Source organism: Micromonospora sp. NBC_00389 (genome assembly GCF_036059255.1).
Lineage (GTDB): Bacteria > Actinomycetota > Actinomycetes > Mycobacteriales > Micromonosporaceae > Micromonospora.
The window spans coordinates 4,559,050-4,616,720 of record NZ_CP107947.1; the positions used below are offsets into that span (position 1 = coordinate 4,559,050).

General features: G+C 69.3%; 48 protein-coding genes and 5 pseudogenes (2 of these 53 only partly in view). 20 read left to right on the forward strand and 33 right to left on the reverse strand.

The window, feature by feature from the left end; all coding sequences use genetic code 11:
- Positions 1-885, reverse strand: partial view of an IS3 family transposase gene (locus OG470_RS21785; RefSeq protein ID WP_328414943.1) — the 5' portion only. Its footprint begins 12 nt before the window's first position; only the first 885 of its 897 coding nucleotides appear in the window; its start codon is at positions 883-885; its stop codon lies beyond the left edge, outside the window.
- 97 nt (positions 886-982) lie between these two features.
- Between OG470_RS21785 and OG470_RS21790 the strand changes: the two genes are divergently transcribed.
- Positions 983-2,107, forward strand: a complete 1,125-nt coding sequence (locus tag OG470_RS21790; protein ID WP_328414945.1) for an IS30 family transposase — start codon at positions 983-985, stop codon at positions 2,105-2,107.
- Here the strand turns inward: OG470_RS21790 and OG470_RS21795 are convergent.
- Together OG470_RS21795 and OG470_RS21800 are read right to left on the reverse strand one after the other, a co-directional pair.
- Positions 2,000-2,389 (reverse strand): transposase, encoded by a 390-nt coding sequence (locus OG470_RS21795; RefSeq protein WP_328414947.1) that lies wholly within the window; start codon positions 2,387-2,389, stop codon positions 2,000-2,002. The genes OG470_RS21790 and OG470_RS21795 overlap by 108 nt on opposite strands.
- Positions 2,390-2,689: 300 nt before the next feature.
- Entirely contained in the window at positions 2,690-2,845 is a 156-nt protein-coding gene (locus tag OG470_RS21800) for a hypothetical protein (RefSeq protein ID WP_328426855.1), read from the reverse strand.
- A 125-nt stretch (positions 2,846-2,970) separates the two neighbouring features.
- Between OG470_RS21800 and OG470_RS37315 the strand changes: the two are divergent.
- Positions 2,971-3,129 (forward strand): annotated as a pseudogene (locus OG470_RS37315) (IS630 family transposase); the annotation flags it as partial.
- A gap of 475 nt (positions 3,130-3,604) precedes the next feature.
- Here OG470_RS37315 and OG470_RS21805 read toward each other — a convergent pair.
- Positions 3,605-3,817, reverse strand: a complete 213-nt coding sequence (locus tag OG470_RS21805; protein ID WP_328414949.1) for a dodecin family protein — start codon at positions 3,815-3,817, stop codon at positions 3,605-3,607.
- A gap of 792 nt (positions 3,818-4,609) precedes the next feature.
- Here OG470_RS21805 and OG470_RS21810 point away from each other — a divergent pair.
- From OG470_RS21810 to OG470_RS21825, 4 genes are all read left to right on the forward strand, one after another.
- On the forward strand, positions 4,610-6,211 hold the full coding sequence (locus OG470_RS21810; protein WP_328426532.1) for a radical SAM protein: 1,602 nt from the start codon (positions 4,610-4,612) through the stop codon (positions 6,209-6,211).
- On the forward strand, positions 6,208-7,017 hold the full coding sequence (locus OG470_RS21815; RefSeq protein ID WP_328414951.1) for an SAM-dependent methyltransferase: 810 nt from the start codon (positions 6,208-6,210) through the stop codon (positions 7,015-7,017). Before OG470_RS21810 ends, OG470_RS21815 begins: the two co-directional genes overlap by 4 nt.
- 45 nt (positions 7,018-7,062) lie before the next feature.
- On the forward strand, positions 7,063-7,704 hold the full coding sequence (locus tag OG470_RS21820) for an SRPBCC family protein (RefSeq protein WP_328414953.1): 642 nt from the start codon (positions 7,063-7,065) through the stop codon (positions 7,702-7,704).
- A 339-nt stretch (positions 7,705-8,043) separates the two neighbouring features.
- Positions 8,044-8,376 carry a DF family (seleno)protein gene (locus tag OG470_RS21825; protein WP_328414955.1) on the forward strand — a complete coding sequence of 111 codons (333 nt, stop codon included), beginning with the start codon at positions 8,044-8,046 and terminating at the stop codon, positions 8,374-8,376.
- A 150-nt stretch (positions 8,377-8,526) separates the two neighbouring features.
- Here the strand turns inward: OG470_RS21825 and OG470_RS21830 are convergent, their stop codons facing one another.
- From OG470_RS21830 to OG470_RS21840, 3 genes are all read right to left on the reverse strand, one after another.
- A complete protein-coding gene (locus tag OG470_RS21830; RefSeq protein WP_254336939.1) occupies positions 8,527-8,673 on the reverse strand; it encodes a hypothetical protein in 147 nt (48 codons plus the stop codon).
- A gap of 802 nt (positions 8,674-9,475) precedes the next feature.
- Positions 9,476-9,811 (reverse strand): DUF1003 domain-containing protein, encoded by a 336-nt coding sequence (locus OG470_RS21835; RefSeq protein ID WP_328426534.1) that lies wholly within the window; start codon positions 9,809-9,811, stop codon positions 9,476-9,478.
- A 69-nt stretch (positions 9,812-9,880) separates the two neighbouring features.
- Entirely contained in the window at positions 9,881-10,702 is an 822-nt protein-coding gene (locus OG470_RS21840) for a nitroreductase (RefSeq protein WP_328414960.1), read from the reverse strand.
- An 861-nt stretch (positions 10,703-11,563) separates the two neighbouring features.
- On the opposite strand from OG470_RS21840, the pseudogene OG470_RS37320 reads away from it, so the two are divergent.
- From OG470_RS37320 to OG470_RS21860, 4 genes and pseudogenes are all read left to right on the forward strand, one after another.
- Positions 11,564-11,959: pseudogene (locus tag OG470_RS37320) on the forward strand (hypothetical protein); the annotation flags it as partial.
- A gap of 52 nt (positions 11,960-12,011) precedes the next feature.
- Positions 12,012-12,263, forward strand: a pseudogene (locus OG470_RS21850) (IS630 family transposase); the annotation flags it as partial.
- Positions 12,264-12,489: 226 nt separating this feature from the next.
- Positions 12,490-13,584 carry a HupE/UreJ family protein gene (locus OG470_RS21855; RefSeq protein WP_328414962.1) on the forward strand — a complete coding sequence of 365 codons (1,095 nt, stop codon included), beginning with the start codon at positions 12,490-12,492 and terminating at the stop codon, positions 13,582-13,584.
- Positions 13,585-13,619: 35 nt separating this feature from the next.
- Complete coding sequence (locus tag OG470_RS21860) at positions 13,620-18,320, forward strand: outer membrane protein assembly factor BamB family protein (protein WP_328414964.1); 4,701 nt, start codon at positions 13,620-13,622, stop codon at positions 18,318-18,320.
- 89 nt (positions 18,321-18,409) lie between these two features.
- On the opposite strand, the gene OG470_RS21865 is transcribed toward OG470_RS21860, so the two are convergent.
- The 6 genes from OG470_RS21865 to OG470_RS21890 form a co-directional block, all read right to left on the reverse strand.
- The gene (locus OG470_RS21865) at positions 18,410-18,613 is read right to left on the reverse strand and encodes a hypothetical protein (RefSeq protein WP_328414966.1); all 204 of its coding nucleotides are present in this window, start codon (positions 18,611-18,613) and stop codon (positions 18,410-18,412) included.
- A gap of 787 nt (positions 18,614-19,400) precedes the next feature.
- Positions 19,401-19,943, reverse strand: coding sequence for a transposase (locus OG470_RS21870; RefSeq protein ID WP_328426536.1), 543 nt, complete (start codon positions 19,941-19,943; stop codon positions 19,401-19,403).
- On the reverse strand, positions 19,944-21,086 hold the full coding sequence (locus OG470_RS21875; protein ID WP_328414967.1) for an ISL3 family transposase: 1,143 nt from the start codon (positions 21,084-21,086) through the stop codon (positions 19,944-19,946).
- Positions 21,083-21,334: a hypothetical protein gene (locus tag OG470_RS21880; RefSeq protein WP_328414968.1), complete on the reverse strand. Its 252-nt coding sequence runs from the start codon at positions 21,332-21,334 to the stop codon at positions 21,083-21,085. Before OG470_RS21880 ends, OG470_RS21875 begins: the two co-directional genes overlap by 4 nt.
- Before the next feature lie 134 nt (positions 21,335-21,468).
- Positions 21,469-21,993 carry a hypothetical protein gene (locus OG470_RS21885; RefSeq protein WP_328414969.1) on the reverse strand — a complete coding sequence of 175 codons (525 nt, stop codon included), beginning with the start codon at positions 21,991-21,993 and terminating at the stop codon, positions 21,469-21,471.
- A gap of 27 nt (positions 21,994-22,020) precedes the next feature.
- Complete coding sequence (locus tag OG470_RS21890) at positions 22,021-24,201, reverse strand: MMPL family transporter (protein ID WP_328414971.1); 2,181 nt, start codon at positions 24,199-24,201, stop codon at positions 22,021-22,023.
- Positions 24,202-24,480: 279 nt separating this feature from the next.
- Between OG470_RS21890 and OG470_RS21895 the strand changes: the two genes are divergently transcribed.
- Complete coding sequence (locus OG470_RS21895) at positions 24,481-25,662, forward strand: sensor histidine kinase (protein ID WP_328414972.1); 1,182 nt, start codon at positions 24,481-24,483, stop codon at positions 25,660-25,662.
- 41 nt (positions 25,663-25,703) lie between these two features.
- Positions 25,704-26,387 carry a response regulator transcription factor gene (locus OG470_RS21900; protein WP_328426538.1) on the forward strand — a complete coding sequence of 228 codons (684 nt, stop codon included), beginning with the start codon at positions 25,704-25,706 and terminating at the stop codon, positions 26,385-26,387.
- Positions 26,388-26,399: 12 nt separating this feature from the next.
- Here OG470_RS21900 and OG470_RS21905 read toward each other — a convergent pair whose 3' ends face one another.
- From OG470_RS21905 to OG470_RS21935, 7 genes are all read right to left on the reverse strand, one after another.
- Entirely contained in the window at positions 26,400-26,771 is a 372-nt protein-coding gene (locus tag OG470_RS21905; RefSeq protein ID WP_328414973.1) for a hypothetical protein, read from the reverse strand.
- A 134-nt stretch (positions 26,772-26,905) separates the two neighbouring features.
- On the reverse strand, positions 26,906-27,946 hold the full coding sequence (locus tag OG470_RS21910) for an integrase core domain-containing protein (RefSeq protein WP_328414975.1): 1,041 nt from the start codon (positions 27,944-27,946) through the stop codon (positions 26,906-26,908).
- Between the two features lie 117 nt (positions 27,947-28,063).
- A complete protein-coding gene (locus OG470_RS21915) occupies positions 28,064-30,640 on the reverse strand; it encodes a non-ribosomal peptide synthetase (protein ID WP_328414977.1) in 2,577 nt (858 codons plus the stop codon).
- 98 nt (positions 30,641-30,738) lie between these two features.
- On the reverse strand, positions 30,739-31,773 hold the full coding sequence (locus OG470_RS21920; RefSeq protein WP_328414979.1) for an ABC transporter ATP-binding protein: 1,035 nt from the start codon (positions 31,771-31,773) through the stop codon (positions 30,739-30,741).
- Complete coding sequence (locus OG470_RS21925; protein ID WP_328414981.1) at positions 31,770-33,371, reverse strand: ABC transporter permease; 1,602 nt, start codon at positions 33,369-33,371, stop codon at positions 31,770-31,772. Before OG470_RS21925 ends, OG470_RS21920 begins: the two co-directional genes overlap by 4 nt.
- Positions 33,355-34,380, reverse strand: a complete 1,026-nt coding sequence (locus tag OG470_RS21930; RefSeq protein WP_328414983.1) for an iron ABC transporter substrate-binding protein — start codon at positions 34,378-34,380, stop codon at positions 33,355-33,357. The genes OG470_RS21925 and OG470_RS21930 overlap by 17 nt, the downstream gene beginning before the upstream one ends.
- Entirely contained in the window at positions 34,359-37,010 is a 2,652-nt protein-coding gene (locus OG470_RS21935; protein WP_328414984.1) for an AMP-binding protein, read from the reverse strand. Before OG470_RS21935 ends, OG470_RS21930 begins: the two co-directional genes overlap by 22 nt.
- Between OG470_RS21935 and OG470_RS21940 the strand changes: the two genes are divergently transcribed.
- Positions 36,989-37,552, forward strand: a complete 564-nt coding sequence (locus tag OG470_RS21940) for a 4'-phosphopantetheinyl transferase family protein (RefSeq protein ID WP_328414986.1) — start codon at positions 36,989-36,991, stop codon at positions 37,550-37,552. The two genes, OG470_RS21935 and OG470_RS21940, sit on opposite strands and share 22 nt — an antisense overlap.
- A 319-nt stretch (positions 37,553-37,871) precedes the next feature.
- Positions 37,872-39,206, forward strand: a complete 1,335-nt coding sequence (locus OG470_RS21945; RefSeq protein WP_328414988.1) for an MFS transporter — start codon at positions 37,872-37,874, stop codon at positions 39,204-39,206.
- A gap of 168 nt (positions 39,207-39,374) precedes the next feature.
- Here the strand turns inward: OG470_RS21945 and OG470_RS21950 are convergent, their stop codons facing one another.
- From OG470_RS21950 to OG470_RS21980, 6 genes and pseudogenes are all read right to left on the reverse strand, one after another.
- Positions 39,375-39,647, reverse strand: coding sequence for an Imm32 family immunity protein (locus OG470_RS21950; protein WP_328414990.1), 273 nt, complete (start codon positions 39,645-39,647; stop codon positions 39,375-39,377).
- A 433-nt stretch (positions 39,648-40,080) separates the two neighbouring features.
- Positions 40,081-40,648 (reverse strand): annotated as a pseudogene (locus tag OG470_RS37325) (heme-degrading domain-containing protein).
- 602 nt (positions 40,649-41,250) lie between these two features.
- Positions 41,251-41,805, reverse strand: coding sequence for an N-acetyltransferase (locus OG470_RS21965; protein WP_328414993.1), 555 nt, complete (start codon positions 41,803-41,805; stop codon positions 41,251-41,253).
- Between the two features lie 107 nt (positions 41,806-41,912).
- Positions 41,913-42,593 (reverse strand): GOLPH3/VPS74 family protein, encoded by a 681-nt coding sequence (locus OG470_RS21970; RefSeq protein WP_328414994.1) that lies wholly within the window; start codon positions 42,591-42,593, stop codon positions 41,913-41,915.
- Positions 42,594-42,603: 10 nt separating this feature from the next.
- Positions 42,604-43,608, reverse strand: a complete 1,005-nt coding sequence (locus OG470_RS21975) for an acetamidase/formamidase family protein (protein ID WP_328414995.1) — start codon at positions 43,606-43,608, stop codon at positions 42,604-42,606.
- A gap of 5 nt (positions 43,609-43,613) precedes the next feature.
- Positions 43,614-45,026, reverse strand: coding sequence for an APC family permease (locus OG470_RS21980; RefSeq protein ID WP_328414996.1), 1,413 nt, complete (start codon positions 45,024-45,026; stop codon positions 43,614-43,616).
- 428 nt (positions 45,027-45,454) lie between these two features.
- Between OG470_RS21980 and OG470_RS21985 the strand changes: the two genes are divergently transcribed.
- Positions 45,455-46,069 (forward strand): hypothetical protein, encoded by a 615-nt coding sequence (locus OG470_RS21985; RefSeq protein ID WP_328414998.1) that lies wholly within the window; start codon positions 45,455-45,457, stop codon positions 46,067-46,069.
- Here OG470_RS21985 and OG470_RS21990 read toward each other — a convergent pair.
- A complete protein-coding gene (locus tag OG470_RS21990; RefSeq protein ID WP_328415000.1) occupies positions 46,059-46,505 on the reverse strand; it encodes a hypothetical protein in 447 nt (148 codons plus the stop codon). The two genes, OG470_RS21985 and OG470_RS21990, sit on opposite strands and share 11 nt — an antisense overlap.
- Before the next feature lie 36 nt (positions 46,506-46,541).
- Here OG470_RS21990 and OG470_RS21995 point away from each other — a divergent pair, with 36 nt between their 5' ends.
- The 3 genes from OG470_RS21995 (at position 46,542) to cutA (ending at position 48,633) form a co-directional block, all read left to right on the forward strand.
- The gene (locus OG470_RS21995; protein WP_328415002.1) at positions 46,542-47,129 is read left to right on the forward strand and encodes a metal-dependent phosphohydrolase; all 588 of its coding nucleotides are present in this window, start codon (positions 46,542-46,544) and stop codon (positions 47,127-47,129) included.
- On the forward strand, positions 47,126-48,088 hold the full coding sequence (locus tag OG470_RS22000; RefSeq protein WP_328415004.1) for a phosphotransferase: 963 nt from the start codon (positions 47,126-47,128) through the stop codon (positions 48,086-48,088). Before OG470_RS21995 ends, OG470_RS22000 begins: the two co-directional genes overlap by 4 nt.
- Positions 48,089-48,291: 203 nt before the next feature.
- Positions 48,292-48,633, forward strand: coding sequence for a divalent-cation tolerance protein CutA (gene cutA, locus OG470_RS22005; protein ID WP_328415006.1), 342 nt, complete (start codon positions 48,292-48,294; stop codon positions 48,631-48,633).
- 10 nt (positions 48,634-48,643) lie between these two features.
- Here the strand turns inward: cutA and OG470_RS22010 are convergent, their stop codons facing one another.
- The 3 genes from OG470_RS22010 to OG470_RS22020 form a co-directional block, all read right to left on the reverse strand.
- Positions 48,644-49,942 (reverse strand): helix-turn-helix domain-containing protein, encoded by a 1,299-nt coding sequence (locus tag OG470_RS22010; protein WP_328415008.1) that lies wholly within the window; start codon positions 49,940-49,942, stop codon positions 48,644-48,646.
- A 368-nt stretch (positions 49,943-50,310) separates the two neighbouring features.
- Entirely contained in the window at positions 50,311-50,976 is a 666-nt protein-coding gene (locus OG470_RS22015; RefSeq protein WP_328415010.1) for a 2'-5' RNA ligase family protein, read from the reverse strand.
- Positions 50,973-52,436 (reverse strand): helix-turn-helix domain-containing protein, encoded by a 1,464-nt coding sequence (locus tag OG470_RS22020; RefSeq protein ID WP_328415011.1) that lies wholly within the window; start codon positions 52,434-52,436, stop codon positions 50,973-50,975. The genes OG470_RS22015 and OG470_RS22020 overlap by 4 nt, the downstream gene beginning before the upstream one ends.
- Positions 52,437-52,688: 252 nt before the next feature.
- Here OG470_RS22020 and OG470_RS22025 point away from each other — a divergent pair.
- Positions 52,689-53,243, forward strand: a pseudogene (locus OG470_RS22025) (helix-turn-helix domain-containing protein); the annotation flags it as partial.
- 63 nt (positions 53,244-53,306) lie between these two features.
- On the opposite strand, the gene OG470_RS22030 reads toward OG470_RS22025, so the two are convergent.
- A complete protein-coding gene (locus OG470_RS22030) occupies positions 53,307-54,851 on the reverse strand; it encodes a S9 family peptidase (RefSeq protein WP_328415013.1) in 1,545 nt (514 codons plus the stop codon).
- A 579-nt stretch (positions 54,852-55,430) separates the two neighbouring features.
- Here OG470_RS22030 and OG470_RS22035 point away from each other — a divergent pair.
- On the forward strand, positions 55,431-56,123 hold the full coding sequence (locus tag OG470_RS22035) for a GIY-YIG nuclease family protein (RefSeq protein WP_328415015.1): 693 nt from the start codon (positions 55,431-55,433) through the stop codon (positions 56,121-56,123).
- On the opposite strand, the gene OG470_RS22040 is transcribed toward OG470_RS22035, so the two are convergent.
- Entirely contained in the window at positions 56,083-57,060 is a 978-nt protein-coding gene (locus tag OG470_RS22040) for a hypothetical protein (RefSeq protein WP_328415017.1), read from the reverse strand. The two genes, OG470_RS22035 and OG470_RS22040, sit on opposite strands and share 41 nt — an antisense overlap.
- 175 nt (positions 57,061-57,235) lie before the next feature.
- A protein-coding gene (locus OG470_RS22045; RefSeq protein WP_328415019.1) for a hypothetical protein crosses the window boundary here: on the reverse strand, positions 57,236-57,671 show its 3' portion. Its footprint extends 197 nt past the window's final position; the window shows 436 of its 633 coding nt (coding positions 198-633); its start codon lies beyond the right edge, outside the window; its stop codon occupies positions 57,236-57,238.

Here is a 57,671-nt window from a genome sequence, read left to right on the forward strand (position 1 = left end):
GACCGCTGGTAGCAGGTGCGAACCGGTGGCTTCGAAGGCGGCGGGGCTGAGGTAGCCCAGGGTCGAGTGCCGGCGGCGGGTGTTGTACCACCCTTCGATGTACTCGAATATGGCCTGGCGGGCAGCTTGATGGGTGGGCCATGGCTGGCGGTGCAGGAGTTCTGTCTTGATGGTGGAGAAGAACGATTCGGCGACCGCGTTGTCCCAGCACTGCCCGCGCCGTCCGACGGACAGGCGGATGCCGTGACGTTGCGCGAGGCGGGCGTGCTGGGCACTGGTGTATTGACAGCCGCGATCCGAGTGGAAGACCAGCCCAGACTTGGGTCGGCGCCGCATGAGGGCGTCGGTGAGAGCGGCGTCGATCAGGTCGGTTTTGAGGTGGTCGGCGATGGCCCAGCCGACGATGCGGCGTGAGGCCAGGTCGATAACGGTGGCCAGGTAGAGCCAGCCCTGCCAGGTGTTGATGTAGGTGATGTCCCCGCACCAGCGGGAATCGACCGCAGCCGGATCGGTGCTGAAATCACGCCCGACCAGGTCAGGGCGTCTGCCGGCGTTCGGGTCCGGGATCGTAGTGGCCCGCCACCGGCGAGGGCTCTTACCGGCCAGTTCAGCGGCGCGCATCAGCCGGGCGACGCGTTTACGGCCGTGCCGCATGCCGGCGTCGGCGAGGTCGGCGTGGATCCGTGGCGCCCCGTAGGTGCCCTTCGACACCGCATGGACCTGGATGATCTTCTCGGTGAGCTGGGCATCAAGGCGCCCGCGAACAGACTGGACGCCGGATTTGCGCTGGTAGTAGGCGGACCTGGAGACCTCGAGCAGCTCACACGCACGCTTGACGTTGTGTTTGCCGGCTTGCTCCGCCTCGATGAACGGGTGCACGTTCACCGGGTCTCCTTCGCGAAGAAAGCCGTCTTAGATTCAGGTGGTCAATGCAACGGTGCTGGTAGATGGGTGACTTGTGGCGCGAATGGGTCGGCCTGGCATGTCGGACGCGATGAAAGAGGACTTGTGGCGGCGGTGGCGCGACGGCGACTCCATCAGCGTGATCTCCCGGGCCTTGGACAAGCCGCCGGGCTCCGTTTTCACGGTGCTGAAGCACCATGGCGGCATCGCGCCGGCCGAGCGGGTACGTCGGGCGGACCGCTTGACCGCGGAAGAGAGGGAATCGATCTCTCGCGGTCTTGAGGCCGGTGCCTCGCTGCGTTCGATCGCTGTGTCGATCGGCCGTCCATCATCGACGGTGAGCCGAGAGGTGGCCCGCAACGGCGGCCGAGGGAAATACCGGGCAGTCGCTGCCGAGCAACGTGCTCAGGAGCAGACCCGCCGCCCGAAACCGTCCGCCCTGCAGGAGAACCCGGTGCTTCGCCAGCTGGTAATCGAGCTGCTGGAGAACGAGTGGTCCCCGGAGCAGATCGTCGGCCACCTGCGGCTGACCCACGCCGACAACTCGTTGATGAGGATCAGCCACGAGAGCATCTACCGTGCGATCTACACGACCCGGTGGAAAATGATTCCGCGAGAGCTGTGCACCAAGCTGCGCACGGGCCGTCCCATCCGAAAAAACAAGCGCAACACCGTCAAAGGCCAGTGGCGCTCCCAGATCACCGGAGCACGGCCGATCGAGGAACGACCGGACGCCGCCGACGCACGGACCGAACTGGGCCACCTCGAGGGCGATCTCATCGTCGGCGCCAAGAACAGCCAGGTCGCGACGCTGGTCGACCGAAGATCTCGCTACCTGACCATGGTGGCCCTGCCCAGCCGGCACACCACGACTGTCATCCCCGCTCTTCAGCAGGCGTTCTCGCTGATGGATCCCCGCCTACTCAGCACCTTGACCTGGGATCGCGGCATGGAACTCGCCGGCCACCGGCTGCTGACCGAGGCCACCGGCGTCGACGTCTTCTTCGCCGCACCGCGCAGCCCCTGGCAGCGCGGCACGAACGAGAACACGAACAAGCTGATCCGCCAATACCTACCGAAAGGCACCGATCTCGGCCTACACGGCCAAGCCGACCTCGACGCCCTGGCCGCACGACTGAACAACCGGCCCCGCAAATGCCTCGGTTACCGCACCCCAGCCCAGTGTGTTGCCTTGACTCTTTGAACCTAAGGTCGCCCGCTTGAGGATGTCCACGTCCTCGCGCAGCCTGCGGTTCTCCCGCCTCAGCTGCGCGAGCTCGTCTCGTTCGCTGCTGGTCAGCCCGTCGGTGCGGGTGCCGGTATCGAGGTCGGCCTGCTTGACCCAGTCACGCACCGCGGTCTCGGTCAGGTCGAAATCCTGGCTGACCTGTCGAAGCGTGCGGTCACCGCGCTGGCACAACTCGACGATCTCGGCCTTGAACTCCGGCGTGAACGACCGGCGAGGCCGCGGCCGCTTCTTCCCCATGCTCTCCATGATGATGGACACCCTCCCGGAGACCCCAGGTCCCCTGATCTTGGATGTCCGTCAAAACGGGGCAGGCCCACTCGAGAGCCGTTAGGCGCCAGCACGGCGAGCGATACCAGCACGAGCGGATCCCGGTCGACTCGCCGCAGATGAGTTTTACCTGGAGGCATCTGGCAGTCGTTACCCGCGCGCCGGGAGCGGGAACGATGTACTGATCGCCTATGGCGCACGACCGGGCGAGCAGGGCGCACTTGGGCAGCCCTGCTCGCCGTCCGGTACACGGTAGCCAGATCGAACTGGTCACTCGCAGCGGTCGTCGGCGCCCCGGCCGTGCGCCTCGCAGCAGTCGGGGCGGTGCCGGTACACCCGCAGGTCGCGTCCCCGCCGGTGGGCGAACTCGGGCGTGATCTCGTACAGGCACGCCCGCCAGACGACGGTTTCCCCGCCGCCGGCCACCACCTGGCCGTCGCCGGGCCCGCCGTGACGCTCGACGAACGTGTCGAAGTCGGGTCTCGGTGCACATGTGCCTGAAGTTGTACGCAGCGTCGGTGTGATGGGCGAAGGGGAACGCCAGGCGGCACCGACGCCCCGAGGGCATGGTTTCGCGGCACTTCACCCCGACCAGCTCGTCCTGGATCAACCAGGTGAAACGCTGGTTCGGCTTCCTGACCGACCAGATGATCCGCCGCGGCACCCACAAATCCGTGCAGGCACTGGAAGCCGACGTCCGCTCGTGGGTCGCCAATTGGAACGAGAAGGAGGTCCTGGTGCCCTGTGGGGAGGTCACCACGCTGCGCGCGGACCTGCCCGCGGCGGAAGGGCTGCGGCAACCACCCCCGACTGGAGAACGGCGCCCACCGAGGCGACACTCGGCACCACCGGCACGCCCTCATGCCCAAACCCGCACCCCACGACGATCAATCATCCACGCACATCAACATTCTTGAGGTCGTGGAACGTCGAGGTATAGGAACGTCGCCACGCCCGCACCGTGCTCGACGAATACGGCCCAGTTCAACGGCCATCGTCCACACCAGAGCCTCGTCCAACACCCACCGGACCACGATCCGGCCGTCGTCATCCCGATCGACGCCCCGATACGGCGCCGCCGAGTCCTCGGTGGCATGATCAACGAGTACCAGCGAGGCGCCCGGCGACAACGCAACAGCGCCGGCATCAGAGCCTTCCTCGGGCTACCGGATCGGGCGGAGATCACTATGTGTCGAGAACGAATGTGATCAGCAGGTTCACCTGGTAGCCCGTCGCGGTTCCCGCGCCATCGAAGTTTATCCGCTGCTCCTTGACCCAGGCGCTGGTCACCTTCCGTAACGTCTGGTTGGCGCGGGCGACGCCGATCATGATGGCGTCCTCGAAGCTCAAATCGGACGTTGCGCTGATCTCGGTGACGCGAGCGACTGTGCCGGCCATTGGCTGCTCCCTGTTCGCGGATCCTTCTTACACGGTAGGCGGTGGCTGCCGCGCCCGAGGCATTCCTTCCCAATCGGCTACGCGCGCTGCCGAAACCCGCGCAGCACGGACCAGCCGTGCTCGTGTCGTGCATGCCGGTACGCGGGTCGTCGGTTGTTTCGGCGAGATCCGCCTGAGTTCTGGACTTGTCCGTCTCGTCCCGCACAGACCGGTGGAGGGTATCGAAGCCGCTAGTGGCGGTCCTGCGCATGACGAGGCGACGATCAAGGCACGACCAACGGCCACGCTGCCTGCTGCCGTTGCTGATGTGAGTTCTGCTCGCCCCAACGAGAAGGTTCGGGTAGAGCGGCGGCCGGAGGCGAGGCGGATGTTCGTGTCGGTGCCGCGTAGGTGCCCTCGCCGTCGCAGGCCTCGATTCACAAGACCGGCAACAACGGGTTGATCAAGCTCGTGGCCGTGCTCGTCGGTGCCTCCTCAGCCAGCAGGACCGGAGTGAGATCAGCCGGCCAGGTAAACCCTGATCAGGCCGACGGCACCCGCGCCAGGGCTGAGGCCAGGACTGGGTCAGCGCTGAGCCAGTCCAGCCTTGGCGTCGCATCGGGTCGCCCATGCCGGGCGCGACCGGCGTCACGCGCAGCGCCGGATACCTAAGCGCGACCGGCAACGGTGTGGTCGGCTTGAGCGAGGCCAACCCCGGCACAAGCGGACCATCGCCATTGCCATTCACAAGGAGTGTCGCCCATGACCGCTGTCGAACCAGCCGCCACACCTTTCGCGGCCGCCTCAGCGCCGGTGAAGCGGGACCGGAATGAGATCTTCGTCGAGTACACCAAGTCGATCTGTCCGGTGTGCAAGGTGGTCGTGGACGCGCAGGTCAACATCCGGGACGGCGGGGTGTACCTGCGTAAGTGCTGTCGCGAGCACGGCCAGTTCGAGGCTCTGGTGTACGGCGACGCGCAGATGTACGTGGACTCTGCCAGGTTCAACAAGCCGGGCACGATCCCGCTGGCCTTCCAGACCGAGGTCAAGGAGGGCTGCCCGTCCGACTGCGGGCTGTGTCCGGAGCACAAGCAGCACGCCTGCCTTGGCATCATCGAGGTCAACACCGGCTGCAACCTGGACTGCCCGATCTGCTTCGCCGACTCCGGCCACCAGCCCGATGGCTACTCCATCAGCCTCGAGCAGTGCGAACGGATGCTCGACGCGTTCGTGGCCGCCGAGGGTGAGGCCGAGGTGGTGATGTTCTCGGGCGGCGAACCCACCATCCACAAGCAGGTCCTGGAGTTCATCGACGCCGCGCAGGTCCGCCCGATCAAGGCGGTCAACCTCAACACCAACGGTATCCGGCTGGCCAGCGACAAACGCTTCGTTGACGCTCTGGGCGAGCGCAACCGGCCCGGCCGGGCGGTCAACATCTACCTGCAGTTCGACGGGTTTGATGAGCGCACCCACCGCGAGATCCGCGGCCGGGACCTGCGCGAGATCAAACAGCGCGCCCTGGACAACTGTGCCGCGGCCGGTCTGACCGTCACCCTGGTCGCTGCCGTGGAGCGCGGCCTCAACGAGCACGAGCTCGGCGCGGTCATCGAGTACGGGCTGACCCATCCAGCGGTGCGCAGCGTGTCGTTCCAGCCGGTCACCCACTCCGGCCGGCACGTCGAGTTCGACCCACTGACCCGGTTGACCAACTCCGACATCATCCACCGGATCGTCGCCCAGCTACCCGGCTGGTTCCGCGCCAGCGACTTCTTTCCCGTACCCTGCTGCTTCCCGACCTGCCGGTCGATCACGTACCTGCTCACCGACGGCGCTCCCGGCAGCCCGGACTTCGGCGTGGTACCGATCCCCAGGTTGCTCAACGTCGCCGACTACCTTGACTACGTCTCCAACCGAGTGGTGCCGGACGACGCCATCCGCGAGGTCTTGGAGAAGCTGTGGTCCGCCTCGGCGTTCATGGGCACCGACACCACCAACGAGAAACTCGCCGCCGCGGCGGCGGCCCTCGATTGCGCCGACGCCTGCGGGGTCAACCTGCCCGAGGCGACCGCGAATCTCACCGACCGAGCCTTCATGATCGTCATTCAGGATTTCCAGGATCCGTACACGCTCAATGTCAAGCAGCTGATGAAGTGCTGCGTCGAGGAGATCACCCCCGACGGCCGGCTGATCCCGTTCTGCGCCTACAACTCCGTCGGCTACCGAGAACAGGTCCGCGAGCACATGTCCGGCGTCCCGGTCGCCGACGTCGTCCCCAACGCCGTCGGATTGCAGCCGATGCTGAGCAACTCACCGTACGGGTCGAAGATCGCCCGCCACACCACCACCAACGCCGCGGGCAATGATCAACGGGGCGTGGCGCGTGACACCACCAACGTGGGGAGGCGCATCCGGTGAACCGGACAATTGAACCCGCCGCGGCGGCGCAGGCCAAGGCGTGCTGTGCAGCCACCTACGGCTCCGACGTGGCGGCGCTGCTGCTGGACGACTCCTACCACCCCGGTGGCCTGGCGCTGACCCGCCGGCTGGCCGATCGGCTCGCCCTGCGCGCCGGCGAGCGGGTCCTGGACGTGGCCAGCGGTCGGGGCACCACGGCGCTGACGCTCGCGGCCGAGTGCGGTGTCGATGTCACCGGTGTCGAGCTTTCCGGTGCCAATGTCGCGCTCGCCACCGGCGCGGCGCAGTCCGCCGGCCTCGGCAACCAGGCCCGGTTCCGGGTAGGCGACGCCGAGCGGCTCCCCGTCGACGCGCAGTCGGTCGACGCGGTCGTGTGCGAGTGCGCGTTCTGCACCTTCCCCGACAAGCCCACAGCCGCCAGCGAACTGACCCGGGTGCTCCGCCCGGGCGGCCGGGTCGGGATCACCGACGTCACCGTTGAGCCCGACCGGCTCCCGCCCGAGCTGACCGGGATGGGGGCGTGGATCGCGTGCGTCGCCGACGCGCGCCCCCTCGACGAGTACGCCGCCCTGCTGACCGATGCGGGGCTGACAGTCACCCACACCGAACGCCACGACGACGCGATCGCCGCGATGATCGATCAGATCGAGGCCCGCCTCACCGTCGTGCGGATGACTGCCCGAGCGCGGGCCGATGCCCTCGGCGTGGACTTCGCACGCGCCCCGGCGGTGCTGGCCGCCGCCCGCGCCGCGGTCGCCGACGGTGTTCTCGGCTACGCGCTGCTGACGGCCATAAAACCGCGTTGACGCGAAACCGGTGCTCCGGCACCGGACAGGAGATTGGAGACGATCATGGCAGGACCGCTGCGCGCGAGCTGGACCCTGGCGGCCATGACCGCGGCAGCGGCCGGCGCGGTCGGGTACCTGGGGCTGGTCACCGGCTGGCTCACCCTCGATCTCGGCATCGGCCGGCGGACACGTGCGCTCGGGCCGCAGGTGTTCGAGATCGCCGCGCCCCGTGAGCTGGTCTTCGACGTGATCGCCCAGCCGTACCTCGGCCGGGCCACCCGGGCCCAGCAGGAGAAGATCCAGGTGCTGGAACGCGGTGACGGGATGGTCCTGGCCGCCCACCGTACGGCGGTCGGCCGTGGTCTGGTCACCCAGACGATCGAGACGGTTGCCTTCACCCGCCCCAACACCGTCGACTTCCGCCTCGTACGCGGCCCCGTGCCGCACGTACGGGAACGCTTCACCCTCACCGACGACGGCGGCCACACCCGACTGGAGTACACCGGCGAGATGGGCACCGATGGCTGGGCGCTGGGTGCCGGGTGGGCGGCGGTTGTCGCACGGCGATGGGAGGCGACGGTCGCCGACTCGCTCGCCACGGTGAAGTCCGAGGCCGAACGCCGGCACGCGCTGCGGCGCACAACCTCCCCGGGGGACCGCTCCGGCACGGCCACCAAAGACCCCACCGCCGGCCAGACGGAATGACCATCCTGCGGTGGACGCCGCCACGCCGCCCACCAGTGACCTTCCCGTCGCCGGGTAACCGGTCCGGCACGCCTGCTTGGCGTCCGGATGGCCCGGAGTGCCGCCCGTGGAACGAGTGACGGCGGACCAGGACAAACCGTGGTGTATGGCTGAAGTCGACATCCTCTGCGACCTGTCACCGGCCGAGATGAACCGCCATCGCCGCCACCGCCCCCTCAAAGACCTATCCTGGAGGGGTGGACATGCAGCCGGCCGACCAGGGCCATCGGCTGCCGCAGGGCCAGGTCGTCTACCCGCACACCGACTGCTGCCGTTCGGCCTGCCGGGGAGGAAGGACGGATGAGCGTGATCGAGGTGTTGTACTTCGACGGCTGCCCGAACCACGAGGGCTTCGTGCCGCATCTGCGGGCGCTGCTCGACACCGCTGGGGTGGATGATCCGATCCACGAGCGCGCGGTGGAGACTGACGTCGACGCCCAGGCACACGGTTTCCTCGGATCGCCGACGCTGCGAATCGACGGCGTGGACGTCGACACAACGGCCGCGCAACGCACGGATTACGGCCTGCAGTGCCGGCTCTACCCCACCGAGGATGGCGTTTGCGGCACCCCGCCCGATCAGTGGATCCTGGCCGCCCTGCAGCGCCGGCAGTCCGCCTTGGCGGCCGGCTGATGGTTGCCCGGATCGATCTAACGCGGCTGCGTGCGCTGCTCGACGCGGGCGCCCAGGCGATCTGATCTCGGCCCCCACCCGGGTACAACGCGTTCATCGATCCGGCAACGCAACAGCGCCGCTCTGGCTATCTGACGGGCTCGCCGGGAGTCACCCGCGTCGCCGGAGTCGTTGCGCAAGCTTCCGCAGCCGCTGCTGGTTGTCGGGCTTGTTGAGCTGCTCACGCGCTTGGCGGGTGAGCCGTTGTCCTTGCGGGTTGTGCAGGAATGTACGGATGCGGTCGACCATGGTTGCCATGCTGGTTTCCTTCCTATCGTGGATCTTCGTGCCGGCGGCGGGGCGTTCGCCGGAGTCGGGTGAGGGCGGGGATGGGTGCGCGGCAAACCGGCGCCCGACGCTGACACGGGTGGCTGCTTCCGTCATTGCTGCCATCACTGTTCCGATCCACGCGCCCAGGATCGGGGCCCGGTCCGCCGGTCGGTCGGAATCATGGCAGCCAGGCTGTCCCCGTCGGTCTTCCACACGTCCCGGGCAGGCTGTTCGCGCGGCTGATCCAGGCGGCGCTCGCCAGGGTGGGGGGCACCTGGCTGGTGGGGCCTGCTGCGGCCCGCGGCGGCGCTGTGGTGGCCGGGTCTGCCGGTGCGTTTCGGGTGCGATTGACGGACATGACATCCCCTTGGGGTAGGGCCGGTGTGGCTGGCACCTCAGGAGTGGGATGTCGTCGATTCCGGGATAACTCGATCGTACGCTTGTTCGGCCTGGCGCGCTTGGTGCTCTTGGGGGTCGTTGCGTTCCCTCATCGGCGGCCGCGTTGAACGTGGGTGCGCTGCAGCCAACCGGTTCCATGCGCAGACGTGAGTCTGCAGCGGCGTTCAGTGAACGTTGGCCGATCGCATGTCCACGATGACCGGCAGGCCGCTCGCCATACCTCCGCTGCCCGCGGCGCAGGCGGGCAGCGCCGCTATCTCCGCCTGCGCTTGGCTTGTGGGGTTCAGGTCCGTGACACGACCCATCAGACACACCCCGTGCGCTTCCCGGCGAGGGGTCAAGGGTGGGCGCAGGGCGTGCGCGATCGCCTCGTGCCCCCGGACATGCCGCATCACAAGTCGCGCGCGAGCGCGGTGAGCATCCCGTGGACGACCGGTTCGGCGTGGCGTATGCAGTCGCAGTCTGCCCCGTGGGTGTCGCGGTGCCAGGCGATGAGGTACTGCAGAGCGAGCTGGTTGACCTGGTAGTCGTGTTCGGCCTTGACCCGGTCGGTGTCGGCCTGGCGGTTCTGGCTGAGCAGGATCAGCGGGGCGGCGTAGGCGGCCTGGGTGGAGAAGAGCAGGTTGAGCAGGATGAACGGGTAGGGATCCCATCGGTACAGCACGGCGACGACGTTGATGGCTATCCAGACCGCGACGACAGCGGTCTGGACGAGATGAACCGCCAGGACCCGAACACCGAGGTGACCGAGTCGGCCAGGCGTTGTCCGGACGTGCGGTGATCGTGCCGGTACTGGTCAGCGGGGTGTCGGTGGTGATGCGGGGTCATGTCGGCCGCCACCCTTCGGCCCGGAGGGCCTGTCGTCTTCAGCCCGGCCGGGACGAGATGCCTTCGGCGTCGGCCGGTCGATGCGCTGCTGGGCGGGCAGTCGCGGCGCGTGCGGCGGCCCGACGTCGTCGGTGTCGAGCATCCCCAGTCGCAGCACCAGGTACGGATGACCGAGGTCGGCCGCCAGCCGCCGCATCGACTGGCGGGTGCCGGCCATCTCGACGGCGGCGCTGAGCGGCAGGACGGACACCCCGAGCTCGACCGCGGTGAGCCAGGCCGACGACAGGGCTTCACCCGCGCGCAGCCAGTCCACTGGCTGGTCATTGGGACCGTAGAGCACCGCGTACACGGCAATGCGGTCGTGCCCGGTGCTCACCGGTAGGTCGCCGTGGTGGCCGAAGTCGCGGCCGGGCACGGTCGTCTGCGGAGCACGGAGGGGAATCGTGTCGTCGGGAACACCGGTGCCCGCTGGTCGGGTGCCACCGGTCCAGCACGCCAGCTCCGCCTGCCACGCCGGATCGGCGGTCTCCGCCTGTTGGGCGTGACTGGCGGCGGCGGCGAGGTCCAGCAGTTGGTCGGGTCGCAGGATGTGCAGCCACGCTCCTTCGGCCTGCACCGCGGCGGTGATGGCGCGCAGGTCGTCGGGTCCGACCGCCGGGCCGGTGACGGGACGGCGATCGGTGTGGCGCAGCCGGATGGTGTGCGTACGGCGGACCGCCCGCAGTTCGACCGGCGCCCGCCCGACGACGCGCAGGCGGGCGAGATGGCCGGGGTCGGTCGGATCCGGCATCCGGGTCACGATGGCGCCAGCCTTGCGCGGCCAGGGCGATCCGGGCGTGCTGCAGAGCGGCCCCGCAGCTCAGCGTCGCGAGCCGGCTGTCAGGGTCCGTGACGGCGAGCGCCCGGGCGCAGTCGGCGAAGAGGTCCAACCGGGTCCCGCCCACCCGCCACCGCCACGGCTGGGTGTTGTGGATCGACGGCGCGTAGCCCGCCACGGTTGCTGCTCCGACCAGCGCCTGGATCACGGCCCGAGCGTCGGTCGGTTGAGTCTGGGTCGGCACGACAGCGTCCCTTCGTGGATCTCTATGTCGTCTGGCGATGCCGGTCACCCACCTCGCTCGGCTCATAACGGGCGCGGCCCGAGGCCCAGCGGTTGGCGGCATCGGTTCATCCCGCCCGGCGCGACCGGCGAGGCCTGCGGCAGGAGTGGTCCGCGAGGCAGCGCCGCAATTGCTTCCCAGAACGGGATCGGGCCGTCATCGGGGCCTTAACCGAGGGCGTGTGCACCAGCGGTGGACTGTCAGCCACCGGGGTCCCGAGCGACACCCGCAGCCTACCGCTCCCACACCGCAGGCGGCGATGATCGGATCGAACCCGCTTCCCCACCAGCCCGGCTGATTCGCCCCCGGTCAGCGCGAAGCCTTTCCCGCTGACTGCGCGTATGGTGAGGGTGTCGCTCGGGCCCCCGGTGGCTGACCGCCCGCCGCCGTCGACCCGCCCACGAGCCGACCAGATCCCGTTGCTGTCGCACCGCGCTGTGCACGGCCGGCCGCCCGGTTGTGGCACCGATTCGCCGGCCCGACCGCGTGACTCACACACGGCCGTTCGCGTCGTGGGACTGCTCGATGAGCATCGAAGGAATGTGAGCGCGATGGCCTACATCGCCAAGGACCACGACAGCGCCGTACACACATCCGTGCTGAGCGCCGGCATGGCACCGCTGGTGCCGGACGTTGCCGGGCACCAGCCCGCAGGGGAGCAGGTCAGGCCGATCGGTACCGCCACCGACGGTGGCCGTGGATCGGCGCCGACCCCCAGGACCGAGGTCGGCCCACACCTGAGCGCGGCGGTCCGGTATCTGCTCGCGGGCATCCGGCTCGCCTTGGGCTGGATCTTCCTATGGGCGTTCCTGGACAAGATGTTCGGCCTGGGACACGAGACGACCGCCGCGAAGTCTTGGGTCAACGGTGGCAGCCCGACGGAGGGGTTCCTGGGAACCGCCGCCAAGGGCCCGTTCGCCGGCTTCTACCACTCGATCGCCGGCGCCGGCCTGACTGAATCGCCCCGGGTTTGGTAGCGGCCCTGCCAAACCCGGGGCGGTTCACTTCACACCAACCTCCGGGAGCTGGCTCAACCTGGTCGAACGCTGGTTCGCTGAACTGACCAACCGCAAGCTCCGCCGCTCCACGCACCGCAGCGTCAAAGCCCTCGAAGACGACGTCAACGCCTGGATCGCGGCATGGAACGACCCGAAACCCTTTGTCTGGACCAAAACCGCCGACCAGATCCTCGACAACCTCGCCAACTACTGCGCCCGGATCAATAAGGCTTCCAACGACTCAGCACACTAGATGTCGGGCGTCGGGATCGCCGCCGGGCTCACCCGGCTTCGTACGCGGGCCTCATAGCCGGGCCCCAAAGCCCGGCTTTCGGCGCTTAGAAGCCCGGCTTTCGGCCGGTGGTGACCGGCAGCGGAAGCTTCGGTGAATTGGGCCGTCGTGAGTTGCCGGGTGTGGAGTGAGCACTGCAAAGTGCTTGCCTGTGCGTCTACTGCCGTTCCTCGCTGCCCTTGTTGCCATGCTTGTCGTCGCCGCTCCCGCGCAGGCGCACGTCCGTGCGACCTCGGTCGCGGTCGACCTGCGAAGCCAGGGCAGCGGCGTCGTGGCTGTCGTAGATGTGGAGTACGACGTCCTCGCCCGGCTGTTGAGTCTCGACGGTGTCCTGAGCCCGGACGCGGTCGGCGTGGACGGCGCGGCCGCCGAGGTGCCGACCGAGGTGCGGCGCAGGTCGTTGGAGGCGCACGCGAGCGACGTGGCGGCGTACGTCGGCGAGCGGCTGCGGCTGAGCCGCGGCTCGATCGGGTGCACCGCTGAGGACGACGCCCGCGTCGAACTCGCCGACTCCGGCGCGGTGCAGGTCGCGCTCGCCTACGGCTGCGCGGCGTCCGGGGCGCTCACCGTCCGCAGCGACATCTTCCGCGTCTCCGACGGCGTTGTCGACGACACCACCACTATGGTGGCCTACGACATCGACGGTCGCCGCGGTTCGACGTTGCTCGACTCCGCCCGCACCAGCGTCACGGTGGGGCACACCGCTCTGCTCAGCGACATCCCGCGGTTCGTCCGGCTCGGGGCGGAGCACCTGCTCTTCGGGCTCGACCACGTGTTGTTCCTGCTGGCGCTGTTGCTGGGCGCGAAGCGGCTGCGCGACGTCGTCGAGGTCGCCACGGCGTTCACGGTCGCGCACTCGGTGACCCTGGTGCTGGCCGCGGTCGGCTGGGTCAGCGTGCCCGGGTGGATCGTCGAGCCGCTCATCGCGCTGTCGATCGCGTTCGTCGCGGTCGACAATCTGCTCTCGCCGAGGACGAGCCACCGGCTGCCCGTGGTCTTCGGCTTCGGGCTGCTGCACGGGCTCGGCTTCGCGGGCGCGCTCAGCGTCGACGGGCCGCTGTCGGCCTCGACGCTGGCCGACCTGGTCTCCTTCAACGTCGGCATCGAACTCGTTCAGTTGGCGATCATCGCGCTCTCCTTCCCGGCGCTGCTGTTCCTGCGCAGGGCCGTGACCAAGCCGGTCGCCGCTCGCGCTCTCACGCTCGGCACCGTCGCGGCGACCGTCGCCGTCGCTGGTGCCGGTCTGGTCTGGTTCGTCGAACGTTCGCCGCTCCTGACCTGACACTCATCTCCCGCCCCCCATCCCGAAGGATCCCGATGTCCGCGTTCACCTGGACACGCGCGCGCCTGCGCGTCGTCCTGTACACCACTACGCTGGGGCTCGCCGCCAGCGTCGTGGCGGGCCCGCTTGCGTCGTACGCGGCGTACGCTATCGACCCGCCGGAGGCCACCGTCAGTGGCGTCGTGTACGTCGACGCCAACGGCGACGGCGTTCGGAACGACGCCGAGGCCGGTCTGGCCGGCGTCCGCGTCTCCGACGGCGTGGTCGCCACCACGACCGCCGCCGACGGCTCCTACTCGCTGACGATCTCCACCGACCGTCGCAAGACGGACATCGTGTGGGCCGGCCAGCCGCGGGGCTACCGGTTCGGCCTGGACCAGTACAAGGAGCCGAGGTTCTGGGCCAACCTCGGCCAGCTCGCCGACGACGCCACGCCGACCGCGGACTTCGCGCTCGTCCGTGACGGCCTCTCCGACGGCGACACCTTCTCCTGGGCCAACGTCGCCGACCCGCACGTCAACGCACAGCTGCCCGACCAGATCCGCGAGATTAACTCCACGGGCACCGACCTGCGCTTCATCGCGGTCAGCGGTGACCTCACCAACGACGCCAGCCAGGGGCAGTTCGACACGTATCGTCGCGGCACCCAGCAGTCGGCCGTCGGCGTGTGGCCGGCCGTCGGCAACCACGAGTACGCGAGCGGCTCGGCGTACGCGGACAAGATCGACAACTATCGCAAGAACGTCGGTCCGGAGTGGTACTCGTTCAACTACGGCAACCGGCACTTCGTGGTGCTCGAGAACAACGGCTCGGCGCCGTTCGACGAGGAGCTGGACTGGCTCAAGGACGACCTCGCCGCGAGCGTTCCGCTCGACGACGACCCGACCAACGACATCGAGGTCGTCGTCCTCACCCACCAGCCGATGAACGTCCCGTTCGGCTCGCCGTCGACGTACGACGCCTTCGGTGACGTGCTCGAGCACTACAAGGCGCAGCTGATCCTGGTCGGCCACGAGCACTCCAACCACGTCGAGAACCATTCGGCGTTCGCCTCGACCGCCAAGCACATCCAGACCGTGTCGAGCTCCTACACGATCGACAACGCGCCCCGCGGCTTCCGCTACATCCACATGGCAGGTCCGGGCTTCGACAACCCGTTCCGGATGTACGGCGAGAACGAGCGCCTCACCATCGTCAGCCCCGCGCCCGGCTCGAAGGTGCCAGCCGCGAAGTTTCCGGGCATCCAGATCAACGCCTACGACACCGGCGACGAGGTCGTCTCGGCGCGCTACCGGATCGCCGGCGACAAGAACTGGATGCCGCTGCACCACAGCGGCGAGTTCACCTGGCAGAGCAACCTGCCCGACAGCCTGCAGACGGTCGGTGAGCACAGCATCGACGTGAAGGTGGTAGACGCGGCGGGCAAGACCTGGACCAAGTCGGCGGACTTCACCCTCACCGACGAGCCGGCGCTCGAGCCGGTCGCCAGCGGTGACTGGGACCAGCACCACGGCAACGAGGCCCACTCCGGTGTCGCGCCGGCGCAGGAGGCCGGCCGCCGCCTGGCCTGGAGCTTCCGCACCGACGGCAGCTTCCTCACCGGGTCGCCGGTCATCCACGACGGTGTCGTCTACGCGGGCACCCGCGACGAGAACGGCGACGGCAACAGCCGGATCCACGCCGTCCAGCTCAAGAACGGCAAGGAGCTGTGGAACCTCGAGGTGCCGCAGTCGATCCACGGCAGCCTCGCCTACGGCGACGGCCTGATCTTCGCGCCGACCCTCGGCTCGGAGCTCTACGCCGTGGACGCGGTGACCGGCGAGCTGCGCTGGAAGGCCGTGCCCGAGCAGGCGCCGGCCCCGAACAACCAGCGCGCCTACGGCTACTACTCGCCGGCCGTCTCCGGCCACACCGTGCTCTGGCCCTACCAGACCCGTTTTGGCATTGGCAGCCAGGGCGTCCTAAAGGCGCTCGACACCAAGACCGGTGAGCAGATCTGGGCCTCGCCGATGTCCGGCAACCAGATGAGCGACGGCACCCCGGCCGTCATGAACGGCACCGTATACATCGGCAACCAGACCGCCGACCGCGTGCTCGCCTACGACCTGGCCACGGGCGCCCGCAAGTGGACCGGTGCCGAGTCGCTCGGCAGCTGGCAGGACGGCGTACCGACCGCGGCCGAGGGCAAGGTCTTCATCGGCGCCAACAACGGCATCGCCGCCCGTGACGCCAAGACCGGCGCGACGCTGTGGACCTACCGGAGCGCGCGCTCCTCGCTCGTCTCGAGCGGCTCGACCCCGAGCGCCGCGGCCGTCAAGGACGGCGTCGTCTACATGGGCTTCCCGAGCGGCGCCGTCGTCGCCCTCGACGCCCAGACCGGCAACGTCTTCTGGGAGCGGGTGCTGCCCGGCGACGTCTACCACGGTGGCGTCATGTCCAGCCCGGTCGTGGCCGGCGACACGCTCTTCGTCGGCGCCAACAACGGCAAGTTCTACGCCCTGGCCACCGACACCGGCCAGCTCCTGTGGAGCCACGAGGTCGGCACCTGGGTGGGCGCCGGCCCGGCCGTCAGCGGCAACACCGTCGTGACGGGCGCCTGGGACGGCAACCTCTACGCCTACGTGCCGGGCGGCGAGTCCGCGCAGCGCTGGGCGACCGTGACCGGCACGGTTAGCGACCCGCAGACGGGCGCTCCGATCGCCGGCGCGAAGGTCACCGCCATCGCCGCCGGCCAGGACACCGCGGTGACCAGCACCGACGCCCAGGGCCACTACCGGATCGGCCTGCCGGGGTCGACCTGGACCGTCACGGCGGCCAAGCGCGGCCTGATCGCCGACGACCGCTCGGCGGCCAGCGTCACGGTCGGCACCACCGGCAACGCGACGGCCGACCTCAAGCTGCTCAAGGTGACCCACCCGGTCGCCGGCAAGTCGACGTACGCGCCGGACTACGGCAACGGCAGCACGCGTACGGACGTCGTCACGGGCAAGGAGTACTACTACCTGGCCAACGACAAGATCCGGGCGTCCGTGACGCCGTACGCCGCCGGCAACAACGGCGTCGGCGGTCTGGGCCAGGGCGCGCTGTCGGACCTCATGCTCAACGACGCCAACGGCGCCGAAACCCTCGACTGGGGCGAGATGCTGCTGCGTCCGAGCCTCACGCCGCCCGATTCGTGGGACCGGCCGAACGACCAGCTCGACCTGCCCGACCTCGCGGTCGACGGCGCTGCCGTGGTCGGCAACGGTCAGTACCGGGCGAACCCGGCCATCAAGGCGCAGGTCCGCTACCAGACCCTGCCCGACGCTCCGATCGTGAAGATGACGGTCAAGCTGACCAACACCGGCACGACGGGCTACCAGGGCTACTTCAACTACATGATCGACCCCGACAGCTCGCTCGACAACGGCCGGATCCCCGGGTTCAGCGGCATCAACCCGGGTCTGAAGACCTCGGGCTGGACCGGGAACTACGTCTACGTCGGTGCTGACGCGGCCACCACGAACGGCCAGGCCGCCCACGGTCTCGCGTGGGCACTGGACATGCCGACCGCGGTCGGCGCGTACGGCTACGTCGAGGGTCTCTACTACGACGCCACGATGGCGCCCGGTGCGACCAAGCAGTTCAGCTTCTACCACCTGACCGACTACGCGACCGCCGGTGGCGACCCCACCCGCAACGTCGCGAAGTGGGCCGACGAGATCGACCTGCACGACGCGGCCGTCCCGGACGCCGCTCGCGCGGCCGGCACGATCACCGCGGGCGGCGCCGCCGTCTCCGGTGCCCGGGTCGCCCTCGAGCAGGCCGGCACGGTGGTCGCGACCACGAGCACCGACGCCCAGGGCAAGTACCTCGTCAAGGCCCCGACCGGTCAGTACGACGTCCGGGTGTCCAAGCTGGGCTATCAGACGGCCACCGGCACGGTCACCGTGCCGGCGGTGGGCAGCGGCGTCGCCGACGTCGCGCTGAGCCCGGTCACGGTCGAGGCGAGCTACGGCAAGCAGATCGGCTCGGGTCTGGTCGAGGCGGGCTACGGCGACGTCATGCTCGAGAACGACAAGCTCTCGATGGCGATCGCCGATGCCTACAACGACTCGCAGCTCTCCGGTGGCACCCGCGGCAAGCCGGTCGACATCGCCGTCCGCGGTATGGCCGACCAGTTCGACTGGATCAACCTGCCCTACGTCTCGGCGACCCAGCCGACCGGCGATAGCGCGTGGGACAACCGGTCGGTGGCGGCGACCGACGTCCAGATCGTCCAGGCGACCGGCGACAAGGCCGTCGTCCGGGTGTCCGGGCCGGTCAAGGGCTTCACTGGTCTGACGGCGACGACGACGTACACGCTGAAGCCGGGCGACAACTTCGCCACGGTCTCGACGGAGCTGAGCAACTCCGGCTCGGCTCCGCTCAACGTGTGGACCGGTGACGCGATGGACCACGACGCGGCCGGCCAGGCCAGTGTCATCCCGGGCGCCGGCATCGTGACGCCGGGTGCGACGGCGGCGTACGCCCCGACCAAGCCGTACATCGGCATGACCGGGACCGACCCGCAGGTCTTCGGTCTCGTCTACGGTACGCCGGCCAGCGCCTTCGACGTCTACGCCGCGGGCAACTGGGTGATGAGTCGGTTCAACGTCGACGTGCCGGCGGGTGGCTCGTACACCCTCACTCACAAGCTCGTCGTCACCCCGGGCACCGACGCGGTGGGCATCCTCGACGGCGTCCCCGCGCCGTAACGCACATGCACCCCACCGCACGGGGCCGGCCTGGACTCCAGCCGGGCCGGCCCCGTGCGCCGAGCCGCCAGAACAATGCGGCGGTCGCGTCAGGTGGACTGCATCACCACGATGGTGCGCGGGCCGATCGTGAGCGACTGCCCCGCGGCCAGCGGCGTTCCCACGAGGGCCCAGCGGCGCACACCGGCGGCCACACGGGCGTAGGCCTGCCCAACAGATGTCAGATCAGCTGTCGAGACGTACATGCCCTCGGTGAGCCGGTTGACGGGTGCCGGGGAGCGGATCGGGAGCATGGGGGATCCGATGACCCTAGGCAGCGCGTCGGTTGCAGCAGCGGATCCGGCACCACGGAACCCCACCCGACATGGGCGCGGGCCTGCGCGACAAGAGACGCCAACCGATCAGCTGCCGCCGGCGTCGCGGCCCGAGACCGGGGAGCAGTTTGGGAGCGACCGGGTGCACTGAACGGCGTTGAACAGCGCCCAACGGCACTGAACAGTACTCAAGTGCACCCGCCATGACCTTCGGGTCTCCGCTTTCGCAGCTCAGAGCCGGTGCAGCGTCCTGTTTCACACCGAAGAGGTCACTGGTTCGATCCCAGTATCGCCCACCATTAATATATGCAGGTAGGAAGCCCGTCACCGGAACCCCCGGTAACGGGCTTCTCCGCTGTTGCCCCTTAAATTGGGAGCAGTTTGGGAGCAGGGGCGTTGATGGCGCCGGATCGAGGTCTCCAACCGGCCTCTTGCGAGAGGCTGGGCAGGTGCCTGGTGGGCGTTCTGGTCGACGACGATCTTCACTGGCGGCAAGATCGGGAACGCGACCCCTCATGGCGCCCCTGGCTCAGATGTGGACTCGTGCTGGATTGCCAAGAAGTCGCCGCGGGGGAGGTGCGTCAAGTCACCCTCCGCGTTTGTCTGGGCTGGTAAGCGCGGTGGGCATCCTCGATTACCGGCATCGGCGCTGGCCCTGCTGCACCTCTATGGCCACATAGGACCCGCCGGTTCCGCTATCAATGTCGACGACGGGTGGAAACTGGATCTGGATCTGGCCCACTTTCCGTGATCGGGTTTGACCCGGTCAGCTCAGCAGGACTCGCTTGCGGAGCAGGTCGAGGTTCGCGCGGCCATACATCTGTCGTTTGATCATTTTGATGCGGTTGACGTGTCCTTCGATGACGCCGGAGCTGTAGGGAAGGGTCAGGCCGTTGAGGACGGCGTCGTGGTCGCGGCGCAGGCCGGCGATGAATGAGTGCAGGTCGGGTTGGTCGTCTGCGGTCACTGCGGTGATCCAGGCGTTGAGGCGGTGCCCGTGGCGGCCGGTGAGGATCTTCGCGAATGCGTTGACGTGGTCCGCGATAGCGTTCAGGTGCGGGCAGGCAGCGCGGATCGTGGCGAGGCCGGCCTGGTCGTCGGGGTGCAGTGTGTCGGGGTGGCGCAGCAGCCAGGCGGTGATCCGGCGGACTTTCGGCGGCCGGGGCCGGGTTGGTGGTGGCGTGGCGGCGGTTCGTAGGGGTTGCAGGTAGGTGCGCAGGGTGGTGGCACTGCCGCGGTAGCCACGGACGCGGATCTCGGCGAACAGTTGGGTGGCGTTGGTGATGCCAGCGTTGAGGCGTTGATGCAGTTAGTCGAGGTGGTCATCGAGGATGCTGGGCCGGCCGGCGCGAGGTTTGGCCAGGAGTTCATCGACGCTGCCGGCGCGGGCGAAGCGGCGCACGGTGCCGCGGGCGAGGTCGAGTCGCCGGGTGATCTCCCGGATGCTGTGGCCCTCAGCCCATAGCGCCTGAACCTGTTCGTAACGGCGCCGGGTTCGAGGCACCAACAGTCCCTGCTCTGCCCGTTGGGCAGTGGCGTCGACGGCAACCTGGGTCGGGTCCGCCGTGGCCGTCGGTGCGGGCTGCGGCGGCGCGATGGTGAGGCAGCGGTGGTGGCGGGCGACGGTCTTCTCGACGTGTTCGGCGAGGTTGTGCCACAGATGCCACCGGTCGGCCACCTGGATAGCCTGGGGCGCACCGGTGCGGGCGCCCTCGGCGTAGGCGTTGGCGCGATCTCGGCAGATGACCTGCACGCTCGGATGCTGCGCCAGCCAGGTGGCGAGGGTGGCCGCTTCCCGGTCGGGTAGCAGGTCGACCGGCCGGCGGGTGTCGACGTCAACCAGTACCGTCGCGTAGCGGTGGCCTCGGCGCAGGGCGAAGTCATCCACGCCCACCGCGGTGAGCGTCCGGACCGGCGGGTCGGGCAGGGCGCGGACCAGCCGCAGGACGCTGCTGCGGCTGGTCACCAGGCCGAGACGGTCGGCCAGCCGGGCACCCGCGCGACCGGCAAGCGCCACCCCGATCTTCTCCAGAGTCTGACGAAGCAACGGACTACGCCGAGTGTATGGGCAGGTCAACCCGGTGACCTGCTCGGCGAACGTACGGACCGGGCAGCGCACCGTGTCACAGAAGAACCGGCGGACCCGCAACCGGATCTCCACCGGCAGGCCAGCCACCGCGGCGTCGCTGAGTCGACGTTCGTAGCGGCTGTGAACCCGCCGGGCCCGGCGCCCACAACCGGTACACGCCACACGACGGGCTCGCGCTCGCGCCCATATCCGCAGGCCAGCCGACTGCCGATCCACTCGCTCAACCACGACAGGTGCCAGATGAGGCAGGACCGCAACAAGATCAGCCGATCGCACGACGAACCCTACACAGTGGACTTGGCGCCCCCGATCCGGGTCAATCCCGATCACGGAAAGTGGGCCAGATCCAGATCCAGTTTTCACCCGTCGTCGACAGCCATCGACGAAGCCGCCTGATCGATGTACATCTCTGCACTGCGCCTGCTAAGCGTCGGAGCTTGTCCCACGGTCTGGAACTCAGATCTCATCGCGAACGCGTTGAGCAGGGCGTCCTGCTCGGTGACCTCTTCGGCGCCAGCGAAGTTGTCAGAACGACTCCGCGCTGGACCGGCCAGGTGCTGTTTGGCTGCTGGGGGCACACCACTGCCGGTCGGGTCGGTTGGCATGCTCACGCAGCGGTCGCCTCTGCCGATCCCGCAAGGAGTTGACCGCTTGGGCAGGCGAGATCTCCACTAGCCGTCGAACTGGTCCCACGTGAAGCCCGGGGCGCCGCCGACGACCACCGGCCTTGCTGACCGGGGACCCGTCACGGGTCAGTGACCAAGGGTGCGGCGGCCGCCGAGTGTGTTTCGTGAGCTACCTGCCGGCGTAGGCGCGGCTTGTACATGCCCAGGGCCACGTTGACGGCGAGTAGGACCGCGGCGCCGGCCGGCGCGAGAACGTACAGGATCTGCTGGGTATGCGTGACCGGGTCCGGCGGGGTTGCGGTCACGGCGTCGCCGGCGCGGCCGAGGCCGGGTACGAGCACGGCCAGCAGCAGGCCGGTGAGGACCACAGTGATACTGCCTTTGATCGTGACCCACCGGTGGCGGAACGGCTTGAAGGTGGTGATGGCGGCTAGCAGAACGCCGCTCGCGAGGCTGGCGACCGCGAGGGGTGCGGCCAGCCACTGTCCGACCAAGTGTGCGGCCGGGTAGACGGTGCGGGGGTCGGTTCCGCGCAGGCCGGCGATGCCGAGGGCGAGCAGGGCCAGGTCGGCGCCGAGGACCGCGACGGTGGCGGTGACGTGGATGGTGAGCAGCAGCATGTGCTCCCGTGGACGCAGGACCATGGGATATCCCTTTCGGTGGTGGAGGTGTCAGCGGGGCTCGCCGGCGTCCGCAAGGGCTGCCGGGTGAGACTGGGCTTTCGGCGTGCGGTCTTCACCGATGCCGTAGCGGCGGTACAGGGCTGCCAGCGGGCGGGGCGCCCACCAGTTCCACCGGCCGAGTAGGCGCATGCTGGCCGGGACGAGGAGCGTGCGTACCAGTGCGGCGTCCACGACGATCGCGGTGATCATGCCGACGCCGATGAGTTTGGCGAACACGACCTGTCCGGCGGTGAACCCGGCGACCACGATGACGAGCAGCAGCGCGGCGGCGGTGATGATCCGGCCGGTGTGTTGCATGCCGGTGGCGACGGCGGTGGTGTTGTCGCCGGTGGCGTCCCACTGTTCGCGGATGCGGGAGAGTAGGAACACCTCGTAGTCGGTGGCGAGTCCGAAGAGGACGGCGAGGATGAGGATGGGCAGGTTGGGTTCGAGGTATCCGGTCGGGGTAAAGCCGAGCCAGCTGGCGAGGTGGCCGTCCTGGAACACCCACACCACGGCACCGAACGATGCGCCGATGGAGACGAGGTTCATCAGCACCGCCTTGACCGGCAGCAGCAGCGACCCGAACGCGAGGAACAGCAGCACCAGCGTGACCGCGGCCATGATCGCGGCCATCCACGGCAGGCGGGACGCCAGGCTGGCCACGAGGTCGATGTCCTGGGCCGGACGGCCGCCGACCAACATCTGGACTCCCACGGATGTGGGCAGGTCGCGGATCGCCCGGACCGTGTCGTAGGCGACGTCGCCGGTCGGCTCGCCGGTGTAGCTGACCACGACCAGGGTGGTGTCACCGCGGCTGGCGGCGACCTGCGCGCCAGTGACGCCAGGCAGTGCCCGGACGCGGCCGACGACATCGGCCACCTGCGCGCTGGAGGCCGCCTCGATCAGCACCTGGATCGGGCCGGTCGTAGCACCGGCGGGGAACTGGGTGGCGATCCGTTCGGCGACGACCCGGGCCGGCGTGCCGGGGGGCAGGACCCGCTCGTCCGCGCCGCCGAAGCGGGCATGCCCGAACGGCAGCGCCAGCGCGGCGAGCACCGCCAGTACCGCGACCACGTATGGCAGCGGGCGGCGCATCACCGCGTGCGCCAGCTTCGCCCAGCCACCGTGCACAGTGGACGCCGCCGGGTGCCGGCGGCGCCACGGCACCGGTACGCGCAGAGCGTTGATGCGCGGGCCGAGGATGGCCAGCAGGGCGGGGAGCACGGTCAGCGCGCCGAGCATGGCGACCAGCACGGCAGCCATCCCGCCGATGCCCATCGAGCGGAGGAAGATCTGCGGGAAGATCAGCAGGCTGGACAGGGCCAGCGCGATCGTCGCCCCGGAGACGAGCACGGTACGCCCGGCGGTGGCCATCGTCCCGGCAACCGCCTGCGGGGTGTCGTGGCCGGCGGCGAGTTCTTCCCGGAAGCGGCTGACCATGAACAGGGAGTAGTCGATGGCCATGCCCAGACCCAGCAGGGTGATGCTGTTGACCGCGAAGGTGGACACGTCGGTGACAGTGGCGATCAGCCGTGTCGTGGTGAGCGCGCCGAGGATGGCCAGGATCCCGATCAGCAGCGGCATGCCGGCGGCGACCAGGCCGCCGAAAACGATCACCAGCAGGATCAGGACGATCGGCATGGCGATGGCCTCGCCACGGGCGATGTCCTGCTCGGTCAGTTCGTCGGCGGTGGCCATCAACGCCACGACACCGCCGACCTGGGTGTCGACCCCGGGCGCGGGCAACGCCGGCCGCAGCGACCGGTACGCGTCGAGCTTGGCGTCGTCGCTCGTGGCGCGCAGCGTGATCGCCGCGTAGGTGGCGTGCCGGTCGGTGGAGACCAGCAGCGGCGAGCCGGTGTCGTAGAAGTCGACCACCTTGGCGACCTCGGGGCGCTGCCGCAGCGCGGCCAGGGTCGCGGTCACCGGATCCCGCAGCCCCGACGCGTCGACGGTGGCGACGGGGTTGGAGTACAGCACCACCAGATCGGGGCTCTGGGCGCCCAGCTCCACGGTGATCCGTTGTGCTGTTTGGGCCGATTCGCTGCCGGGGGCGTCGAAGCCGCCGCTGGACAGCGCGCCGAAAACCCCCGTGCCCCAACCCCCGCCGACCACCGCTAGCGCCAGGGCGCCGGCGAGCACCCACCACCGAACCTGGACCACGGTGCGACCCCACCAGCTGAACATCGATACCACCCGTTCCCTCAGATCGAGACCCGAACGCCACTGCCCTGCGATGCGATCCTGCGGCGGGAACAGGGTCCGGGGCGTCACCCGGCAAGCGGCACCGGGTACGGCGGCGCGCGTCATTCCGTCCGGGACCAGCTACGTGGCGGACCGCAGCGTGCGGACCGGGGAGGCGCCCGGCGGCGTACGCCGCCGGGCGGGTGGGCGTACGCGCCTCGACGTAGTCGACTACCGCGCTGGGCCGATCCCAGCGCTCCGACCCACCGGTACCATCGGCGCATGGGCGGCATTGTCACCCGGCTGCGCCTGCCCGCGATGGTGCAGGACATCCTCCTCGCGGTCTTCGTCGCGTACTTCCAGATCCGCGGCACCCTGCTGGTCGCCGTCGGCGACCCGGCCCGATCGCTGGCGCAGCCGCACCAGGTCGGCTACCTGTTGCTGGCCGGCACCGGTCTGGTCCTGTTGGCCCGGCGGCGTTTCCCGGTCGTGGTGTTCGCCGCCCTGGCGGCGGCCAGCGTCGGGTACTACCTGGCCGGCTACCCCGACGGGCCCGGCTGGGTCAGCCTGTTCATCGCCGCGTACAGCCTGGCCGCGTACGGCGACGGGCACCGGTCACTACAGATCATCACGGCCACGCTCGCGGGGCTGAGTGTGGTGTGGCTGCTCACCGCGGACCTGAGCCCGCTGAGCGCGGCTGGCTGGGTGTTCTTCCGGATCGGGGCCGCCGTCATGGCCGCGGCGCTCGGCGAGTCGGTCCGCACCCGGCGGGTCATCGCCGAGGAGGCCATCGAGCGGGCCGAGCGGGCCGAACGCACCAAGGAGACCGAGGCCCGCCAGCGGGTGGACGCCGAACGGCTGCGCATCGCCCGCGACGTCCACGACACCGTCGCGCACTCCCTCGCCGTCATCAACGTGCACGCCGGGGTCACCGCACACATGCTCGACAGACACCCCGAGCAGGCCCGCGACACGCTGGTCACGATCGAGCAGACCAGCGCCCAGGCCCTGCATGAGCTGCGCACCACCCTCGGCATGCTCCGCGACGGCGACGACGACCGTAGCCCCACCCCAGGTTTGGGCCAGCTCGACCAGCTCACCGCGATGGCCCGCGACGCCGGCCTCGATGTCACCGTTGACGTGCACGGCCCGCCTCGTGAGCTGCCCAGCGCCGTGGACCACACCGCCTACCGCATCCTGCAGGAATCGGTCACCAACGCGATCCGCCACGCCGGCCCCGCCCACGTCACCATCGGGCTCGCCTACCGCGACAGCGACCTGCTGATCCGGGTCACCGACGACGGCCCTGGCCCACGGAGCAGCGCCGACGGGCGGGGAATCGTCGGGATGCGCGAACGGGCCGCGCTGCTCGGTGGCCGCCTCACTGCGGCACCCTGCCCCGGTGGCGGGTTCGAGGTCACCGCCGACCTGCCGCTGGCGCCCGACCAGGCGGCACACCGGTGACCCCGCCCGCTCACCCCGCCGAGCCGAACTCGCCACCCGTCGTGCCCGCGGGCCAGGCGATCACGGTGCTGCTCGCCGACGACCAGGCCCTGGTCCGCTCCGGTTTCAAGATGCTCCTCGACGCCGAAGCCGACATCACCGTCGTCGGCGAGGCCGCCACCGGCGCCGAGGCCGTCACACTGGCCCGCGCCCACCGGCCCCACGTGGTGCTCATGGATATCCGCATGCCCGTCCTGGACGGCATCGACGCCACCCGGCAGATCGCCACCACCCGCGGCCTGCAGACCGTCCGCATCCTGATCCTGACCACCTACGACACCGACGCCTACGTCTACGACGCCCTGGCCGCCGGTGCCAGCGGCTTCCTGCTCAAAGACGCCGGCCCGGCCGAGCTGCTGCACGCCATCCGCGTCATCGCCGCCGGCGACGCGCTGCTCGCCCCCAGGATCACCCGCCGACTTATCGCCCAGTTCACCGCCGCCCGCACCGCCCACTACACGGCCGAACACCGTCTGGCCGTGCTCACCCACCGCGAACGGGAGGTCCTCGCCCTGGTCGGACAGGGCCTGAGCAACGACGAGATCGCCGCCACGCTGACTCTTAGCTCGGCCACCGCCCGCACCCACGTCAGCCGCGCCATGGTCAAACTCGGGGCCCGCGACCGCGCCCAACTCGTCGTCATCGCCTACCAGACCGGGCTGGTCACGCCCGGCCCACTGCCCTGACCTCGGACCAGATCACCCATCGTGAGATCGCTCGACGTGGGTGGCACTCGGCTCAGTGTCGACCGGACCAGCCGTCGTGCCGCCCCTGACAACGCTCCGGGCCCGCCAGGCGAGAATCACGGCGCCGGTGAGGACCGCCGTGAACGCGACGGCGACGGCGATCGCGCCGAGCTGGTCGACGCCATCGGCAAGCCACCCCTGCAGCGTGACGACGGCGGCGATAACCGGGTCCGCGACGTCGCGCCCACGCAGCAGGCGCAGCTCATACCGGCCGTAGTAGGCGACGTACCCGCCGGCCAGCAGCACGACCGCGCCGCCGGCACGGGATACCACCGGCGCGAGACGGCGCAGGCGAGAAATCACCGAACTGCCCGCCACCGCCACCGCCTGTACCGCTCGGAAACCCGGTTTTGGCCTCTGAGGTTCGGTTCTGTGCGGCCCGGCTAGCCTGTGGGGTGCCGAAACCGTGTTGCCAGGTGCTGATCAGGGCTTCTACGCGGCTCGATCGTACTCGTTGATCAAGCCGCCGAGGACCGGTCGGCGCTTGATCCGTTCGGGCCCAGGTCGGTGATGGGCCGATCCGGGCGTGGTGGTCGCAGGTCCAGCGCCCGGTGTGGCCGCCGCCCGTTGTAGTGCCGGGCGTATTCGCCGGGGACGCGGCGCAAGTGCTCTGCACCGGTGATGAGCATCCGATCGGTCACCTCCGAGCGGACGGTACGCACGAACCGTTCCGCATAGGCGTTCGCCCTCGGGCTGCGCGGCGGGATCTTGCATGCGGTGATCCCAGCATCGGCGAGGACAGCGTCGAAGGCGGTGGTGAACTGCCCGGCCCGGTCCCGGATCAGAACCTTGAAACGGTCGGTGCGGTCGCCCAGGTCGATGAGCAGATTCCTGGCCTGTTGCGTGGTCCAGGCCCCGTCAGGGTTGGCGGTGACGCCCAGGATGTGCACGTAGCGGGTGCCGACCTCGATTACGAAGAACACATACACCCGGCGGAGCGTCACCGCGCAGTCCACATGGAAGAAGTCGCACGCCAGCGTCGTTGCGGCCTGTGTGCGCAGGCATTGACGCCAGGTGGTGCCGTCGTGACGGACCGGCGCTGCGGGGATGCCCGCACGGGCAAGGATCCGGCGGATCGTGGAGGCGCCGAGGCGGTGGCCGAGGCCGCGCAATTCGCCTCGGATTCTTTGGTAGCCCCAGCCTGGATTGTCCCTGGCAAGGTGCTCCACCAGTGCTACGACCGTCGGGTCGGTTGGCGGTCGACCGGCCCGTTGCGGGTAGGTCCAGTGGCGGGCCACAAGCCGGCGATGCCAGGCCAGAACCGTGGCCGGAGTGACGAGCCGGTGCGCCCGCAACACCCGGGGCAGGTGCCGGATCAAGGCCGCGAGGACAGCTCGATCCGCCCAGTTCAGTCGTGGCTTCGGATGCTGCCGTCGCAGGACCGTGTTCTCGTGGCGCAGGACAAGGATCTCCACCTCCTTGGCCGACGGTGTCCGGGTGAACAGGATCAGCCAACCGGCGACCCGGCAGACTACGAGATACAGCAGACGAAACCCCACGATCACGATCATCGCCCACGACGCCGGGCATCGCGTTCACCCAGTTCAGCGACCTTGGCCCAGTTTTGGTACCCCACAGGCTGACCAGCGCACGGCAGGACAGTCCTCCGCCTGTTGCTATCGCGTCACGTGATCGGGGCTGCCACCAAGGCGGCTTGAGGGGTGCTCCTGACCCTTCTGCGCACTGACCTTTGCCGCTGTTACGAACCGCGCCAGCCGCCGGGCGAGTACCGCGCACGCGATGCCAACGGCCAGGGATACGGCCAGCGCCGCCGACCGCGACCAGGGGCCGATGACCGGCATCACCTGCCAGTGGGTGAGGTAGATCCAGAGTGAGCTGGCGGCCAGTACGGCGGCCGCCCGATTGATGGCCGGCCGGCTCGGCAGCCGCGGCACCCAGACCAGCAGGGCGAAGCCGGCGACGATGAACGCCTCGCGGAACGGTTCGCCGAACAGGCCCGGCACCGTGAGCGCCGCCGCGGCGGTGACAGCCACCCGCTGGGCGGTCCGGGCGGCGCGGGCTGCGGCCCAGCCGAGCGCGAAGAGCCAGCACACCACCAGGGCCGACGGGACGTAGCCGAACGTGGCGAGGCCGGGCAGGTCGTACCGGGTGATCAGGCCGAGGGCAGCGAGCGCCAGCGGCAGGCCGAACGGGTACCGCCGTTCGATCCGGTCCACGGCCGGCACGGCGATCAGCGCGGTCGTCGCCAGCAGGATGTGGACCAGCGCCTCGATGAACCAGAACTGCCACTCCGTGGCGCCGTCGTGCGGGCCGAGGACGCTGTTGAGCAGCAGCACGTTGGTCAGCGTGTAGTCGCCGGTGACCGCCCCGGCCAGGGCGATGAAGGCCACCGACGGCAGCATGATCCGGCCGACCGAACGTACGACGGCGCGTACCCGCTCCCGCCGGGCCGCGGTGGTGAGCTGGAACCGGGCGAAGTTGAACCCCGCTACGGCGAGCAGCAGGTGCGCCCCGCCCTTGACGGTGAAGACGGGAATGTGCGAGCCGACGATGACCACGATCGCCAGCGCCCGCAGGGCCACGCTGGTCTCCAGCACGCGGCGCCGAGTCGGGCGGGCCGGCGCGGGTCGGGCCAGCTCCTGGATCGGCGTGATGTGCCAGTCGGCGGGCAGGCCGCCGAGGAGTTGTTCGAGGCGGACCGACATCTCGACGTACGACAGGGAATCGCCGCCCAGGTCGACGAAGCTGTCGTCAGCGCTGACGCCGGGCTGGTCGAGCAGGTCGGCGTAGAGCCGGCAGAGCTGCTCGGTCCCCACGCCGGGCGCGTCCACGGCGGAGACCGGCGGAGGAGCGGTGGTGAGGGCCTGGACCGCCGCCAGGTCCGGCTTGCCGTTGCCGAGCCGGGGCAGCTCGGCCAGCAGGTGCACCCGGACCACCCGGGCGGGCAGCCCCGCCGCGGCGGCGGCCAGGCGCCGTACCCGCTCGGGCCGGTGACCGCCGGCCGCCGCCACCACCAGCTCGCAATCCGTCCCGACGCAGTACGCCTCGACGCCCGCCACCCGGAGTCGATCCTCCACCCGTCGCGGATCGACCCGTAGGCCGAAGATCTTTACGAAGTCCGCGGTCCGCCCGACGATCTCGTAGAGCCCGTCCGGTCCACGCCGGGCGACGTCCCCGGTGGGCAGCTTCTCGACGGTGCGCCCCAGCGCCAGGTCGCTCGGCCGTTGCGCGTAGCCCAGCATCACGTTTGGCCCGGCGTAGACCAGCTCGCCCGTGTCCGGCTCGGGCCGGTCCGGCAGCGCGCGCAGCCGGAAGGCCCCGCCCGGGATCGGCACACCGATCGCCTCCGGCCGGCGCTCGGCCAGCTCCGGCGGCAGGTACGCCATCCGGGCGGTGGCCTCGGTCTGGCCGTACATAACGAAGAACCGCCAGCCCTGGCGGCGGCCGAGGGCGGCGTACCGGGCCACCCGCTCCGGGTCGAGCCGGCCCCCGGCCTGGGTGACGTAACGCAGGTGGGGCAGGCGCATCCGGTCGAAGCCGACCCGGTCCAGCAGGTCGAAGGTGTACGGCACACCCGCCAGGCTGGTGCCGCGCTCGGCCCGGAACAGCTCCCAGAAGCAGCGGTCGGTGACCGAGAGCCCGGTGAGGATGAGCGCCGCCCCGCGCAGCAGGTGGCTGTTCACCACCGACAGGCCGTAGCAGTAGTGCAGCGGCAGCGTGGTGGCGGCCCGGTCGGTGTCGCGGATGTCCAGGTACTCGGCGATCGCCTCGGCGTTGGCCTGAAGGTTCGCCGACGAGAGCCGGACCAGCTTGGGTGAGCCGGTCGACCCGGAGGTGCTGAGCAGCAGCGCCAGGTCGGGGTGCAGCTCGTGCCTGGTGCCCGGGCGCCGCTCGTCCACCACGAGCTGCCCGTCCACGCGGCGGATCACCACGTCCGGGTCGTACGCGCGGGTCAGCTCTGTGGTGGCGGGGTTGTGGTCGCCGGGCACCAGCAGCAGGGGATGCCCGCCGGCCAGCGCCGCCAGGTACGCGACCAGCTCGTCGACCCGGTTCGCGCCGGCAAGCAGCACCAGCCGGCGGGTCGTGCCGAGCCGGGCGGCCAACGAGCCGACTCGCGCGGCGAGCTCGGCGTAGCTCAGCCGGCCGTCGGCGGTGATCACAGCCGGCCGGTCGCCGTGCCCCGCCAGGGCACGGACGAACAGCGCCGGCCCGATGTCGGGGAGGACGCGCATGGCCGACAGATTAGGGCAGCCTCACCTAAGAAGAAAGCGGAGGTGGCCTGCGTCATCTCTTGGAAGGCGGGGGACCCGCCGTAGCACCGTCGGACGAGTCAGCGTCGAGGGAATGACCGGACGGGTGCGGGTGCGGCGATACTCACCTTGTCGCCTGGGCGAGGGGCCCTATCGCCGGGGACGCGCGCCACCAGGCGGCTGGTCTGGTCGATCAGATCCAGGCGGACCATCGCGTCGGCGCCCTGGTAGGTCACCGACGAGACCAAGGCCGTGGTTTCGGACGGCTCGCCCAGCACGAGTTGCTCGGGTCGGACCATCACGAGTACGTCGCCGGTGGCTGGCTCGGCCAGGTCGAGCTGGCCCAGGCAGCAGGATACGGTCCGGCCGACGGCGTGTCCACTGAGGAGCATCGCGTCACCGAGGAACCGGCCGACCTCGGGCGTGGCCGGTGCGCCGTACACGCCGGCCGGGCTGTCGATCTGGGCGAACCGGCCGTCGAACATAACGGCCACCTGGTCGGCGAACGACAGCGCCTCGGCTTGGTCGTGTGTCACGAGCACGGTGGTTGCCCCTCGCGCGGCGAGAGCGGCCCGGGTGGCTTCGCGGGTTGCGGCGCGCAGTGCGGTGTCGAGCGATGAGAACGGCTCGTCGAGCAGGACCACGGATGGTTCACGGGCCAGGGCCCGGGCGAGTGCGACCCGCTGCTGTTGCCCGCCGGACAGCTCGTCCGGCCGGCGGCGGGCCAGGCTCGGTGACAGGCCGACGAGCTCGAGCAACGGCTCAACCTGGGCCGCTCGACGCCGTTCGGCCCGCGGCAGCCCGAAGGTGATGTTGCCGGCGACGTCGAGGTGCGGGAAGAGTGCGCCGTCCTGTCGGACGTAACCGATGCCGCGCCGCTCCGGAGCCACCAACGCCGGTCCGTCGGTAAGCACCTCGCCGCGTACCTCGATTCGCCCGTGGTCGGGCCGGATGAAACCGGCGATCGCCCGCAGCAGCGTGGTCTTGCCGCTGCCGGAGGGACCGAGCACCGCGGTGATGCCGCCCGCGGGCACCTGCAGGTCGACTTGGTCAAGTACCGGCGGGCCGCCGTAGCCGACAGTGAGCCCGGTGATGGAGATGCCCGCACCGCTCATCGCTGGTCCAGGATCTGCCGGCGCAGCAGGATGGTGAGCGGGGCGGACAGGGCGATCATCGCCGCAGCGTAAGGGGCGCTCGCCACGTAGTCCAACTCGTCGCTGGCCGACCAGAACGCGGTGGCCAGCGTCTCGGTGCCGGTCGGGGCGAGGAGGAGGGTCGCGGTGAGTTCGGTCGACGCCGCGAGGAAGACCAGCACGAATCCGGTCAGCGCCGATGGCAACACCAGCGGAAGGACCACCCGGATGAGGGTACGGAGACCGGACAGCCCCAGCGAACGTGCTGCCTCGAGGAGTTCGGGTGGAGCCGCGGCCAAGCCGGCTCGCCAGGCGACCATGGCGCGTGGCATGAAGAGCACCGTGTAGGCCAGCACCGCGAGTGCGGCGCTCTGGTAGACCGGACGGGCCCACTGGACCGCCAGCGTCACCAGCGCCAGCCCGATCACCACCCCGGGAAGTGCGCTCGCCAGGTAGGTCACCCGCTCCAGCGCGGTCGCCACTCTAGACGGGTACCGGTGCAGCAGCCACGCGGCGGGCAGCGCGGCGACCGACGCCGCCAGGCCCGCCAGCACCGCGAGGCCGACCGTCGAACCCGTCGCCGCGAGCAGCGGGCCAACGACCACCGCGCCGGACGTGATCGCCCGCACCAGCCACCGCAGCACCAGCACCAGCGGAACCAGCAGCGCCAGGCCGACCAGTGCGGCGAGTGCAGCGGACGCGGGGACGGTCCACGCGCCCAGGCGGTACGCGACGGGACGCTGCCGGGCGCCGGCGCCCATCCGGGCGATCCGTGCGCGGCCGCGCAGCGGCACCTCGAGGGTCAGCAGGCCGATGCAGAGCACCACCAGTACGGCGGCCAGCAGACTGCCGGCGGCGTTGCTGAACCCGACCGAGAACTGCTGGAGGATCGCGGTGGTGAAGGTGGGGAACCGCATCATCTGCAGGACGCCGAACTCGGCCAGCAGGTGCAGGGCCACCAGCAGCGCACCGCCGGTGATGGCCGGTCGCAACTGCGGCATCGCCACCCGCAGTACCGCTCCCAGACTGGATGCGCCAAGCGACCGCGCGGCATCCAGGTGCCCCTGGTCGAGCGCCCGCAGCAAGGCCGCGGCCGGCAGGAAGACGAACGGATAGTAGGCCAGGGCGGTGATGAACACCGCGCCACCCAGTCCCTGGACCTCCGGCAGCACCGATGTCCAGGCGTAGCTGCTGACGAAGGCCGGGATGGCGAGCGGTGCCAGGAGCAGCGTGCGCCATGTGCCGGCGCCCGGCAGGGTCGTTCGCTCCACCAGCCAGGCCGCACCACAGCCCAGCAGCACGGTGATCGGAACGGTCAGCAGGACCAGGAGCATGGTGTTGCCGAGCAGTTCGGCCGTCCTCGGCCGCAGCAGCAGCCTCGACGCCTCGTCGCCCGCGGCAGAAGCCTGACTGATCACGACCAGGACCGGCAGGACCATCACGGCCGCGACCAGGCCCGCGGCCGCCACGACAATCCACGGCATCCGGGCGGACCGGCGGGTGCGTACGACTGGCCGGGGCGCTACCGGTTCGTCGTACGCGGCGGCGGGCGACTCGCGAAGGTCAGAGGATGCCGACATCGGTCATCAGTTCATTCACCTTGTCGGAGTTGAGCGTGAAGGGGTCGACCGGCGGCGCCTGCAGGCTGTTCAACGGCGGCAGCGCGGGCGCCGAGGCGACACCGCTGCCCACGGCGTACTCCATCGACTGGGAGTCGACCAGCACCTGCTGCCCGGCCTTGCTGGTGATGAAGGTCAGGAACTTGTGGGCCTCGGTCGGCTTCTTCGTCCCGGCCAGCACAGCGCCTCCGGACAGCGACACGAACGCGCCGGGGTCCTGGTTGCGGAAGTAGTGCAGGGCCGTGTTGGCGCTGCCTTCCTTGGTGCCGGCCTGGTCCCGATACCAGTAGTAGTGGTAGATCACGCCGCACTCGATCTCACCGGCATTGACCGACTTCATGGTGGCGATGTTGTTCTGCAGCACCCGGGCGTTGGACTTCAGACCCTTCAGCCAATCAGTGGTCTTCTGCTCGCCCTGACCGGCGAGCATGCCCGCGACGATGGCCTGGAAGTCCGCGCCACCGGGGGCACACCCCCAGCGGTCCTTCCATTGCGGGGCGGCGAGATCCATCAGCGACTTCGGCAGGTCGGCCTTGTCGAGTTTGGCGGTGTTGTAGACCAGCACGGTGGACCGGGCGGCGATCGAGGTCCACGACTTCGACGACGGAGTCAGGTGGGCCGGCACCTGCCGCCGGGTCGCCTCGTCCAGCGGGGCGAGCAGCTTGTTCCGCTCGACCAGCGTCATCGCCGGACTGTTCTCGGTGAGGAACACGTCGGCCGGCGACGCGGAGCCCTCGGCCACGATCTGATGACCCATCGAGGCGTCGGAGCCCTTGCGGACCTGCACCTTGATGCCGGTCGCCGAGGTGAACGCCTCGGCCCACGCCTTGGTGAGGTTCTCGTGCTGCGCGGAGTAGACCTGCAGCGAAGCGGGGTCGGCCTCGTACCCGTCCTCGGATTTCGACCCGCACCCCACCAGGCCCACCGCCCCGATGGCGCCCAGGCCGGTCAGGAACGTGCGTCGACGCATGTCATGTCCTCTCTCACGAATTGCTTCGCCGCCACGTGGCGACGGATGACTGCGGCCGGAGGCGGAGGCGACAGCCGCCGGCGCAGGACGTGCTTACCGACCGCACAGAACCCCAGGCCGGCGGCGATCGCGGCCGCGAACTGGATGATCGGAGAGCCGAAGAACGCGAACACCTGGAACTGCACGAGGTAGATGTGCAGCGAGGCGGCCGCCAGTGCGCCGAGCGGACGGACGAGCAGCCGCGGCACCGGTAGCACGGGCACGAGCGCCAGCAACGTGAGCCCGCCCATGATGGTCAGGTTGCGTGCGGGGTCCCCGGCGAAGAAGCCAAAGGCGGCGCCTGCGGCGACCGCTGTCGTGACGAGTCGGCGCCGCCGGCTGTCGGCCGCCGCCATCGCGACTCCCGACAGGAACAGCCACGCCACCGTGCCGGGGAGACCACGCAGCGGGCCGTCGTACAACGCGAGCACCAGATAGCGAGGCACCAGCAGCACGGCCACGGCGCCCATCGCGGTACGCCAGGCGTCGGCGCCGTAGGCGGCCCGCAGCCACGGAACAGCCAGCACCGCGACCGTGGCGACCATGATCACCAGGTAGGCCTCGACGAACCAGAAGTCGTTGATGTCCCGCGGCCGGGCGAGCCAGTGCACCAGCGCGACGTTCGACCAGTGGACCGTTCCGAACCCGAACAGCATCACCGCCGCGACGGTCACCGCCGGGACGACCACCCCGACCGCGATCCGGGCGGTCCGCCGCAGGCGCTCCGCCGTCGTCGGCGAGGAGAGGACGTACCGGGCGAACAGGAAGCCGGCGACCGCGAGCAGGATGTGCGCTCCGCCGGGCAGCCGGAACAGGCCGACATGACTGCCGCAGATCGCCACCACGGCCACGCCGCGCAGGACGACGGTCGTCTCGACCCGCCGCACCAGCGGGTGACGCCACCGGGAACGTGGCAGCCGGTCGGCGAGCGCGACCAGGTCGCGCACCGGCCGGTGGTGCCAGTCGGACGGCAGATCACCGAGCAACCGCGTCAGGCCGACGGACGCCACGACGTGGCTGAAGGAGTCCCCGCCGAGCTCGACGAACGACCGATCGGGGTCGACGCCACCGCGGCCGACGAGCGGCTCCAGTACGGCGACCACCGCGGCGGCGGTCTCTGCGTTCTGGCCGGAGGTCTCGGTGACGTGTAGGTCGGCGCTGCCCCGGCGGTCGAGTTTGCCGTTTGGCAACAGCGGGAGGTCGTCGACCGCGCGGACCGAGATCACCGACCGGCTGAGACCGGAGACCTGGGCGGCCTGGTCACGAACCTCGTCGGGGGACTGCTCGCAGCGCCGATAGGTGACCTGAAGCTGGTCGTCGCGGCCGGTGACGCAGGACTGCAGCCCCTGGCCGCGCAGGGAGCGCTCGACCTGGCCGAGGTCGATCCGGATTCCCATGATCTTCACGAAATCGGACCGCCGTCCGACGATCCGGACCAGCCCGTCCGCGTCGATCCGCGCCAGGTCGCCGGTCCGAAGCTCGGTGTGCATCCGACCCAGGGCCAGGTCGTCGGGCTGCTCGGCGTACCCGAGCATGACGCCCGGACCCGTGAACACGAGCTCGCCGACCGGGCCGTCGGGTGAACCCACCGCTTCGTCGATTCCGGCCGCGTCGAGCCGGAACGCCGACCCGACGATCGGCCATCCCACCGCATCGGGGTATCGCTCCGACAACTCGGGTGGCAACACGGCCATCCGCGCGGTCGCCTCGGTCTGGCCGTACATCACCGCCATTCCCCAGCCGGCCGCGTGACCCCGAGCGGCGAGCTCTCGCACCCGCGCGGGCGGCAACGCGCCGCCGGCCTGGGCGAGCAACCGGAGCGAAGGCAGATGATCCAGCACGCCCTGGACGTCGAGCAGATCCACCACGTGCGGCGTGGCGGCGACCACGGTCACCCGGTCGCGGCGCAGATCGTCGGCGAAGCCGGGGTCGGCCACCGACCCGGGCCGCAGCACTGTGGTGGCACCGGCGCGGAGTTGGGCGTGCAGCACCGACAGCCCGAAGCAGTAATGCAGTGGTAGCGAGGTGATCGCACGGTCGGCCGGTGTAATCGACAGCGCGGCCGCGATCGCCTCGGCGTTGCTGAGCACGTTGCTGTGGCTGAGCCGAACCAGCTTGGGTGATCCGGTGCTGCCCGACGTACTGAGCAGCAGCGCCAGATCCGGATGCAGGAGGTGCCGCGGTTCATAGGTGTCGCTGCTCGGCGTTGCGGTCGCGAAGGTGCCATCCGGATGGAGCCACAGGTCGGGCTGGTAGACCGCGGTGATCGACTGATGATCAGGCGGGGTGATCAGTGCCACGTGCCCGGCCGACAGCACCGCCAGATAGCCGAGGACCAGGTCGCGATGCGGGGCCAGCGGCACGTGCACGAGCCGCCGACCAGCCTGTGCTGACGGCAGGCTGGCCGCGAGCGCAGCCACCCGATCGGCCAGTTCCCCGTAACTGAGAAGGCCGGCGGAGTCGATCAGGGCAGGGCGGTGCGCGTCGGCCGTGTCGGATACCGGGACGGCGGCGCGTACCCGCCGGGGATCCAGCAGAGACACGGTAGGTGAGGCTAACCTAATCAAGTGTGGCTGTCCAACCGTCGACAACGAGCAAGATCACGGTGTTTACCGTGGGTTTGACGAGGGCGCACGTCGGATTGCTGGACCTGCTCGACCACCGTGAGCGGCAGCGCGTGAATCGCACCGTAGCTGAGGCGGATCGCGCTCGGTTCATGCTCGGAGCGGCGCTGCTGCGCACCGTCACCGGCTCAATGCTCGACCTCCCGACTGAGGCGGTGACGGTGGACCGTACGTGCTCGCAATGCGCCCGCTGGCACGGCCAGCCGAGGCTGCCCGGCACGACATTGGAGATGTCCGTGTCGCACAGCGGCGCGGTGGTGACCGTTGCCGCCCTGCCCGGCGGCGGGCGGGTCGGGATCGACGTCGAGCGGACCGGTGATCGGCCGGTGCGGGAGGTAGTCGCCTGGACAATCGCAGAAGCCCAGTTCAAAGCCGGTGGCGGATCGGGCCTGACACTCCACCGGCTGCCGCCCCCGGCGCCTCGGCACGTGCTGACCTTGGCTACCAACCGGGCCGCGGCCACGGTCGAGGTGGTCGACGCGACGACCCTGCTGCCGCCGTATACATGATGGCAACCCGACCCCGGACGGCGGCATAAGTGACCGATCGGGGCGCTCGTTCATCTCCAACGACCTTCTCAACCGGGCGCTGGATGGCAGAGTCGGCGAGCGGTGGCGGCACGGATCGTGACAAGGCCGGTTCCCGCTGATCTTGTTACAACGCAGCCAGACCGGGCTGATCTCTGTCGCGGCGATTCCAATCCGGTATCCCGGGGCGGTGGCGGTCCCGCGTTGGCCAACGGGCACTTCTACGACCGATGCGGTGCGCGGGTGCTGTACCCGCTGCCGGTCTGCTGCCCCGGGGGGAGCGCTGCGGATAATGTCCGGCATGCCTCCGAGAGCGGATCGTGTGGACGACGTCGCCGATGTGGGAACGGCGGGCGGTGCCACGGGCAGACTGCCGGCGATCGACTGCCCGCCCTCCAGCGTAGGTCTGGCCGGGGGTGGTGGGTCGGCGTGGCGGGTGGTCGTCGGCTTCGGTGTGGTGAGCCTGGCTGCGGACATGGCGTACGAGGGTGCTCGCTCGGTCTATGGGCCGCTGCTGGCCTCGCTGGGCGCCTCGGCGGTCGTCGTCGGCTTGGTCACCGGCGCTGGTGAGGCGGCGGCGCTGCTGCTGCGGCTGGTGTCCGGGCCGCTGGCGGACCGGACCCGCCGGTACTGGTGGCTGACGATCCTCGGGTACGGGCTGACTGCGGTCTGCGTGCCGCTGCTTGCTGTTACCCCTCTGTTGGGCGGCGCCGGCCTGGCTGTCGCCGCCGCGTTGATCCTCGCCGAGAGGCTGGGCAAGGCGATCCGTAGTCCGGCGAAGTCGGCGCTCCTGGCCGACGCCGCCAGCCGCGTCGGCCTGGGTCGGGGGTTGGGCGTACACAAGGCGTTGGATCAGGTCGGCGCTTTCGCGGGCCCGCTGCTCGTCGCGGCGGTCGTCGCGATGGCGGCGGGGTCCCTGACGCCGGGTCTGGCCGTCCTGACCGTGCCCGGCCTGGTCGCGATGCTGCTGCTCCTCGCCATCCGGGCGCGGGCGGAGGGCTTACCGGCGGCCGGCCGAGCCACCGCGTCAGTATCCACGCCGGTGACCGGGCGGAGACCGCTGCCTGCCCGGTTCCACCTGTTCGCGGCGGCGATGGCGCTGTGCACGGCGGGTCTGGTGACGTTCGGGCTGATCGGTTTCCACCTCGTACGCGCGGGCGTCGTCGCGCCCGCGGCGGTGCCGCTGATGTACGCGGCGGCGATGGCCGCGGGCGCGCTCGCCGCCCTGGTGACGGGTGTGGTCTATGACCGGGCCGGCCCGTGGGTGTTGCTCGCGTTGCCGGCGCTGATCGCCGCCGTTCCCGCCCTGGTGTTCGGCGGTGGTCTGCCGCTGGCGGTGGGCGGGGTGGTGGTGTGGGGTGCGGCCGTGGGTGTGCAGGACTCCACGGTCAAGGCGCTGGTCGCCGATCTCGTGCCGCGGGAGCGTCGGGCGACGGCGTACGGGGTCTTCGCCGCCGTGCAGGGCGCGGGGGCGCTGGCCGGCGGCGCCGCAGCCGGAGGTCTGTACGAGTTCTCACTGGCGAGCCTGGTGGTCGCGGTGGCCGTCACGCAGGCCGCCGCCTTGGTCGTGCTCGTGGGCGTCCTGGCAACGGCCCGCCCAGCCTCTGAAGCTAGACGCAGACACACCGCCCCATAGCGGCGGTAGGCCATGTGGCGTCGACGGCGAGGCCGCACATCTCAGGTCGTCGGAAGCGCCGAGACCCCGATCGGGTCACGTCGGGCGCATGAGCGCGTCGCGGCGCACCGAGTGAACCTCTACGTCCCCCGCTCCGCGCTCCCCAACCCGAGATCAATGCATTATCTGCTAAGGCGCGTCTGGCCAGTCGGCCACGATGACCAAAGGGACTGAGTCCGGCGACCGGTAGTCGTCCCCAGGAAGGTACTCGATGTGCTGATGCCGGCGGACTGTCCGGTCATCGGCGGTCTCGGCTTGCTCAGCCACTCCATCGAGCCCGTCCCAGAGGATGTCGAGAAACTCGTGACCACCGGAGAAATGCAGCGAGGTCCCGCCTTGCAGACTGACAAGCAGCGGGCCGGCGGTCGCCTCTTGACTGACGACCCCGCCGGTGATCGCCACCTCAAAGGGCTCAGGATGTTGGCGTAGCAGCCGGCCGAGGGCGCGGAGGGAAGCCGGCGGACCGGCAAGCTCCAGCTCGCCGTCGCTGACGGAAAGACGGCAGCGCCGGTGATCGTCCGTCGCGCATTGTCCCTCACCTCGCGGCCCTCGCGTCGCCGGCACCGCCTTTCCGGATCTGCCGCAGACCGCGCGTCACGCACGGTAAGCAGCCGACGTCCGCTGTCTCGGGCGGTGGTCGCTGGTCGCTGCTTGCTCAAGTGTCAGCAGCGGTGGCGTGGCGACGATCGGAGGGGCCAACACCAAGACCAGTTGGTGAAGCGTCAGATGTCCAGGCGTGTGGGCTTCCCACTCCTACGACACCGCATCCTGCTCGGCTGACGTCGCCCTTTGTCACCACCGAGAGTGAGACAGCCGAAAGTGGAGAAAGAGCCGTTCACGCGACGGCCTCCTTTTCGGAGCCCTTGGAATCCAGGAAGAGCCCGAGGGCCTCGATGACGAGGCGGTGGTCGTCGAGTTGGGGCAGTCCTGAGACGGTGACGGTGCCGACCGGGCTGGTGCCCCTGAGGATGATCGGGAAGCAGCCGCCGTGCGCGGCGTACAGGGCCGCTTCGAGGTGGGATTGTTCCTCGAAGGTGGTGCCGCGGCGCGGGTAGGTCTGGCCCACGAGGTAAGGAGCTGTGTCCGAACCGGCGGACGACGCGGATCTTGCGTTCGATCCAGTCGTCGTTGTCGCCAGAGGTGCCGTGCAGTGCGTAGTGGAAGAGTTGGTGGTCGCCGAGGCGGATGTCGACGGTGACAGCGTGGCCGCGCTCTCTGGCCAGCCCGACCAGGCGAGTTCCCAGGGCCCATGCGTCGTCATGGTCAAAGCGGTCGAACTGGAGGCGTTCTTCCTGCTCCTGGAGCTCCGGCGTCACGGCGTACCGTTCCCTTCCTCGATCGTCAGAACGATCTAAGCAGAGGAAGAACCGGCGAGCGGAACGTTCATCGTGCCGTACGTCCATCAACAGATCGGGGTCATGCCGGCATCCGCTTCGCCGACCGTGCGCGCTGTCTCAGGACATCGGTCACGCTGAGTGAACATCAGCCTCGGTGCTGTTCCTTGGGAGACGCGGCGAAGCGAAGCGCCAAGGCACCGGGGACGCCGCGGTCGCCGCGCCAGGGATCGGGGAGCACGTGGGGAGCAGTAGGGTGCGCTGAACGGCGTTGAACTGCATCCAACAGCACGCAACGGCTCTCAACTGCACCCGCTGCCACCTGCTGCTTCTCGTTTTTGCAGGTCAGAGTGGGTGCAGCGTCCTGCTTCACACCGAAGAGGTCGCTGGTTCGAAACCAGCATCGCCCACTCTCAGTTTGTGCAGGTCAGAAGCCCGTTGCCGAAGTATTCGGTAACGGGCTTCACTGTGTATGCGGCTTACATTGGGAGCAGATTGGGAGCAGCGGCGCAGGTGGCGGTCCCGGTCGGGGCACTACCGACGCGATCCGATTGACCGCCCTGCAGCCGAGGGTTAGACGTTGGGGTCGCGTGCGTGAGACAGCGCCCTGCGGGCTTTTGTAGCCGGCGATGCGGTACCGGGGCGGTCGGGGTTGCGGCGCATTGGGCAGATCAGCGGGCCGTCGGGCAACGTGATCGCCGGTCGGGAGATGTACCCGTAACGGTGTACAAGTGCTGAGACTCGCTGGTCGTCGCGGTCCAGGAGGGCAGGTCAATGCGGTCGAGGCGGCTGCGGTGGTGGTTGAAAATTCCGCTGCCACGCCTGGTGCGCTGAGCACGCGCTGCGACGGCGAGGAAGGCCAGGTGGTAGTGCGGTTCGGTGGGTCGCTGGCCGGTGAGGGTCTGGTCGAGGATGTCGAAGCGGTGCGCGTGTGGGCCGGCGGCGTTGGTGAGCCGATCCGGGTAGTTGGCCGGTGGTGGGATAGGGCGGTAGCGGTGGAAGCCGACGGTGGCGGCGCTGAGGTCGTCGGTGATGTGGATGTCGCCGTAGAACATGGCGTGCTCCACCCAAATTTCGAGGACGTCGGCGAGGATGCGGCGCCGCTGCTGCGGGTCGGGGACGAGCCACTCGGCGAGAGTGCTGGGGTGTAGGGCGTCGGCGATCAGGGCGGCGACGGGGCCCTTGTCTGTCCAGCGGGCGGCGCGGATACGGGGAATGTCCTGCATGGCGGGGAGCCTCCGGCGTGCGGGTCGGGGGGGTGACGGTAGGTGTGGGCGGGTTCCTCGGCCTAGGCGTTGCCGCCGTGGCCGGGGGATGCATGCCCTCGGTGAGTTCAGCGGTAGGCAGCGGTCGTGAGGTCACCCACGGCGGCGTCGACCGCGGCGGTGATGTCACGGACCTGCCGGTAGTGCTGGTCGGCGACTGTCTTCAGGCGTGCGGTGAGTGCGGTGGTGTCCTCGTCGAGGTAGAGGTGTGGGGTGAGGCCGAGGACGGCGACCAGGCCGGCGAGGGCGGCCGTGTGGTTGTTCGGTGGTTCCCGTCCGGCGGCGAGGTAGCGCAGCCGGGCGCGGGGGACCACGGTCCACTTGGTGTCGGTGGGCAGGTAGGTGTCGGCGCGGATGAGCCCAGCGAGACGGCGTCGGGTGTGGTGGTGCAGGATCCCGGCGGCGAGCAGGCCGGCGCGGGTGCGTTCGTAGAGGTCATCGGCGAAGCCCCGCAGCCAGGGCTTTACCCCTGCCCTGGTGGGGTGGGCGTAGCGGACCGAGGCGAGCGCGGTGTCAGCGATGAGGTCACCGACGGGCCGGGCGTTGTGCAGACGCAGTTGGCTGGCCGGACGGGTCGCCTCGTCCGGGTCGAGGGTGACCCGTCCGGCCAGGAACAGGTCGATCAGGACTGCGCCGGCCATGCCGAGGGCGAGGGCCTGGCGGTGCACGTGCAGGTGGCCGGTGTCGTCGTCGTGGCCGAGGAGGAACAGTTCCTCGCGTAGCGGCAGTTGGGGGATCGACGTGGTCATCAGCTGGGTCCTACCGCAGTCCGGCTGCGAGCTGTCGCAGCCGGCGGTGCACGCCGTCGTACGCGGCGCGCGGGGCGGGTAGGAGGGTTTTGTCGACGGCGGCGAGGACGGTGTAGTTCGGGTCGCACACGTTGCCGATCGGCGCCCGCCCTGCCTGCGACACCAGCTGGTAGGCGTCGAGGGTGTCCAGGCCGGTGAGTGCGCTGGCCCAGCCGACGAGGTCGTGGTGGGCGATGCGGTAGGCGTCCTCCAGGGGGCGGGCGCAGCCGACCGACATGATTGACGTGTCGGTTTCCAGCCGGGGCCATGGCGTGGACATGCCCTTGAGCAGCTCGACGATCAACGTCGTGGTGGTCGCGATTTCCACGCCTACGCCGCAGGCTTCACCCTCGCCTTGGCGGGCGTGGCCGTCGCCGAGGGCGAGCATCGCCCCGTGCACGTTCACCCCGAGGTAGACGGTGGCGCCGGCGCGCAGCTCGGGGGAGTCGAGGTTCCCGCCGTGAGTGCCGGGGATGATGGTGGAGAGCGCCTGGAACCCGCCGGGTGCGACGCCGATCGTGCCGATCATCGGGTCCAGCGGCAGATCCACCGTGTGGTCGCTGCCTGTTGCCTGGAACCGGACTGTTCCGGCCTTGTTGTCGATTCCGTACACCCACACCCGCTCCTGGAGCGGTGGCTGGAGCGTGGCGGTGTGGCTGGTGGAGGTGAGCGCGCCGAAGTGCGGGAACGTGGACGACACACCCCACGTGCGGGCGGGCACGATCGAGGCGATGTGGACAGCGAGCGTGTCACCCGGTTCGGCATCGTCGATGAAGAACGGCCCGGAGACGGGGTTGAGGTAGGGCATGCGGCACACCTGCGACGGCAGATCGCCGGGGCCGCGCACGAGGCCGCCGAAGCAGTCTTCGGTGAAGACCTGCAGCACGTCACCCGAGCGCACATGAGCGATCGGTATCCGGCCGCCGAAGGTGTAGGCCAGTTCGTCGGGGCCGGGGGAGTACACGATGCCGTCCATGCCGATCACACCCGCTCCGCGTGCAGCCGCCGGGGCTGCGGCTGCGTGGGCGCCAGCCCGGATAGCGTCGGTCGCCGCCCGGACAGGTACAGGCCGGCCAGGACGAGGATGCCGAGGGTGAGCCATGCCAGGCCGAGGCGTTGCGCGGCGATGTTGGCGTTGATCACTACCCAGGTGAGGATCGCGAAGCCGACCGTCGGCATGACCAGGTGCGCCCACAGGTTGGTGCTGCGACCTCGGATGAGGTGATGCACGATCACGGAGACGTGCAGGACCAGGAACGCGACCATCGCCCCGAAATTGATCAACGACGACAGTAGGGTGATGCCGTCCGCGCGGGTGGCCATGTACAGGCCGAGGGCGAGGGACACGGCGCCGGTGAGCAGGGTGGCGTTGATCGGCACGTTCCGGCGGATCGACACCTTCGCCAGAAACGCCGGCAGCTGCCGGTCCCGCGCCATCGCATACAGCAGGCGGCTGGTGGCGACCTGGGCGACCATCGAGTTCGGCAAGCCCCACGCGATCGCCGTCGCCACCGCGCACAGCGTCGCCAACCAACTTCCGCCAGCCGCCGCGGCGGCGTCGTAGAACGCGGTGCCGTTCGGATCCCCGTCGCTGAGCAGTGACCCCGGGTCGGGGAGGAGCATCGCGGCCAGCCACGTCTGCGCGATGAACAACACCCCCGCCAACACCAGCACCGCGGCCATGGCCCGGCCGATCTGACGGGCGCCGCCTCGGGTCTCCTCGGCCAGCATGCTGATGCCGTCGAAGCCGAGGAAAGACAGCACCGCGATCGACACCGCGCCGGCGACAAGGGACCAGGTGAAGGTGTCGGAGTTGTAGAACGCCTCCCAACTGAACCGGCCTCGACCCGTGGCCAGGGCCCAGCCGGCGACGGCCAGGAAGACCGCCAGGACGATCAGCTCGCCGATGAGCATGACCCGCGTGACGACCGCGGTCATCCGGATGCCCACCGAGTTGACGATCGTGTTGACCGCGACGAAGCCGACCAGCCACAGCCACACCGGCACCGACGGCACCGTCGTGTGCATCGCCACCGACGCCACCAGGTACAGCAACCCTGGAACCAGGACGTAGTCGAGGAGGATCACCCAGCCGGCGAGGAAGCCCACCGGTGGGCTGATGCCTCGGCCGGCGTAGTTGTAGACGCTCCCTGACATGGGGAACGCCCGCACCATCTGCGCGTACGAGAACGCGGTGAACACCAGTGCCACCACACCGATCGCGTACGCCAGGGCCACCATCCCGCCCGAGCCGGCGTACACGCTGCCGAAGATCGCCATCGGCGCGATCGGCACCATGTACACCAGCCCGTAGGCCAACAAGTCCCGGAACCGTAGTTGACGGCTCAATTCCTGCCGGTAGCCGTAGCGAGCCAAATCAGTCTGGTCATGCATGAAGCGAACCTTTCCAACAAGGGGCGAACGAGAACGGTCGCGGTTGTGGCCGGGCTGCTCGGTGACCCTTTAGCCGGGCGCGATCAGTCAGGCACCGTGTCTCCCGGCAGGAGTGGTCACCGCCCGTAGAGACCCAAGCCGACCGCCTCCGATGTCGGCTAGGGACGCCGCCAGGGTCCGACAACCCATTGACATCGGGCGCACCCAAAGCCGATCTCGATTAGCAAGATCAGGGGGAATTCGGTCCAGGTCCAGCGTTGTCGGAGAATTGTCGGAAGTGGTCGACGTCCCTAACCGACAAGCGGAATCGACGGCTGTGATAGGTGCGTACCACCCGCCGTGTGTAGAAGGCGGGCGGTACGGGCAGCACCGGCAACCTGCTCCCGCTGCCTTTCAACACCCCACTGCCCCCTCAGGAGGGAAGCGTCATGGCTAGCTCACAGATGCCCGCGGCCACCGCGGTTGGTCGTCGCGCAGCCGAGATCCTCGACCAGATGCGGCAGCACCCAGCATTCGATCGGCTGCACAGCTCGTCGATGAAGTACTCCAGCTGCTGGGCGACCTTTACCGGCTACCCGGCAATCAGCCGTTGGTCGCTGGACCACGACGCCGCGCCGCTGTTGACCGAGGCGCTGCGGGTACTGGCGCTCAAGGCAGCGGTGTTCGACCTGTCCGACGGCGACGAGGAGGCGGCCGAGCTACTGGTCCCGGCACCGGTGGACGAGATGATCCACGCCGTGCTCGCCCAGTTCACCCTCATGTCCCGCATGCAGACCGACCTGGCGGTGGTGTTCCCGCACGCGACGGAGCTGGAGGAGTTCACCTACACCCGCGGCTGCCTGACCGACTCCTACTACGCGGCAGCGGGGTGGGGGGACCAGCCGTTGCGGTACTGGCTGGACTCCGCCGAAGTGACGCGGCGGCTCAACGAGCTCAACGCCCACTACCAGTCGGCGGGCATCGGACGCGACGGCCGCAGCCACGACTTCGACTTCGGCCAGCCGCACCCTCAGTGGCCCGATCCGGTTGGGGTCAGCGGTTAGTCAACTCCACCGACAACACCCGCCGCATGGCCGCCACGACCTGCCGGGGATCGAAGCGTTCGCCGGCGAGCCGTTCGGCGCGTGCTACGGCGGCGAAGATGCCCTCCGCCGGTGCGTCCCGAAGAACGGCAACCAGCCAGCCCTCCAGATCCACCAGCTCGGTAGGCAGTTCCAGGGCCGCCGGCGTCGGCGCTGGCCGTGGCACCGCCACGGGAACCGGAACCCCCAGCGAGGCGTATCCGCCTGGTGGAAGCCCAACCCGGTAGGGATGCACACATACAGCAACACCGTCGCCGGTGACACGCCAGCCGATATCCGCGTTGTAGGCGAACTCAGGTCCGGGCCGGTCGACCACGTCGAACCGGCCCGGACCGAGCACCTGGGCGGGACACACGACACACGTCTGCTCACACCACTGCGGTAGCGGCCCAGACATGGCGCCGATGCTACGGCAACCAGGAGGTATCAGGGTATGACCGTCTTATCCCCACCCCGGCCCACCACCATCGACCGCGCACTCCGCGACGCCCAGCGATGGTGCGCCGGGCACACCATCGACGACCGCCCCGCACTGGCCCACGCCGTCCGGGTCGCCGTCACCATCGGCGAGCACCTCCCAAACCCGGCGCCGGACCTGATCGCGGCGGCGCTGCTCCACGACGTCCCAGACTTCGCCCCCGCCACGCCAGACATCTACCAGGTCCTCGCCGCCGCCTACGGCCCACAGGTCCCGCGGATCATCGCCGCCCTACAGGCCGAACACGACGCACTCGACAAGCCGGATCCGCCCATCCGCGTCGACGACCTGCCCGTGCTGCTCGCCTCGACCGCTGACAAGATCGTCGCGCTCACCTCGTTGCTGCAACGCGCGCACGCCAGCGGCAACGTCACCGACTTCCTCCGCGCGCGGCCGGCGCTACTCGCGCTGCTACCTCACTTCCGCGCCTTCCAACAGGCAGCCCAGCGCAGGGTGCCAGCCGGAATGTCGGCACGCCTCGACGCCACCCTCACCCTGCTCGAACGGGCCACCGCCGGCCTCCAGACCACGACTACGCCATGAGCAGGCCCGGACTCGACGCCGCACTAGCGCACCAGACCCGCCGCGACCTGCTCACCGCCGCAGGGCAAGAACAGACCGGCTGGCAGGCCATCCAGCACTGGGAACTGTCAAGAGTCGAACGGCTGTTCCTGACCGACGGCAGCAGTGTGATCTGCAAAATCGCCACGGCGCCATTCACCGGTGAAGCCACCCTGCTGCGGACCCTCAACGAACGCGGCGCCGCCGTGCCAACACTGCACGGCTATACGCTGCGCCCGCAGACGATCGGCATGCTGATGAACGACCTCGGCGATCCAATACGCGCCGCGACCACGGCCGAAGCCGCAGCCGCCGCCTGCTGGGTCCACGCCGTGCCCACCCCCACACTGCCAACGTTCGACCAACAGACGCTGGCTTCCCTGCCCAAGCAAGCAATCGCCGCGCTCACTGCCCTACGCCTGCAGGAACGATTCCTCCATACAGGCCACATCGAGGCGCTGCTGGAGCGGCTGGCTGCCGTAGCAAAACGACGGGCCGACGGCGCCGAACGGGAGCCCTTCGGACTGTGCCACGGCGAGTTCCACCCCACCTCGCTGCACGTCAGCCGCACCGGATGCCACCTCCTCGACTGGGCGAAAGCGTTTACCGGCCCTGGCCTGCTCGACCTGGCCACATGGTTCGGTACTCGCACACCCACCGATCCCACCGAGCTAACCCACCTGATCGGCGCCTACGTCGCCGCTGGCGGCAACGTAGAGGCGCACGCTAACCGCGGCGGCCTGCCGCCGGCGCAGTGGGCCCTGGGCTGGCACCGCATGTGGGCAGCCTGGTGGTTCCTGACCACGGCCGCCGCAGGACACCACCAACCACACACCGACAGCCACCACTCCCGGGTCGTGCACCGCCAACTGAAGGCAGCCGTGCAGCTGCTGGTGGCGGCCCCGTCGAACGTGCTCGGCAGTCACCTGAATCTGCGGTGACGGGCACGCCGGCCGGCCGGCAACACGAGCCGAACTCAACACGCGGAACCCACACCCGCAAGCGCATCCTTCGCCGCCGCGGTGCCGTTCCTCGTCACCTCGCCCAGCGGATGGCCACCGACAGTCCGTCGACACGACTTCGCATGGCTGCGGCGTCTGCACCCAGTGATCTCCGCGCCGACGCGATGCGTAGTGTCGCCAGCATGAGTGAGGTGTTGCAGGTGTATACCGCCACCGATAGCCGCGAAGCCGCGCAGCGGTTGGCCCAGGGGGCTGTACGCGCTCGCCTGGCAGCTGGTGGCCAGATTATCGGCCCGGTGGAGTCCCTGTTCTGGCACGAGGGAACTTTCGGCACCGGCCAGGAGTGGCAGGTGGTGCTAAAGGCCAGCAGGGGGCAGTACCAAGAGCTGGAAAGCTATCTCAAAGCGCACCACGAGTGGGCCAACCCGGAGATCATCGCACTGCCGGTCATCGCCGGCTCCGAGCCCTACCTTGCCTGGGTACGCGGCATCACGGCGAGGACGGACGAGCCTCAGAGGGAGTAACCTTGATGCCCTACAGGGAGACCTCCCGGCAGGCCCCTGCGTCCTCGTCCTGGTAGGGCGGGAGGCGTTTGCGGACGACGGCGATGCGGATGGCCGGGCGAGGGGATCCAACGCCGGTGCAGAGACGCTTCGACCGGTCCAGAATCGCTGCTGCTTGTTCGAGCTCACCGGCATCGAGATAGGACTCGGCGAGCCAGGTGGAGTAAAGAGCCTTGTCCCTGGCATGCGCGTCATCAAGCCGCCGCAGGGCCACTTCCAGCTCAGGTATTGCGCGCAGAGGGCGCCTCAGTTCAGACCAAACGCGGCCCGTCATGATCTGAACCTCGTCGTGATCGACCCATGCAGCCCAATCCGGTGGCGTGTCGAGTCGGGCTTTGCTGAGGGCTTCGTGTGCCGCGTTCAGGGCAGCGCCCGCTCGTTTCTCCTCGCCCGCGACTGCGTAGGTGAACGCGAGCCGGTCATACAGCAGTGCTCGGACGGCAGGGTTCACATCTGCGCTGACGGGGAGGCTGGACGCTTCGGCGGTGGCGATGTCGGGCTTCCCGAGACTCGCCCGCAGGTAAGCCAACAGCGCCAAAGCGTTGGCAGCCAGAGCCACATCCTCCGCCTGCACAGCAATCGGCCGGCTGGCGGTGAACAACGCGGTAGCGTAAGCATGATCGCCGGCGTCAAACGCCGCCCAGCCGGCGAGTTGGGTCTGCTCGGCGAGCAGCGCTAGCAAAGCCTTCGCGGTTGAGGAGCCGAACGAAGCCGTGTTGAACAGGGACATCGTTGCCCGCAACTCGGCCTCGTAGTGCCGCAGAGTGTCGGCACCGCCGAGATAGTTGTCAAGTCGTCGAAGCCTCACGGTACGCCTCGCATGCTCCTTCACGTCGCCGAGACTGATTCGGCGACCAGTCGTAGAGGTTGCCGGCGCTGCGCCGCACACTGCCAGCGCCGCAGTTGCTCGGATGAACTCTCGACGACGCATCTCCTGCTCCTCTGTCGGCTCGAGCTGGAGCAGCCTGACTTGCGGCGTTTCACTGAAGCCCTGCGCTGCCCAGCTTCTGCCCCCAGTCTCCCGCCGCAGCCTTTGCAGCTGATCGAACGCCGCGACCAGCTGCCCGTCGGCGTCAAGGACCTCATCACAGCGCTCCCAAAAGCGCCTCGGAGCCCGCTGGCGGCCAACCTCCACGTTGGCGATGGTGCTACGGCCGTAGTGGAGCAGCGGCGCGAGCGAGTGCTGGGTAAAGCCAGCGGCTACACGCAGGCGCGCGAGCTGGCGACCAAGCGGCAGCCAGCGACCGTCGCGGCCAGGAACGTCAGACATCGCCCGCGTCATTCACCTTGGCCACCCCGTCATAGCCGATAGCTCCTACGGTCGGTCCGGACCTGCTGCTAACCCTATTCGATCTCGCCCTCTACCTGACTGTCGCGGGTGTCAACAGATTGTCGGTGCAGATGTCCATCGCTTGTCGACACCCTGCTACCTCCGATTGCTGGATACGCGCTTGTCGGGTGATGGCGAACCCGTTCCTTGAGCCAGCAACTTCACCGGCTCGGACAGCGACACGGCTTCGTCCGGATAGCACTGGAGGTGGGCCGAAAGTGCCCTTGAGATGGCCAAATCACTGATCGCCACGAGCCGCCCCACGCACTGGACGGTTTCCCGAATGACGAGGCCAGCGTCTTGGCGCATCACGCGCCAAGGGGCGCGGTGGCCACCGTTGTCCACTGGTAGGTGCGGTGTTCTCGGCGCAGCGTGATCAGCGTTGCCTGTCGGATGGTCACCCGGGCGGGAGGCTGATGGCGGAGGGCGTTGAGGCGGTCCCAGATCGGTCCGGTCGGTGCTCGCGAGCCGCTGTAGGCGATCGTCACGTGGGGCCGGAATCCTTCAGCGGCCTCCGGCACGATCTGCCACACCGCGCCGATGGCATCGCGGATGGTGGCGCGGAGGTGTTCGACGCGGTCCCAGGGACGGACGAGCAAGCCGATTCCTTCGGCGTCGGGGTCGACCGGGCCAAGTGACAGCTCCAGCGGCGGCAGGCCGGCACAGCGTCGCCGGGTTTCGGCGACGATCGTTTTGATGTCGCTGTTCGTGACCTCGTCGGTGAAGCCGAGACCCTGCATGGTCAAGTGCAGCCCGTCGAGCGGCACCAAGTCCAGTCCGGGCAGAGTGAGTTGGCGTTGCAGATCGGTGACGAGGTGATGGAGTTCAGGTTGGTGTTCAAAGGTGAGGTGCCAGGTGTAGAACTGGCGGTCGGCCCGCCAGCCCGGGCGCCAGTACCAGTGGTTGGTGAGTTCGGGCAGGTCCTGGTAGGCGGTCCAGCGCTGGTGCAGGCTGGCCAGTTCCCGGCTGCTCATGACAGCGATGGTAGAGCGGCCTGTCCGGTGGCACCGATCTGTGTGCGGTCGGCGAGCAGGTCGGCGACGTGCCGTAGCCGCGGGTGGCGGGCGAAAGGGCGGGCGGCGGTGAGGAACTGACGGGCGCGTTGGTGGACCGATTCGAAACGCTGGTCCGCGGTGAGGGTGAGCGCCTCCACCGCCAGTGCGCCTGCCTCCTCGGGGTCGGGGTTGTCGGCGTGCAGGTGCGCGGTGGCCAGGTCGAGGCGGCTGAGTGCACGCGGGCCAGCCAACCCTGCGGTGTCGAACGCGGTGATCGCGGTGGTCAGATGGTTGGTGACGCCCGCGGTACGGCCGAGCGCCAGGTAGGCGGTCGCCGCGTTGGCCGCGGTCCTGGCCGGGCAGTACGGGCAGAGGGCGAGACTAGCGCTGACCGACGAGCCGGCCGGGTAGTCGGACAGCATGGTGAACGCTTGGTCGACTGCACGGTCGACGCCGTACCGGTCGCCGAGACGGGCGAGGGCCCGCGCCTGACCGTTGATCGTGAGGCGGATGCGGTGCCCGCTGGTGCCGCCACGGCGCAGGCCGTCCTGGGCGTAGGCCAGCGCGTCATGGTAGTCACCGGCGTAGAAGGCGACCAGGCTTTGCGTGGCCCGTGCCCAGGCTTGCGCGTCGGACTGCTCGGCAGCCTCGGCGAGGTCGAACGCTTCGGCGGCGTAGGCGTGCGCCGCACCGAATGCGCCGAGGTCAAGGGCGAGTGCGCCGAGAAGTCCGGACAGGTGAGCGGCGACGGCGTAGAGCCGGGCGCGTTGCGGTGGGTGCTGCCGGCCTGCCATGAGCTGGTCGACGTAGGAGCGCAGCGGTCGCATACGCGCTATAAGGATTACCGGGGTGAGGCGCTCGTTGTCGGCGATCGCCTGCCGGACCTCGTTTTCCAGATACGCGAGACGGATGTTGTCATCGACGGAAGACTTCAGCGCCAGCCGGCGGGCATCGATGCTGTCCTCGCGTTCCCACAGAACAGCACCGCCATTCGCTCCAAAGGCGTCGTGGCCAGCATCGGTCGGCGTCGCCGGCCCCGACGTGCTCCTGGCCTCCTGGATCGCCGATGAGCGTCGTCGTTGACGGTTCAGCTCGGTGATGCGGTCATACTCACTGACGAGCACGCCACCGGTCTGCAGCACAGTGTCGCAGCGCGCCCAGAAGGCACGGTCCGGGTGCTGGTGACCGGTCTCCGTGTTCGCCACGGAGCTGCGGCCGTACTGCACGAGCCGCGCCAAGTCGTGCTGGGTGTGACCGCCAGCCCTGCGCAACTGCGCGAGCCGGCGGCCGAGCTCGCGGCGGGCGGCTTTGGTCTCGTCGCTGTCAGCCATCGCTAACCCCCGGTCTACTGCAGACGTGCAGTCACGATGTGTGCAGACGATAGCTGCCGCCTGTGACAATCTTCCGGGCCGGCCGAGCAGCGCCGGCCATCTGGCCAAGCATCAGTGCGGCCGATGGCCGCTGCGAGATCGGGCAGCATCGTCAGGTGCCCATTGTCGAGCGCGGCGGCCGACCGTGGCAGGACCACAATGTCGAAGTTTTGTCAGAGTTTGATGTCGGCATCTGCCGACAATTTCGGCGCATGGCGCTGCGGGCGTGTCGACCGGCCGGCGTCCTACGGTCCCTGCATGCCCTCCGAACGTCGCGATGTCACCGCCGGCCTGCCCGGTAAGCGGATGGCCGCCGGACTGCCCGCGCCACGGATGGCGCTCGCAGCGTTGACGGGTAGCGAGACTAACGCCACGCCGGCCGCGCGGGCCGCGTTGCACGCCGTGGCGGCCCGCGCCCAGGCCCGCCTCGGGCGTGAAGCGGCCTGCGCCGCCCACCTCGCCGTCGCGGAACGGCAGCTTGCCCGTAGCCGAGCGGGCGAGGAACCGCCGTGGATCCGGTACTTCACCGCGGCCTACCTGGCCGACGAACTCGCCCATTGCTTCCACGATCTGGGCCAGCCCCGGCAGACGCAACGGCACCTCGGCGCAGCCCTCGCCGGGCTTCGTCCGTCGCACGTGCGCCGGCTCGCGATCGACACCGCGCTGCTCGCCTCGTCGCTGGCAACGGCCGGGCGGATTGACGAAGCCTGCGCGACAGCGCGCACTGCCGTCGACCACGCTGCCGCGACCTTGTCTCACCGCTGCGTGCAACGCATCGTCGACGTCCAGGTCGACCTCGATCCGTACCGGGGCGAGCCGGAAGTACAGGAACTCGGCGAGTACGTCCGACACCGGCTGCCGGCAGCGGCGGTGTAGTCGTCAGCCGGCAGCCACCGCGGCGATCAACGACCGGTAGTGAGCAAGCTCTGCTTCCAACGCTCAGGCAGCATGAGCCGAGGTGGCGACATAGTGCCCGACTCCGTCGAGCAGCAGCAGTTCGTGCGGCACGCCCCGGTCCTGCAACTCACCGGCGAGTTCCCGTACGTCGTCGGCGGTCGCCACGTCGTCGGCGGTGCCGTGGATCATCAGGACGGGTCGTCGGATGTCCGCGGCGTGAACTCGCCCGGCACCACCGCGTAGCCGGGTCGAGTGTGCGCGCTGGAATCGAGGCACGGTTTCCGCCCAACGCTCGGAATCGACGATCGCCGACACTGCGGTCGCCGCGGCGAACGGACCGTCCTGGGTCACCGCATGTATCGCGGTGTACCCGCCTGCGCTGGCCCCGCGAATGAACACCTTGCCCGGGACCGCGCGGCCCTCGGCCAGCAGATATTCGGCGACGGCGCGGCAGTCCACCACGTCGTCGATGCCCCAACGGCCGTAGATAGCCTGCCGAAATGCCCGCCCGTACCCGGTGCTTCCGGTGTAGTCGACGTCGACGACAGCGAACCCTTGGCTCGTGAAGAACTGCGCCTGCCAGTCCAGCCGCACCAGGCAGGAAGCCGTCGGCCCAGGGTGTGCCCGCACGATGACGGGCGCATGCCAGTCCGGCGCCGCCCCGGTCGGCGGATATATCAGCGCCACCACCTCCCGGCTGCCCTCAACCGGGATCCGCAGCTCCACCGGCGTCGACACCGCCAGCCCGTCCAGCCCTGGATGCTCGGCCTGGGCCAACACCTCCACACGCGGCTCGTCGCCCACGTGCACGAGCGCCACCTGCGGCGCCACCTGCGGCGACGACCCCACCAAGGCCACCGACGCATCGCCCACCGCGAGGTACGGCTTGATCGACGTGTACGGCAGCTTCACCGGCGTGATCGTTCCCGATCGATCAACCACGGTCAGGCGGTGGCGCGGTCCCTCCTGCACCACCATCACAATGCGGCCATCAGCGAGGAAGCCGTACGAGGCGTAGCCCAGCTCCCACGGCTCTGCCGCGCACTCCGCCGCCATCGGCGCGACCGGCTCGACCGATTCCCCGTCCCACCGGTAGAGGTTCCACCAACCGCTGCGATCTGACGCGAAGTACAGGGCGGCGTCCGGCCCCCACCGCGGCTCCACCACCGACTCCGCCGGCCCGCCTGCGAGCTTCACCGGATCGCCGAGCGAGCCGCCAGCACCATAGGGTGCTACCCACAGCTCGCTCGCGTCCCATGGCATGTCCCGCTCACTCCACCGCAACCAAGCCAACATTCCTGCGCCAGTTCGCGGGGCGCCGAAGAAGCCCGACGTCTCCGCAAGCACCCGCAGCACCGGGGCACCGACGAGCGGAACCGCCACCAAGGCATCGCCGTCGTCGGTCTCCCGTACACCGAGTAGCTCGCCGTCACCGATCGTCAGGTCACCGAACGACGACGAGTCCTCCACAACGAGGCTGACGTCGCCCCCGTTCACCCGGTAGAGACCGTTCGCACCGGCGCACCACGCCTCGTCGCTGCTTGCGGCATATGTACCACCACCGTAGGCGTGCACACTGCTGGTCACGCCGAACCTTGACGGAGTTACGTCGGCCGCGCCGTCCTCTGCCGACCACCGCACAAGGGTCGGGCCGCTCCCGGAGCTCGGACGGGACTCCAGCCAGTACAGCGCATCCCCGACCATGCGTAGCTGGTCGAAGGTGATTGAGGCGCGAACGGCGCTGGCTGCAGAGACGGCATCAGAGTCTGCTGCCAACTCCACGGACTCCTCCTCGGACGACCGCCGCCGGCGACCCGTCGCGATGATCCATGGCGGTGGACAGGGTGTCATTGTCACCTACCCGCGTCCGGTGATCCGGAGGCGGGCCAGCACGTGGGCGATCGCCCGAGTCTCCTCGCGAGTTGGGCCGTAGACCACGCAAAGGTCATCTTGCCCGCCCGGTCCTCTCGGCCCGTAGCCGCCTGTCCTCCACCGCAGACGGGCGGCCTCCCGCCTGGGCTCCGGCTCGGCGGCCAGCGAGTCATGTTGGATACTCTTCCCGCTTATTCCGGCCGCTGCTGAAGTGGCCGGGATCGCCGTATCCGACGGCGCATGCAGCTACGGGAGGAGGGGGCGGTCGTGGCATCTCCAGTTCAAGACCACCGCGTGCAGGTCGTGCAGAAGTGGGGCTTCGGGATGGCCCCCGTCAAGCCCGAGGTTCAGCAGAAACGACGTCAGTCGGTAGCGGCCGTGCTGAGCTACCTGCAGAACGACCCGATTGAGTCCAGCCCGTCACTGCTGGAGGCCCTGTCGGAAGTCAAGGGGCTCTACTCGCGCTGTCACAAGCAGGACCAGTGGGACTGGTTCACCGTGTGGCAACAGCTGGGCCGCCCTGGACGTAAGCGCTGCCTACAAGCTGGTGATGCGCTCGGTCGCCTACGGACCGCGATCAGGGATGGCGACGATACCACCGCTGCGAAGCAGCTCACGCTACTGGCTGACGCGGACGTGCAGGTCCATCTGGCCGGACTCGTCGGGGAACAGCCGCGTGAAACGCGAGGAGCTGGCTACATCTACGTGCTGTCGACTCGCGAGCAGCCTCGGATGCTGAAGATTGGCTACACCGAGCGAACCGTCGAGGAGCGGGTGAGGGAGATCAACCGGGCGACCGGCGTCGTTATCCCGTATGGCGTGCGCGCTTTGTGGGTGGTCGCGGATGCTCCGTCGGTAGAGGCTGAGCTGCACGCTCGATTGGCGCCCTACCGGGTGCGCAAGGACCGCGAGTTCTTCGACCTCGACTTCCGCGACGCGTCCGCCCTCATTCAGGGCTACATAGATGGTCTCCGACGCGAGGACTAACGTGGTCGCCCATAGCGAGCAGCTGATGGAAGGCGACACGTTCCTCCTTCAGGTCGACGGGCCGGCCTGCCAACTCAGCTAGGAGTTCCGTTAGATGCCACGTCGTCAGGTGTGCGTAGCGGGCGTTGAAGACGCCGACGGCTTCGATGGCGAACTCGTCAGGGAAGTCCAGCAGTACGTATCCGAGTAGCTGCATGATGGTCGGCGCTTCCAGTGATGACCGTCGTGTCCCGTCGCGGCGCTTGCTGCCGAGGCCCGTCTTGAGTTCGAGCAGCAGACCGGCGGCGATCAGGTCGGCGTCGGCGTTCATCAGCGATGATCCGGCGAAGGTCGGTCCAAGGGCCCAAGCGCCACGCCGTGCCGACAGGGACGGCAGGAGGCTTCGCTCGGCGAAGGCGCGCAGAGCCTGGAGCTCGTCGAGGGCCGCGGGTGGGGCGAGATCAAGCAGCTTCTCGGTGGTGATGGACCTTGGATCCAGGGCTATCAGCGGGGATCCCGGTGTGGGACCGACCCGGTACAGGTCGGTAAGGAGCGCCAGCGCCCAGCACGCCCGGGCAACGAGTTGATGGTCGGCTTCGCTCCCTGCGGCCGGCCCGGTGAACCGGGAGGTCCCCACGCTGCCGCCGCTTTGGGAGTAATTCAGCGTGCGCGCCAGTTCGTGGACCGCGTGCCGTAGTGGGGGAGTGCGCGCGCCGAGCAGTGCCAGGCGCAGGTCCGGACGGGGATACACCATGAAGCGGACCATCCAGTCGAAAGCGGTGCCGATGGTGCCAGGGTTCACCTGGCTTCCAGGCACGACAAGGGAGCCCACGGATTCCCGATACCGTGCCTGGAGGTCCTGCCAGCGGCCGAACCGCTCCTGAATGAACAATCTCGCTGGCGAGTTCCTGTTGCTCAACGTCACGGTCAGCGCTGGCCAACCACTAATGATGGTCATGCTTCGACCAGGCGTCGACGTCGCTGCTCTCCATCACTGTCCATCATGGCCGGATGCTATCGAACGGCGCGGCATTCGAGCTGCCCGTCGTCACCGGACCGTCGATGGGCGATGACCAGCGCGGCTGCTGTTCGCGATATCGGGTACCGCCAACAGCAGCCGGCTGGACTGGCGATCAACAAGCGGTGGACAGGAATTCGGTCTGGGCCTGCCGGAGGCTGCTGAGGTCGTTGGGTACGGGCATGACGCCGTAGCGGTCGAAAGCGTCGACGCTTGCTCCAAGCGACGGCGGCGACTGCCGCTGCCACTCGGCCAGCGGCACGCTCGAAGCAATCACGCGTAGTGGCTCGGCGAGCCGGGTGAACTCCACCTGCTGCCACTCGCGCAGCTCGTCGCAACGCCGCGCGGAGGCCACCAGCGAGGCAGCGACCTCGGTGGTCGTGGCCGTCTGCGGCTGGACCACGTCGCCGTTCATGAGCGAGTGCCGGCCCAGCGGCAGGGCGGCGCGGTGGCCGTACCGTTCGCCGACGACCTGCGAGACGTGTCGGCAGGTCTCGCAGGCCAGCCACGACCACCGGGTTCGGGTGGTCACCGTGTCCCGGACGCACAAC

What these genes read in the sequence shown, in the direction of transcription:
- OG470_RS21790 (WP_328414945.1), top strand. Translation starts at nt 983, where the DNA reads ATGTCGGACGCGATGAAAGAGGACTTGTGGCGGCGGTGGCGCGACGGC.
- OG470_RS21795 (WP_328414947.1), bottom strand. Translation starts at nt 2,389, where the DNA reads ATGGGGAAGAAGCGGCCGCGGCCTCGCCGGTCGTTCACGCCGGAGTTC.
- OG470_RS21805 (WP_328414949.1), bottom strand. Translation starts at nt 3,817, where the DNA reads ATGGCCGGCACAGTCGCTCGCGTCACCGAGATCAGCGCAACGTCCGAT.
- OG470_RS21820 (WP_328414953.1), top strand. Translation starts at nt 7,063, where the DNA reads ATGGCAGGACCGCTGCGCGCGAGCTGGACCCTGGCGGCCATGACCGCG.
- OG470_RS21825 (WP_328414955.1), top strand. Translation starts at nt 8,044, where the DNA reads ATGAGCGTGATCGAGGTGTTGTACTTCGACGGCTGCCCGAACCACGAG.
- OG470_RS21830 (WP_254336939.1), bottom strand. Translation starts at nt 8,673, where the DNA reads ATGGCAACCATGGTCGACCGCATCCGTACATTCCTGCACAACCCGCAA.
- OG470_RS21840 (WP_328414960.1), bottom strand. Translation starts at nt 10,702, where the DNA reads ATGCCGGATCCGACCGACCCCGGCCATCTCGCCCGCCTGCGCGTCGTC.
- OG470_RS21855 (WP_328414962.1), top strand. Translation starts at nt 12,490, where the DNA reads ATGCTTGTCGTCGCCGCTCCCGCGCAGGCGCACGTCCGTGCGACCTCG.
- OG470_RS21860 (WP_328414964.1), top strand. Translation starts at nt 13,620, where the DNA reads ATGTCCGCGTTCACCTGGACACGCGCGCGCCTGCGCGTCGTCCTGTAC.
- OG470_RS21865 (WP_328414966.1), bottom strand. Translation starts at nt 18,613, where the DNA reads ATGCTCCCGATCCGCTCCCCGGCACCCGTCAACCGGCTCACCGAGGGC.
- OG470_RS21885 (WP_328414969.1), bottom strand. Translation starts at nt 21,993, where the DNA reads ATGGTCCTGCGTCCACGGGAGCACATGCTGCTGCTCACCATCCACGTC.
- OG470_RS21890 (WP_328414971.1), bottom strand. Translation starts at nt 24,201, where the DNA reads ATGTTCAGCTGGTGGGGTCGCACCGTGGTCCAGGTTCGGTGGTGGGTG.
- OG470_RS21895 (WP_328414972.1), top strand. Translation starts at nt 24,481, where the DNA reads ATGGGCGGCATTGTCACCCGGCTGCGCCTGCCCGCGATGGTGCAGGAC.
- OG470_RS21915 (WP_328414977.1), bottom strand. Translation starts at nt 30,640, where the DNA reads ATGCGCGTCCTCCCCGACATCGGGCCGGCGCTGTTCGTCCGTGCCCTG.
- OG470_RS21920 (WP_328414979.1), bottom strand. Translation starts at nt 31,773, where the DNA reads ATGAGCGGTGCGGGCATCTCCATCACCGGGCTCACTGTCGGCTACGGC.
- OG470_RS21925 (WP_328414981.1), bottom strand. Translation starts at nt 33,371, where the DNA reads ATGTCGGCATCCTCTGACCTTCGCGAGTCGCCCGCCGCCGCGTACGAC.
- OG470_RS21930 (WP_328414983.1), bottom strand. Translation starts at nt 34,380, where the DNA reads ATGCGTCGACGCACGTTCCTGACCGGCCTGGGCGCCATCGGGGCGGTG.
- OG470_RS21945 (WP_328414988.1), top strand. Translation starts at nt 37,872, where the DNA reads ATGCCTCCGAGAGCGGATCGTGTGGACGACGTCGCCGATGTGGGAACG.
- OG470_RS21965 (WP_328414993.1), bottom strand. Translation starts at nt 41,805, where the DNA reads ATGCAGGACATTCCCCGTATCCGCGCCGCCCGCTGGACAGACAAGGGC.
- OG470_RS21970 (WP_328414994.1), bottom strand. Translation starts at nt 42,593, where the DNA reads ATGACCACGTCGATCCCCCAACTGCCGCTACGCGAGGAACTGTTCCTC.
- OG470_RS21975 (WP_328414995.1), bottom strand. Translation starts at nt 43,608, where the DNA reads ATGGACGGCATCGTGTACTCCCCCGGCCCCGACGAACTGGCCTACACC.
- OG470_RS21980 (WP_328414996.1), bottom strand. Translation starts at nt 45,026, where the DNA reads ATGCATGACCAGACTGATTTGGCTCGCTACGGCTACCGGCAGGAATTG.
- OG470_RS21985 (WP_328414998.1), top strand. Translation starts at nt 45,455, where the DNA reads ATGGCTAGCTCACAGATGCCCGCGGCCACCGCGGTTGGTCGTCGCGCA.
- OG470_RS21990 (WP_328415000.1), bottom strand. Translation starts at nt 46,505, where the DNA reads ATGTCTGGGCCGCTACCGCAGTGGTGTGAGCAGACGTGTGTCGTGTGT.
- OG470_RS21995 (WP_328415002.1), top strand. Translation starts at nt 46,542, where the DNA reads ATGACCGTCTTATCCCCACCCCGGCCCACCACCATCGACCGCGCACTC.
- OG470_RS22000 (WP_328415004.1), top strand. Translation starts at nt 47,126, where the DNA reads ATGAGCAGGCCCGGACTCGACGCCGCACTAGCGCACCAGACCCGCCGC.
- cutA (WP_328415006.1), top strand. Translation starts at nt 48,292, where the DNA reads ATGAGTGAGGTGTTGCAGGTGTATACCGCCACCGATAGCCGCGAAGCC.
- OG470_RS22010 (WP_328415008.1), bottom strand. Translation starts at nt 49,942, where the DNA reads ATGTCTGACGTTCCTGGCCGCGACGGTCGCTGGCTGCCGCTTGGTCGC.
- OG470_RS22015 (WP_328415010.1), bottom strand. Translation starts at nt 50,976, where the DNA reads ATGAGCAGCCGGGAACTGGCCAGCCTGCACCAGCGCTGGACCGCCTAC.
- OG470_RS22040 (WP_328415017.1), bottom strand. Translation starts at nt 57,060, where the DNA reads ATGACCATCATTAGTGGTTGGCCAGCGCTGACCGTGACGTTGAGCAAC.